At 56.2% G+C, this 50,503-nt stretch carries 43 protein-coding genes and 7 tRNA genes (1 of these 50 running past the window's edge); 23 read left to right on the top strand and 27 right to left on the bottom strand.

What is annotated here, in order from left to right:
* Positions 1 to 1,343: 1,343 nt before the first annotated feature.
* Entirely contained in the window at positions 1,344 to 1,634 is a 291-nt protein-coding gene (locus tag C8267_RS09340; RefSeq protein WP_106634417.1) for a helix-turn-helix domain-containing protein, read from the top strand.
* Between the two features lie 12 nt (positions 1,635 to 1,646).
* Positions 1,647 to 1,946 (top strand): helix-turn-helix domain-containing protein, encoded by a 300-nt coding sequence (locus C8267_RS09335; protein WP_106634437.1) that lies wholly within the window; start codon positions 1,647 to 1,649, stop codon positions 1,944 to 1,946.
* 131 nt (positions 1,947 to 2,077) lie between these two features.
* Here C8267_RS09335 and C8267_RS09330 read toward each other — a convergent pair whose 3' ends face one another.
* From C8267_RS09330 to C8267_RS09315, 4 genes are all read right to left on the bottom strand, one after another.
* Entirely contained in the window at positions 2,078 to 3,352 is a 1,275-nt protein-coding gene (locus C8267_RS09330) for a leucine-rich repeat domain-containing protein (RefSeq protein ID WP_158699769.1), read from the bottom strand.
* Between the two features lie 55 nt (positions 3,353 to 3,407).
* Positions 3,408 to 4,871, bottom strand: coding sequence for a BACON domain-containing protein (locus tag C8267_RS09325; RefSeq protein ID WP_106634415.1), 1,464 nt, complete (start codon positions 4,869 to 4,871; stop codon positions 3,408 to 3,410).
* Positions 4,872 to 5,240: 369 nt separating this feature from the next.
* Positions 5,241 to 5,594, bottom strand: coding sequence for a protein-tyrosine kinase (locus tag C8267_RS09320; protein WP_106634414.1), 354 nt, complete (start codon positions 5,592 to 5,594; stop codon positions 5,241 to 5,243).
* Positions 5,595 to 5,605: 11 nt separating this feature from the next.
* On the bottom strand, positions 5,606 to 6,823 hold the full coding sequence (locus tag C8267_RS09315) for a site-specific integrase (protein ID WP_106634413.1): 1,218 nt from the start codon (positions 6,821 to 6,823) through the stop codon (positions 5,606 to 5,608).
* A gap of 407 nt (positions 6,824 to 7,230) precedes the next feature.
* On the opposite strand from C8267_RS09315, the gene C8267_RS09310 reads away from it, so the two are divergent.
* The 8 genes from C8267_RS09310 (at position 7,231) to C8267_RS09275 (ending at position 15,751) form a co-directional block, all read left to right on the top strand.
* Complete coding sequence (locus tag C8267_RS09310; protein WP_106634412.1) at positions 7,231 to 8,514, top strand: site-specific integrase; 1,284 nt, start codon at positions 7,231 to 7,233, stop codon at positions 8,512 to 8,514.
* A 70-nt stretch (positions 8,515 to 8,584) separates the two neighbouring features.
* Positions 8,585 to 9,880 (top strand): PDDEXK nuclease domain-containing protein, encoded by a 1,296-nt coding sequence (locus tag C8267_RS09305; protein WP_106634411.1) that lies wholly within the window; start codon positions 8,585 to 8,587, stop codon positions 9,878 to 9,880.
* Positions 9,881 to 9,887: 7 nt separating this feature from the next.
* Complete coding sequence (locus C8267_RS09300) at positions 9,888 to 10,907, top strand: hypothetical protein (protein WP_106634410.1); 1,020 nt, start codon at positions 9,888 to 9,890, stop codon at positions 10,905 to 10,907.
* Positions 10,908 to 11,129: 222 nt separating this feature from the next.
* Positions 11,130 to 11,438 (top strand): DUF3853 family protein, encoded by a 309-nt coding sequence (locus C8267_RS09295; protein WP_106634409.1) that lies wholly within the window; start codon positions 11,130 to 11,132, stop codon positions 11,436 to 11,438.
* A 14-nt stretch (positions 11,439 to 11,452) separates the two neighbouring features.
* Positions 11,453 to 12,529, top strand: coding sequence for an AAA family ATPase (locus tag C8267_RS09290; protein ID WP_106634408.1), 1,077 nt, complete (start codon positions 11,453 to 11,455; stop codon positions 12,527 to 12,529).
* A 205-nt stretch (positions 12,530 to 12,734) separates the two neighbouring features.
* Positions 12,735 to 13,694, top strand: a complete 960-nt coding sequence (locus C8267_RS09285; protein WP_106634407.1) for a toprim domain-containing protein — start codon at positions 12,735 to 12,737, stop codon at positions 13,692 to 13,694.
* A 211-nt stretch (positions 13,695 to 13,905) separates the two neighbouring features.
* On the top strand, positions 13,906 to 15,309 hold the full coding sequence (locus tag C8267_RS09280; RefSeq protein WP_106634406.1) for a mobilization protein: 1,404 nt from the start codon (positions 13,906 to 13,908) through the stop codon (positions 15,307 to 15,309).
* 88 nt (positions 15,310 to 15,397) lie between these two features.
* Positions 15,398 to 15,751, top strand: a complete 354-nt coding sequence (locus tag C8267_RS09275; protein ID WP_004308780.1) for a nuclear transport factor 2 family protein — start codon at positions 15,398 to 15,400, stop codon at positions 15,749 to 15,751.
* A 446-nt stretch (positions 15,752 to 16,197) separates the two neighbouring features.
* Here C8267_RS09275 and lnu(AN2) read toward each other — a convergent pair whose 3' ends face one another.
* From lnu(AN2) to C8267_RS09260, 3 genes are all read right to left on the bottom strand, one after another.
* Positions 16,198 to 16,710, bottom strand: coding sequence for a lincosamide nucleotidyltransferase Lnu(AN2) (gene lnu(AN2) / locus C8267_RS09270; RefSeq protein WP_004308783.1), 513 nt, complete (start codon positions 16,708 to 16,710; stop codon positions 16,198 to 16,200).
* Between the two features lie 24 nt (positions 16,711 to 16,734).
* The gene (gene mef(En2) / locus C8267_RS09265; RefSeq protein ID WP_005786079.1) at positions 16,735 to 17,940 is read right to left on the bottom strand and encodes a macrolide efflux MFS transporter Mef(En2); all 1,206 of its coding nucleotides are present in this window, start codon (positions 17,938 to 17,940) and stop codon (positions 16,735 to 16,737) included.
* Positions 17,941 to 18,266: 326 nt separating this feature from the next.
* Positions 18,267 to 18,351, bottom strand: a tRNA-Ser gene (locus C8267_RS09260).
* Between the two features lie 314 nt (positions 18,352 to 18,665).
* On the opposite strand from C8267_RS09260, the gene C8267_RS09255 reads away from it, so the two are divergent.
* From C8267_RS09255 to C8267_RS09240, 4 genes are all read left to right on the top strand, one after another.
* A complete protein-coding gene (locus C8267_RS09255; protein ID WP_106634405.1) occupies positions 18,666 to 19,862 on the top strand; it encodes a pyridoxal phosphate-dependent aminotransferase in 1,197 nt (398 codons plus the stop codon).
* Between the two features lie 458 nt (positions 19,863 to 20,320).
* The gene (locus C8267_RS09250; RefSeq protein ID WP_087360286.1) at positions 20,321 to 21,757 is read left to right on the top strand and encodes an OmpP1/FadL family transporter; all 1,437 of its coding nucleotides are present in this window, start codon (positions 20,321 to 20,323) and stop codon (positions 21,755 to 21,757) included.
* A gap of 75 nt (positions 21,758 to 21,832) precedes the next feature.
* Positions 21,833 to 21,907, top strand: a tRNA-Arg gene (locus C8267_RS09245).
* Positions 21,908 to 22,213: 306 nt separating this feature from the next.
* Complete coding sequence (locus C8267_RS09240) at positions 22,214 to 23,419, top strand: L-serine ammonia-lyase, iron-sulfur-dependent, subunit alpha (protein ID WP_106634404.1); 1,206 nt, start codon at positions 22,214 to 22,216, stop codon at positions 23,417 to 23,419.
* Positions 23,420 to 23,711: 292 nt separating this feature from the next.
* On the opposite strand, the gene rpoC is transcribed toward C8267_RS09240, so the two are convergent.
* From rpoC to C8267_RS09160, 16 genes are all read right to left on the bottom strand, one after another.
* Complete coding sequence (rpoC, locus tag C8267_RS09235; RefSeq protein ID WP_106634403.1) at positions 23,712 to 27,977, bottom strand: DNA-directed RNA polymerase subunit beta'; 4,266 nt, start codon at positions 27,975 to 27,977, stop codon at positions 23,712 to 23,714.
* 37 nt (positions 27,978 to 28,014) lie between these two features.
* Positions 28,015 to 31,875, bottom strand: a complete 3,861-nt coding sequence (gene rpoB / locus C8267_RS09230; RefSeq protein WP_087360276.1) for a DNA-directed RNA polymerase subunit beta — start codon at positions 31,873 to 31,875, stop codon at positions 28,015 to 28,017.
* A gap of 239 nt (positions 31,876 to 32,114) precedes the next feature.
* Positions 32,115 to 32,492, bottom strand: a complete 378-nt coding sequence (rplL, locus tag C8267_RS09225; RefSeq protein WP_087360273.1) for a 50S ribosomal protein L7/L12 — start codon at positions 32,490 to 32,492, stop codon at positions 32,115 to 32,117.
* Positions 32,493 to 32,535: 43 nt separating this feature from the next.
* Complete coding sequence (gene rplJ / locus C8267_RS09220) at positions 32,536 to 33,060, bottom strand: 50S ribosomal protein L10 (RefSeq protein WP_106634402.1); 525 nt, start codon at positions 33,058 to 33,060, stop codon at positions 32,536 to 32,538.
* A 16-nt stretch (positions 33,061 to 33,076) separates the two neighbouring features.
* Positions 33,077 to 33,775, bottom strand: a complete 699-nt coding sequence (gene rplA, locus C8267_RS09215; protein WP_087360268.1) for a 50S ribosomal protein L1 — start codon at positions 33,773 to 33,775, stop codon at positions 33,077 to 33,079.
* Positions 33,776 to 33,788: 13 nt separating this feature from the next.
* Positions 33,789 to 34,229, bottom strand: coding sequence for a 50S ribosomal protein L11 (rplK, locus tag C8267_RS09210; RefSeq protein ID WP_087360266.1), 441 nt, complete (start codon positions 34,227 to 34,229; stop codon positions 33,789 to 33,791).
* A gap of 16 nt (positions 34,230 to 34,245) precedes the next feature.
* On the bottom strand, positions 34,246 to 34,806 hold the full coding sequence (gene nusG, locus C8267_RS09205) for a transcription termination/antitermination protein NusG (protein ID WP_087360263.1): 561 nt from the start codon (positions 34,804 to 34,806) through the stop codon (positions 34,246 to 34,248).
* A 20-nt stretch (positions 34,807 to 34,826) separates the two neighbouring features.
* Complete coding sequence (secE, locus tag C8267_RS09200; protein WP_087360261.1) at positions 34,827 to 35,024, bottom strand: preprotein translocase subunit SecE; 198 nt, start codon at positions 35,022 to 35,024, stop codon at positions 34,827 to 34,829.
* A 23-nt stretch (positions 35,025 to 35,047) separates the two neighbouring features.
* A tRNA-Trp gene (locus C8267_RS09195) sits at positions 35,048 to 35,118 on the bottom strand.
* A 53-nt stretch (positions 35,119 to 35,171) separates the two neighbouring features.
* Positions 35,172 to 36,359 carry an elongation factor Tu gene (tuf, locus tag C8267_RS09190; protein WP_087360258.1) on the bottom strand — a complete coding sequence of 396 codons (1,188 nt, stop codon included), beginning with the start codon at positions 36,357 to 36,359 and terminating at the stop codon, positions 35,172 to 35,174.
* Between the two features lie 116 nt (positions 36,360 to 36,475).
* Positions 36,476 to 36,548 (bottom strand) — tRNA-Gly (locus tag C8267_RS09185).
* Positions 36,549 to 36,659: 111 nt separating this feature from the next.
* Positions 36,660 to 36,742 (bottom strand) — tRNA-Tyr (locus C8267_RS09180).
* Positions 36,743 to 36,806: 64 nt separating this feature from the next.
* Positions 36,807 to 36,880: transfer RNA gene (locus tag C8267_RS09175), tRNA-Thr, on the bottom strand.
* 430 nt (positions 36,881 to 37,310) lie between these two features.
* Positions 37,311 to 38,039, bottom strand: a complete 729-nt coding sequence (locus C8267_RS09170; RefSeq protein WP_106634401.1) for a helix-turn-helix transcriptional regulator — start codon at positions 38,037 to 38,039, stop codon at positions 37,311 to 37,313.
* A 760-nt stretch (positions 38,040 to 38,799) separates the two neighbouring features.
* Entirely contained in the window at positions 38,800 to 39,660 is an 861-nt protein-coding gene (locus C8267_RS09165) for a Cbp1 family collagen-binding glycoprotein adhesin (protein ID WP_087360252.1), read from the bottom strand.
* A 268-nt stretch (positions 39,661 to 39,928) separates the two neighbouring features.
* Positions 39,929 to 40,198 carry a type B 50S ribosomal protein L31 gene (locus C8267_RS09160; RefSeq protein WP_087263064.1) on the bottom strand — a complete coding sequence of 90 codons (270 nt, stop codon included), beginning with the start codon at positions 40,196 to 40,198 and terminating at the stop codon, positions 39,929 to 39,931.
* Between the two features lie 308 nt (positions 40,199 to 40,506).
* Between C8267_RS09160 and C8267_RS09155 the strand changes: the two genes are divergently transcribed.
* Positions 40,507 to 40,580, top strand: a tRNA-Ile gene (locus C8267_RS09155).
* Between the two features lie 243 nt (positions 40,581 to 40,823).
* The gene (locus C8267_RS09150; protein ID WP_106634400.1) at positions 40,824 to 41,195 is read left to right on the top strand and encodes a DUF3127 domain-containing protein; all 372 of its coding nucleotides are present in this window, start codon (positions 40,824 to 40,826) and stop codon (positions 41,193 to 41,195) included.
* Positions 41,196 to 41,505: 310 nt separating this feature from the next.
* Here the strand turns inward: C8267_RS09150 and C8267_RS09145 are convergent, their stop codons facing one another.
* From C8267_RS09145 to C8267_RS09130, 4 genes are all read right to left on the bottom strand, one after another.
* Positions 41,506 to 42,633, bottom strand: a complete 1,128-nt coding sequence (locus tag C8267_RS09145; protein ID WP_106634399.1) for an FKBP-type peptidyl-prolyl cis-trans isomerase N-terminal domain-containing protein — start codon at positions 42,631 to 42,633, stop codon at positions 41,506 to 41,508.
* Positions 42,634 to 42,717: 84 nt separating this feature from the next.
* Positions 42,718 to 43,428 (bottom strand): FKBP-type peptidyl-prolyl cis-trans isomerase, encoded by a 711-nt coding sequence (locus C8267_RS09140; RefSeq protein WP_087360240.1) that lies wholly within the window; start codon positions 43,426 to 43,428, stop codon positions 42,718 to 42,720.
* 56 nt (positions 43,429 to 43,484) lie between these two features.
* On the bottom strand, positions 43,485 to 44,873 hold the full coding sequence (nhaA, locus tag C8267_RS09135; RefSeq protein WP_087360237.1) for a Na+/H+ antiporter NhaA: 1,389 nt from the start codon (positions 44,871 to 44,873) through the stop codon (positions 43,485 to 43,487).
* Between the two features lie 182 nt (positions 44,874 to 45,055).
* Complete coding sequence (locus C8267_RS09130; RefSeq protein WP_106634398.1) at positions 45,056 to 46,105, bottom strand: agmatinase family protein; 1,050 nt, start codon at positions 46,103 to 46,105, stop codon at positions 45,056 to 45,058.
* A 90-nt stretch (positions 46,106 to 46,195) separates the two neighbouring features.
* Between C8267_RS09130 and C8267_RS09125 the strand changes: the two genes are divergently transcribed.
* From C8267_RS09125 to C8267_RS09095, 7 genes are all read left to right on the top strand, one after another.
* Positions 46,196 to 47,191, top strand: coding sequence for a 4-phosphoerythronate dehydrogenase (locus C8267_RS09125; RefSeq protein WP_106634436.1), 996 nt, complete (start codon positions 46,196 to 46,198; stop codon positions 47,189 to 47,191).
* Positions 47,192 to 47,255: 64 nt separating this feature from the next.
* Positions 47,256 to 48,311, top strand: a complete 1,056-nt coding sequence (locus tag C8267_RS09120) for a quinone-dependent dihydroorotate dehydrogenase (RefSeq protein ID WP_106634435.1) — start codon at positions 47,256 to 47,258, stop codon at positions 48,309 to 48,311.
* A gap of 9 nt (positions 48,312 to 48,320) precedes the next feature.
* On the top strand, positions 48,321 to 49,604 hold the full coding sequence (locus C8267_RS09115; protein WP_106634397.1) for a competence/damage-inducible protein A: 1,284 nt from the start codon (positions 48,321 to 48,323) through the stop codon (positions 49,602 to 49,604).
* Between the two features lie 139 nt (positions 49,605 to 49,743).
* Entirely contained in the window at positions 49,744 to 49,977 is a 234-nt protein-coding gene (gene rpmB / locus C8267_RS09110) for a 50S ribosomal protein L28 (protein WP_087360228.1), read from the top strand.
* Positions 49,978 to 49,993: 16 nt separating this feature from the next.
* Positions 49,994 to 50,176, top strand: a complete 183-nt coding sequence (gene rpmG / locus C8267_RS09105) for a 50S ribosomal protein L33 (protein ID WP_087263103.1) — start codon at positions 49,994 to 49,996, stop codon at positions 50,174 to 50,176.
* 13 nt (positions 50,177 to 50,189) lie between these two features.
* Complete coding sequence (locus C8267_RS09100) at positions 50,190 to 50,348, top strand: DUF4295 domain-containing protein (RefSeq protein ID WP_106634396.1); 159 nt, start codon at positions 50,190 to 50,192, stop codon at positions 50,346 to 50,348.
* Between the two features lie 138 nt (positions 50,349 to 50,486).
* A protein-coding gene (locus C8267_RS09095; protein WP_106634395.1) for a hypothetical protein crosses the window boundary here: on the top strand, positions 50,487 to 50,503 show its 5' end (the start). Its footprint extends 1,360 nt past the window's final position; the window shows 17 of its 1,377 coding nt (coding positions 1-17); it begins with the start codon at positions 50,487 to 50,489; its stop codon lies off the right edge, out of view.

Here is a 50,503-nt window from a genome sequence, read left to right as displayed (position 1 = left end):
TGTTCCTTTGTCAATACCATAAGTCTACTCCTTTTTTAGTTTTTGTTGGTTTGCCTCTACAAATCTAAAAAATCTGTAGACTTTTTTATTTATTCCTCCCTAGACACACTATTTGGAACAGTATCCGCATTTCAAACGGGTCTTGAGTGAAGCTGGCGAGAATCCGCCGGCTGTCGGGAATTCGGTCTCGGCACACGGAGTGCCCGGTAAAAAACGACGACTTCGGAGGAGTTTTCCACCCCCTTGCGGGCAAGCTGTTTTCTGTTACGAAATCTATTTCGCGTAACGGAAAACACAGCTTGCCGGGGCCAAAACATATAATGTTTTTGCCCCTAAAAACGGGTCGAATATCTCGTCCCGTTCCCGCTTGTTCGCTGGCCAGTCTGAAGAGGCGAACTGCACGTTCCCGAAGCCGACATCGGGAACAAAACCGATCAAAAAAGGAAGGCCCGCAGAGCGTCTTATTCAACCGCAGGGCGTCTTATTCAAAAAGGCCGACTGACTGATTGACGTCAGTACTGACGGACTTCAGTACTGATTGACTGACTGACTTCAGTACTGACTGAAGTCATGGTCTTCTGTTTCCCAGTTGTGCTGTTTTGTTTTGTTGTTGTGTCGTTGTGCAGTTGTGTTGTTGTGTAGTTTTGCTGGTTCGCTGTTTTGCTGATGTCAGTATGGGTGGGCCGATGGAGATTCCGATGCCGGGTGGGAGGTCGGAGGTTTTCCGGGACAGTGGAGGCGAAGCGGGATGCCTCTCCGAGGAGCGTACATCTCCGAGGCCGGTTGGCGGGATCGGGCAGGGTAGAGCAGCCCGCGCCGTGGAGGAGCGCGAAGGAGGTGCCTCGGGCGCGGAATCTCGGTGCCGTAACGGAGCCGGTGCGGATGGTATCCGGGTTCGGACGTCTTTTTCTCCGCGGAGCCCGGCCCGGGACGGATTTTTGACGCCGATACGCTCGCCTGCCGCCGCTGAATCCCCGAACTGTCCCGGCGCGTCGAGGAAGATCGGTGTCAAAACCGCCTGCGGCTCGATGCGCCCCGGCCCGACGGCTCGGCGGTATCTTTGCGGCCGAAGCGGATGCCATCCGCTCGTGTGAGGAGCTCCGGGAGCACCGCGGCATACCGAAATCGCTCTACCTGCTTTCCGCCCGAATGCCGATACCCCGACGTGCCCGTCCGGTTCCCGAACGGTCGTCTGAAATCTGCTCTTTCGGAGGCGTCGCACCCCCGCAACCGACGCCAACCGGTGCCACACCGACGCCAACCACTGCCATAGCGCGTCGGTGGCGGATCAATCGGCCCGGGAGACCCTATCTTCGCTCCCGGAACCCTAAACGCAAAAGATTATGGAGTACATGATGGTTGAAAAACGGAGCTACGACCGCCTGGTCGCACGCATCGAGGCGCTGGCACGGCGGGTTGCGGAGCTGTGCCGCCGGCAGGACAAGACGCTGCAGCACTGGCTCGACAACGAAGAGGTCTTCCTGCTGCTGAACATTCAGAAGCGGACGCTGCAACGTTACCGCGAACGGGGGCTGCTGCCCTGCACGCAGATCCGCCACAAGGTCTACTACAAAACCGCGGATGTCGAGCGGCTGCTGGCCGCGTCGGCCCTCCGCAGCGGGAGCAAACGGTAAATGCGTACGGCGATGGAGACCCAGTCGGTTTATCGGACGGACGAACGTCCGGAGGAGCTGCTCCGCACGCTGGAGCAGCTGGAGCGGGATCTGGACCGCTGTGTGGAGTTGAACCGCCCGATGCTGGGCGGCGAACGCTACCTGACGGATCGCGAATTGTCGGAGCGGTTGAAGATTAGCCGCCGTACGCTGCAGGAGCATCGCTCCTCGCACGAGATTCCTTATTACTGCGTCTGCGGCAAGATTCTCTACCGCGAGTCGGATATCGAGCGTTTTCTTGAGGAGCGCTACTTCGGCCCGGTGCGGCGGTAGACGACGGGACGCTGGCGGTGCTGCGGGTGGGCGGCAGGTGGCGCCGCTGGTCAGCATTGTTGGCGGCCGGATCGGAAAAAGGCGGCCCGGAATTTCCGGGCCGCCTTCCGCGCGTCAACGTGGGGGTGGAATTACTCCGCCTTTCGGAAGTCGATGGTGATGGTCTTGCCGTCGTACCGCCAACTCGATGAGTGTACATTCAAACCTGCCGGCACTGTCTCATTGTCGAACCAGGCCGTGACCGGGAATGTCGACACCCCGTCGCCGGGATTGTTTTCGCAGGACAACCACGTCAGCGCCGTGTTCGCACTGACATCCAGCTTCGTCAACTGATTGTCGTAGCACCACAACCCTGTCAACGCCGTATTCTGTCTAACATCCAGCTCCGTCAACTGATTGGCGTTGCAGACCAACTGTGTCAGTGCCGTGTTCGCGCTGACATTCAGCTCCGTCAACTGATTGGATTCGCACCACAAATCCGTCAATGCCGTATTTCGGCTCACATCCAGCGACGTCAACGAATTGGAGTAGCAGGACAAATTCATCAATGCCGTATTTCGGCTCACATCCAGCGACGTCAACGAATTGGAGGAGCAGGACAAATACGTCAGCGCAGTGTTCGCGCTGACATCCAGCTTCGTCAACTGATTGGAGTGGCAGTACAAATACGTCAGCGCCGTGTTCGCGCTCACATCCAGCGACGTCAACTGATTGGAGTTGCACATCAAGAACGTCAGCGCCGTGTTCGCGCTCACATCCAGCGTCGTCAACTGATTGGAGTCGCACTTCAAGAACGTCAGCGATTCGAAATACTCGATTCCTTGCAGGGAGGTCAGGGCGCCGGGCGCATCTTCAGTCCCTGAAACGTCCAGAGAGGTGATTGCGGCAATCTTTTCCATATCCTCCGGCGTGATATTTCCCGCATCGGCGATAATACCCTGTTTTTGCAGCTCCTTTGCAAAGTCCGGGTCGAATTGGGCGGTGAAATCCGTAGCGTCGGATGCCGCCGTCTGGGTGACGGTCAGCCGCACGCTCTGTTTCCCGCAGGCCAGATCGGCATAAGCCGTGCGGGCCGATGCCCGGAAATTGCGGGTGGCCGACAGTTCGACGGTCTGTTCGCCGGCCGTGCCGCTCATGGGCGTGACGGAGAGCCAGTTGGCCGAGGATTCGGCATCGTCGTACACGACCGAAAGCGTCCAGTCGGCCGCGGCGGTAAAGGCGACCGTTGCGGTCCGCTCCTCGTCGGCGTCGAGTGTGTATTCGGTCTGCTCGATGACGATTTCGGTCTGCTCGGGCTCGGGCTCGGGATTCGGTTCCGGCGTTGGTGCCGAATCCTCCTTGCTGCAGGCGGCAAGGGCAAGGGCGGCCGCGAGGGCCAGCCAGTAAATCGATTTCAGGGTCTTCATGGTAATAATGTGTATTTGTATTTGCAGTCGGTTCATATAACAGGAGTTGGCGCCGTTACTCCGCCTTTCGGAAGTCGATGGTGATGGTCTTGCCGTCGTACTTCCACTGCTCTTCGTCAATCTCCAAATCACCCGGTTTCGTATCGTTGTCGAACCAGGCTGTTACCGGAAAGCTCGAAACCCCGTCTCCGGGATTGTAGGAGCAGTCAAACTTCGTCAGTGCCCTATTCCGGCTGATATTCAGCGATGGCAACTCATTGGAGAAGCAGGACAACACCGTCAACGCCGTATTCTGACTCACATCCAGCGTCGTCAACTCGTTGTTGGCACAGTTCAACTCCGTCAGCGCCGTATTCCGACTCACATCCAGCGTCGTCAACTCATTGATGGCGCAGTACAACTTCGTCAGCGCCGTATTCATGCTGATATCCAGTGTCGTCAAAGGATTGCCGCTGCAGTCCAACTCCGTCAGCGCCGTATTCCGGCTTACATCCAGCTCTGTCAACTGATTGTTGTTGCAGTCCAAATACGTCAGCGCTGTATTCCGGCTCACATCCAGCGACGTCAACTGATTGTAGTCGCACCTCAATTCTGTCAGCGCCATATTCCGGCTCACATCCAGCGACGTCAACTGATTGTAGTCGCACCTCAATTCTGTCAGCGCCGTATTCCGGCTCACATCCAGCGACGTCAACTGATTGTAGAGGCAGGACAACTCCTCCAGCGCTTCGAAATACTCAATCCCTCGCAGAGAGGTAAGCGTACCGGGATTGTCATAGCTCCCCGCAATGTCCAGTCTGGTGATTGCGGCAATCTTTTCCATATCCTCCGGCGTGATATTTCCCGCATCGGCGATAATACCCTGTTTTTGCAGCTCCTTTGCAAAGTCCGGGTCGAATTGGGCGGTGAAATCCGTAGCGTCGGATGCCGCCGTCTGGGTGACGGTCAGCCGCACGCTCTGTTTCCCGCAGGCCAGATCGGCATAAGCCGTGCGGGCCGATGCCCGGAAATTGCGGGCGGCCGACAGTTCGACGGTCTGTTCGCCGGCCGTGCCGCTCATGGGCGTGACGGAGAGCCAGTTGGCCGAGGATTCGGCATCGTCGTACACGACCGAAAGCGTCCAGTCGGCCGCGGCGGTAAANGTAGCGTCGGATGCCGCCGTCTGGGTGACGGTCAGCCGCACGCTCTGTTTCCCGCAGGCCAGATCGGCATAAGCCGTGCGGGCCGATGCCCGGAAAATTCGGGCGGCCGACAGTTCGACGGTCTGTTCGCCGGCCGTGCCGCTCATGGGCGTGACGGAGAGCCAGTTGGCCGAGGATTCGGCATCGTCGTACACGACCGAAAGCGTCCAGTCGGCCGCGGCGGTAAACGCGACCGTTGCGGTCCGCTCCTCGTCGGCGTCGAGTGTGTATTCGGTCTTCTCGATGGTCAGGTTCCCGGGACGGGAGGCATCATCATCCTTCTTGCAGCCCGTAAGGGCAAGGATGGCAAGCAGGGGCAAAAGGTAAAGCTGTTTCATATGGCTCTTTTTTATGTGAGTATGCAAGGTAGGTGAAAAAATCGAAATTTCCGCGTCTTTGTGCGGTTCGGGAGGTGAATTTTGTCGGAAAGATTTGTTTTTGTCATTTAGGCAATTGGAAAATTGTCGTTTAGGCAATTTTTTGTCGTTTAGGCAATTTTGAAACCGGTCGCAAAACGGCCTTGCAAATGCGAACGGACGCCGCCTTCAGTTGGAAAGACAGCGTCCGTTGAGGCGTCGTTAGTGTGTGCGCAAGACCGGCTGCGGGGCCCGGTGGGGCGGCCGGCCGATGGAAGGGAAGAGATGGCCGCTTCCGGGAGCGGGCCCCGGCGGCTGGACGGCTCATCGTGGTCGTCCCGCCCCGACCGGTCAGTTGGCGGGCGCGGTCTCATCGGGAAGCTCCACCAACCTCAGGTGCGGGGCGGCGGGGTGGAGCAGCCAGCGGCGGAAGGCCTCGCTCTCGAGGCTCCGCAGTCGGAAGGCCAGCGCCGCAATCATCTCCAGGTTGTAGAACTCCACCCCGTGGACGATCCGCTGTGTCGGCCCCCGGCGCAATGCCTCCGAGCGGTAGATGGCCCGGATGTTGGCCCGTACGGCCGCCTCAAAGACTCCGAACAGGCGGGCAATCTCCGGCTGTGCGAGCCATACTTCGCCCCCGGCCGTGCGGCGGATCACGACCCGCTCGTCGTCGATCGTAATCGACCCCGTGAAAAAGCCTTCCATCGCGGCCGGTGTCAGAGGTTGCTGGGCAGTTTGCTCATCTCGCGCAGAATGGTCTGGTCGAGCACCTTGGCGTAGTGACGCGTCATGTTGGTGTTCGAGTGGCCGAGCATCTTGGCCACGCTCTCGATCGAGACCCCGTGGGCCAGCGTGTAGGTGGCGAAGAAGTGGCGCAAACAATGCGTCGAGAGGTTCTTGCGGATGCCGCAAATGTCGGCCAGCTCCTTCAGGTAGACGTTCATCTTCTGGTTGCTCGTCACGGGCAGCAGCACGTTGTGCGCCAGGCATTCGGGATTGGTGCGGTAGCGTTTGAGGATCTCCTCGGGGATCTCCAGCAGCGGGATGTTGCACATGTTGCCGGTCTTCTGACGCGGCTTGCGGATCCAGCGGTGGCCCTGCATGTCGGTGACGATGTGCTCGGGTGCGAGCTGCTTGATGTCCGAGAATGCCAGCCCCGTGAAGCAGCAGAAGATGAAGATGTCGCGCGTCAGCGCCAGCCGCGGGATGGTGATCTCCTTGTGCAGGATGCGGTCGATCTCCGCCTTCTCGGGCATCTCGCGCCGCACGGGCTGCATCTTGAAGCGCATCCCGGCGAAGGGGTCGCGCTGCATCCACTCGCGGGCCAGCGCGATGCGGGTGATCTTCTTGAAGTTCCCCAGATACTTCATCGTCGTGTTGTGGCTGCAGCCGCATGAGGTCTTCAGAAAGAACCCGAAATCCTCGATGAAGCGACGGTCGACCCGCTCCAGTTCGATGTCGTCGCGGCGGTAGGTGTGGCGGATGAAGGCGAGCGTGTGCTTCAGACAGGTGTCGTAACGCCCGGCCGTCGCCTCGGCCAGATCGATGCCCACCAGCTGGTGGCATTTGTCGTTGTGTTCGCGGAAGAGCTCGAAGAGCGTGTGGCGGTTTGAGGTCTTGCGGCCGAGGTAGAGGTCGAGGACCTGTTGGGCGGTGAAGGGCTGCTCGTCCATCTCCAGTTCGCGGTGGACGAAAACGAGGCGTGCCCGGACGTTTTCGAGGTAGAGATTGAGGTTTTTGCCCAGTGCCGTACGCGAGGAGGCCCGGCTGCGTTTGGCATCCCACAACTCGGGTCGGATGCTCTTGTGGATGGTGGTGTCGGTGCACTGGCCGTTGACCGTGATGCGGACGCACACGGGGACTTCCCCGTGCTTGTTCGGTCTCGTCCGACGGATGTAGAACGAGATGTTCAGGGATGTTGTTTCCGGATACATGACTCTTGTGTTTTACGGTGGTAAAGTTACGTGGCAACGCGCAAAATCAAGGCATGCAAAATGCAGACAATCAGCGAATAAGAACCCGCCTGCGGTGGCAGGGAAACGGCGGCGGCACCGTTTTGCCACCCGAAAGGCTGCCGCGGGGTGTTTCATCTGTCCACCCGGCAAAAACAAAAATCCCTGTAAGTGAGCTGCTTACAGGGATTTTCGGGGCTTTTGTCCAGTCCCCTTGGCGGAGAGAGAGGCTCTCGAACCTGTACTATCTTAAAATATCACATAATCGCAAATATCTATTAATAACCAGCTTATTACAATCATAATTAAATCTAAATATTATCGAATATCGCTCGCTATTTCAATTTTTGGGTGTATATTTGGGTGTAGAATTTCAAATACACCCAGTCATGAACATCAAACGAAACATCATTTTTGCACCTGAAAGCCGCAAAAAGAACGGCGTTCCAATCGTGGAGAACGTACCCATCCGTATGCGTGTCATATACGCAAGCCATCGCATCGAGTTTACAACCGGCTACCGCATTGATATAGCCAAGTGGGATACCGACAAGCAGCGTGTAAAGAACGGATGTACCAATAAATTAAAGCAAAGCGCATCTGAAATCAATGCTGATTTGCTAAGATACTATGCTGAAATTCAAAACGTGTTCAAAGAATTTGAGGTACAGGAAACCATGCCGACCACCCAACAGTTGAAAGAAGCATTCAATCTGCGAATGAAAAATGGCAGCGAGGAGCAACAAGAAGATACTAAAATAAGTTTTTGGGAGGTATTTGATGAGTTTGTTAAGGAATGTGGTAATCAGAACAACTGGACAGAATCCACATACGAAAAATTTGCAGCCGTAAAAAATCACCTGAAAGAGTTCAAAGAAGATGTGACTTTTGAGTATTTCGATGAGTTCGGACTAAACGAGTATGTAAACTTCTTGCGTGACAAGAAAGACATGAGAAACAGTACCATCAGCAAACAGATGGGATTCCTCAAATGGTTCCTGCGATGGAGTTTCAAGAAAGGATATAATCAAAACATTGCATTTGATACATTCAAGCCGAAATTGAAAACAACTTCAAAGAAAGTAATCTTTCTGACATGGGACGAATTGAATAGACTGAAAGACTATCAGATACCCAAAGACAAACAATATTTGGAACGTGTTCGGGATGTTTTTCTGTTCTGTTGTTTCACAAGTCTAAGGTATTCAGATGTGCGTAACTTGAAGCGAAGTGATGTCAAATCCGACCACATAGAAGTTACTACCGTCAAAACGGCGGACAGCCTGAACATTGAACTGAACAAATACAGCAAAGCCATACTTGAAAAATACAAGGACATTCACTTTGAGAACAACATGGCACTGCCAGTCATCAGCAATCAGAAAATGAATGATTATCTGAAAGAGTTAGGCGAGCTTGCTGAAATCAACGAGCCTGTAAGGGAAACATATTATAAAGGAAATGAGCGTATAGATGAAGTGACACCCAAATACGCACTGTTAAGCACTCACGCCGGACGAAGGACATTCATTTGTAACGCCTTGGCACTCGGTATCCCGGCACAAGTGGTCATGAAATGGACGGGACACAGCGATTATAAAGCCATGAAACCTTATATTGACATCGCAGATGACATCAAGGCAAATGCAATGAACAAATTCAACCAACTGTAAAAAACAATCAGCAAGTTTCATGAAATGCCTGTTATTGGGCTTACCTTTGTGACTTTCAAAACATACAACAATGAGCAACAACGACAACAACATAGAGAAAAGAAGTTTCGAGGCTTTTGTCAATGCCATCGGGTCAGAAATAGAGCAGGCGCAAGTCCGGCTCATCAGTGCCGCCAATGCGCAGATGCTGTTCCACTATTGGAAGATGGGCAATTACATCCTGTACCACCAGAACCGACAAGGCTGGGGCGGCAAGGTCATCAAAAGACTGGCACAAGCAATACGGTTCAACTATCCTGAAAAGAAAGGGTATTCGGAACGAAACTTGGCTTATATGTGCCAGTTCGCACGCTCCTATCCATTGGGCGCATTACGGAGTTTTATAGAAACCGATGCGAAATTACTTACTCCAAGTGTGCAGAAAATCACGGATGAACTTCAAAGCCTGAACAATATGACATTTACGCAAGAGCCTCTTGCGCAAATTCAATCCTCAGACAACAAGGAAATTGCAATTGTGCAAGAACCTCTTGCACAAATTCAGGATGTAGTCCAAACAGTAGCCGCCGTTTATCAAGTACCGATTGAGGACATAGAAAAACTGTTCCTTGTATCACCTGTTGCAAGAATCAATTGGGCAAGCCATGTGATTCTGCTAAACAGTTCCCTCCCGTTGGGTATCGATTATTGGTATATGAAGCAATCCATGGAAATGGGCTGGAGCAGCAATGTCCTTAAAATGCAGATTGAAAGCAAATTGTACGAAAGGCAAATTAACAGCCGCAAGGTCAATAATTTTACCGCCACGCTTCCTGCACCCCAAAGTGACCTTGCCAACTACCTGTTGAAAGACCCGTATATCTTTGATTTGGCGGGAGCCAAAGAACGTGCGGACGAAAGGGACATAGAGGAACAACTGGTGAAGCACGTCACCCGTTATCTGTTGGAGATGGGCAACGGATTTGCCTTTGTCGCAAGGCAGAAGCATTTCCAGATTGGCGACAGCGATTTCTATGCCGACTTAATCCTGTATAACATAAAACTTCATGCCTATGTGGTCGTGGAACTGAAAGCGACCCCGTTCAAACCGGAATATGCCGGACAGTTAAACTTCTACATCAATGTAGTGGATGACAAGCTGAGGGGAGAGAACGACAACAAGACCATCGGGCTGCTGCTATGCAAGGGCAAGGATGAGATTGTAGCACAATATGCACTGACAGGCTATGACCAGCCTATCGGCATCAGCGATTATCAGCTCAGTAAGGCTGTGCCGGAGAACCTGAAATCGGCGTTGCCGAGCATAGAACAGGTGGAAGAAGAACTGACGATGCTTCTTGACAATGAAAAGAACAAACAAAAGTAGGACACTTATGGCAGACAAGATACAGACGATGATTCCCCGATACGGGGAACTCAACAGAATATACAGGGACTATATAGATAATTACGTTTTCTTTTTTGACAGGCAGAAATTCATTTCCGATTTCTGTCAGGAATACAATGACATGAAGTCTTTTGAGTCTGCTATCCTTAAACTGGTGCTTGACAGGCAAAAAGAACAATACACCTTGATACTCAACAGCCTGAAAACCGAAATAGAAAAGAGCATACAGGCTTATGAAACACACCCCATAAGTGACAGTGCCGTAGAGCGTGTTTGCCATCAGCATATGGAAAGGTATTCCCTTGAAATTGAAGCCCAACTGGATGTAACAAGGAGCCTAAGCAAACCGCTGAATGAAGCCAACAACAGGTATGATTCCATTGGCTACAGGGAACATACTGCCGAAGATGAAAAACAGGCTGAAAAAGAATATGAACGCTGCAAGGCTGAATATGACAAGGAAAGAGCCAAACTGAATGAACTCTATGACCAGCAAAAGGCAACAAGAAAGGAGGCTTTTCAATATATGAAGAACCGTTGTGCGGACATATACCGCCAAAGTTGCCTTTTTCTGGATGTATTGAAGAAATACATTCCTGACGGGAACCGACAGGACGAGCCGGGCAAGCCAATCAGTCAGCAGGAAACGGCGGATGAACAACAAGAGTATTTCAGCATGAAATTGCTTTCGCTCATTCATGAGGTATGTGTTGGAGAACAGTTCGAGGAAATTTCCGCACCGGATTTCTATGCCAATATGAATTTCCAACCCTGCAACTGCAAGCTGAAAATCAAACCGAGAGAGAAAATCCGTGTATGCTATCTGATATTTTTGATGGGCGAGGAACTCTCCAAACAGGACAGGGACAAATGGAAAGACGGAATACTGAAACTGCTGGATATTGACGATAGCTACTACAAGTCAAAGTACAAGGAGCCTGTTTCCGATTTTCCGAGTGACAGCAACCAGAAATTCGCCAAAGAAATGGAGCATATATTCAGATAATCGGTGACATATCCTGATATTTTACGAAAGTTCCACTTTTACCACTCAAATTAATTTTTGAGTGGTATTTTTATTTACTGATATTCAATAAGATATATCAATATTCAGATTGTACCGTCCCCATCCTTACCACTCATAACCCTACCTAATTTTGCATCGTTCGAGAACAGAAATAACAGCCAGTGCGCAGGGCTGATTGTTGAACCAAAAAAGAGTAGAACCATGCAAAATCTACAAGAGTTATTATCCAAACCCGTCTGGCAGATGACAGGCGAAGAGTTCATAATGTTGAGCAGGCACGCATCCGTTCAGACAGAAGCGCAGCCGCAGCCCGTAACGGACACAAGCAGGAAATATGTGTACGGAATACCCGGCATAGCCAAGCTGTTCGGGTGCAGCCTGCCTACCGCCAACCGCATAAAGAAAAGCGGAAAGATAGACAAGGCTATCACTCAGATAGGGCGCAAGATTATCGTGGACGCGGAACTTGCCCTTGAACTGGCAGGAAAGAAAACAGGCGGACGCAAATAACGGGAGGAATCGCTATGGACAATATGAAAGACATCCAGGAAATATCGGACGAACAGGCGGTAATCCTCTGGCAAGCCTCACGGCTGAGCCTGTCGGAAAAGTACGAGAAAGCCCCCGAAATTCTCAGTGTGAAAGGTTCCGTAATCGGTACGTTGGGAAATTTCAGCGCATCCATCGGAAAAGCCAAAAGCAAGAAGACATTCAATGTGTCGGCTATCGTGGCAGCGGCATTGAAGAACGGCACGGTACTCCGGTATGCGGCTGAACTGCCCGAAGCCAAACGGAAAGTGCTTTACGTGGATACGGAGCAAAGCCCCTATCACTGCTTGAATGTGATGGAACGCATCATGCGCATGGCAGGGCTGCCCGATGACAGGGATAACGAGAACCTTGAGTTCCTTGCCCTGCGGAAATATACGCCGGAGCAGCGCATAAGGATTGTCGAACAGGCAATCTACCATACACCGAACCTTGGTCTGGTGGTGATAGACGGAATCCGTGACATGGTGTATGACATCAACAGCCCCAGCGAATCGACACGCATCATATCGAAACTGATGCAGTGGACGGACGACAGGCAGATACATATCCACACGATACTCCACCAGAACAAGGGCGATGAGAACGCGAGGGGACATATCGGCACGGAACTGAACAACAAGGCAGAAACCGTGCTACTTGTTGAAAAGGACAAGAGCAACGGGGACATAAGCAAGGTTTCCGCCATGCACATCCGAGCGATGGACTTCGAACCGTTTGCCTTCCGTATCAATGACAGGGCATTGCCTGAACTGATAGAGGATTACCAGACAGAAGCCAAAGCACCCGGCAGACCCCAAGGCGAAAGGTTCGATGCCTGCAAGGATATTTCCGAGCAACAACACCGGATAGCACTGGAAGCAGCATTTTCGTTGCAGGACGAATACGGATATAAAGAACTGGGCAAAGCATTGAAAGAGTCGTATGCCTTGGTGGGTGTTCCGTTAAGCGACAACAAGCTGGTCAAACTCATCACAGTGTTGAAGAACAAGCGGATGATAGTACAGGAAAACGGCAGGAAGTACAGGTACGAACCGGATTTCCACTATTGACACGCTTCCTGCAATCACTTCACTTTATTCTCCGGGTCTATATATTAGGATAAAGCGAAGTGGTTGCAGGGACACATCAAACCGCTTCACTTTAAGCCGTATCCTATATATACGACAATAAAGTGAAGTGGTTATACAGCCAGTAACTTATAAACAGGTACTGGCGAAAAGAAAATCAAACAATAACCGATAAAGACAATCATTTATGGACATACAGACAGCAAAACAAATCAGACTGGAAGAATACCTGCACAGCTTGGGATATAGCCCGGTGAAGCGGCAGGGCATCAACCTGTGGTACAAGTCACCGTTCAGGGAAGAAACCGAAGCCTCGTTCAAGGTGAACACCGAGCGGAACCAATGGTATGATTTTGCGCTCGGCAAGGGCGGCAACATCATCGCGCTGGCTTCGCACCTCTATGCAACGGACAGCGTGCCGTACCTTTTGAAACGCATAGAGGAACAGGCACCGCACGTGCGCCCCGTTTCTTTCTCTTTTCGCAAGCAGTCATTTACAGAGCCGAGTTTCCAACAGTTGGAAATTGTGCCGCTTTCTTCTCCTGCCTTGCTCGCTTACTTGCAGGAAAGGGGAATAAATCCGGCACTGGCGAAAAAAGAATGTAAGGAAGCGCGGTTTACGCACAACGGCAAACGGTACTTCGCCATTGCATTTCCCAACATGTCGGGCGGTTACGAAATCCGCAACCGATATTTCAAGGGTTGTATCGCACCGAAGGAAATATCCCACATCAGACAGTCGGGAGAGCCAAAAGGCACGTGTTTCGTTTTCGAGGGATTTATGGACTACCTCTCATTTCTGACCCTACGGCTCGAAAGCTGTCCGCAATACCCTGATTTCGACAGGCAGGATTACATGGTTCTGAACTCTGTTGCCAATGTTTCTAAAGCACTTTATCCGTTGGGAAGCTATGAGCGCATCCACTGCTTTTTTGACAATGACCGTGCAGGAATGGAAGCCCTTCAGCAAATCCGCAAGGAATACGACAGCACCCAGTATATATGGGACGCTTCCCAAATCTACTGCGGATGCAAAGACCTGAACGAGTATTTGCAGAAGCGCATGGCTGATAGAAAAGAGCAAATGCAATCCGTCAGGAAGAGGGATGAGGCATTATCCAAGAAACCGAAAGGCTTCCGGTTATAGCCCACTATAACTACACGCTTCGCTTGCGTAGTTGTGGGCTCTCCCGAGGGGATTAGGGCTTTGCCCTAATGACCTACTCAGGGCGTTTCACCCCTGAGAACCCCGAGCAAAGAGTGACCCTCTCTTTGCAATCTCCGCTTATGGGTTACCCCTAAGAACCCCTCTGCGAAAGCGAGCAAAGTAAATCAATTGTAAACAAAGGAAAGAAGCTATGGCAACAAAATCAAGCATACATATCAAGCCTTGCAACATCGCATCGAGCGAGGCACACAACCGAAGGACTGCCGAGTATATGCGTAATATCGGGGAGTCCAGAATCTATGTCGTTCCCGAACTTTCCACCGATAACGAACAGTGGATAAATCCCGACTTCGGCACTCCCGAACTGCGAACTCATTATGACAATATCAAGCAAATGGTCAAGGAAAAGACCGGACGTGCCATGCAGGAAAAGGAAAGGGAACGCAAGGGAAAGAATGGAAAGATTATCAAGGTGGCGGGATGCTCACCCATCCGTGAAGGAGTATTGCTTATCAGACCGGACACCACACTGGCTGATGTACGCAAATTCGGTGAAGAGTGCCAAAGACGCTGGGACATCACTCCGCTACAGATTTTCCTGCATAAAGACGAAGGGCATTGGCTGAACGGTCAGCCGGAAGCAGAAGACAAGGAGAGCTTCCAAGTCGGTAACAGATGGTTCAAACCAAATTATCATGCTCATGTCGTATTCGACTGGATGAACCATGAAACTGGAAAGAGCCGAAAGCTCAATGACGAGGATATGGCAACCATGCAGACCCTTGCTTCCGATATTCTCCTGATGGAACGTGGACAGGCAAAAGCTGTCACAGGTAAAGAGCATCTGGAACGAAATGATTTCATCATTGAGAAGCAGAAAGCCGAACTGCAACGTATAGAGGAAACCAAGCGACACAAGGAACAACAAGTAAGCCTTGCCGAACAGGAACTCAAACAGGTAAAAGCAGAGATACGCACGGACAAACTAAAGAAAACAGCCACCAATGCTGCTACCGCCATAGCAAGCGGTGTAGGTTCTCTTTTCGGAAGCGGTAAGCTGAAAGAACTGGAACATCACATCGAGCAGCTACATCAGGAAATTACCAAACGGGACAAAGCTACTGATGAATTAAAAATTCAGATACAACAAATACAGGAACAGCATAGCAGACAAATTCGTAATCTTCAAAGAATACATAATCAAGAACTTGAAGCCAAAGACAAGGAAATATCACGATTGAGCACCTTGCTTGAAAAAGCCCACAAATGGTTTCCCATGTTCAAAGAGATGTTGAGAATGGAAAAATTATGCGCTGTTATCGGGTTTACCAAAGACATGATAGAAAACCTCTTGACAAAGAAAGAATCCATACAATGTAGTGGCAAAATTTATTCCGAAGAACACAGGTGGAAATTTGACATCAAGAATGATATTTTTAGGGTTGAGAAACATCCGATGGATAGTGGTAAGCTTATGCTGACCATAAACCGACAACCCATAGTACAATGGTTTAAGGAACAATGGGAAAAGTTACAGCAGAATCTACGTAACTCGGTGCAGAGAGAGCAAAAATCCAGAGGATTTAGAATATAGAATAGCCTATTATTAATAAAATCAAGTATCTATGCATCCAAACAGATTGTTTTTATTACAGAATCAAAATCCTAAGAATTTATAAAAAATGAAGCCTAAAGAAGTTTTGGAAAAATGGATAGATTGCTTTAACAAAGCAGATGCTTATCATATAGCAGAGCTGTATGCTACTAATGCAGTAAATCATCAAGTCGCAAACGAACCAATAATAGGTAAAGAATCAATCTACAAAATGTTTGTGAATGAATTTGCCACTGCTAAAATGGTTTGTATGGTGGAAAATATTTTTGAAGATGGCGAATGGGCTATCATGGAATGGAAAGACTCTCTTGGACTTCGTGGATGCGGATTTTTTCATGTAAAAGATAACAAAATCGTCTTTCAAAGAGGGTATTGGGATAAACTTTCATTCTTGAAGCAACACAATCTTCCAATTGAATAAGTACTATCAGAATACGGACTGGGAAATTGAAATACCCAGTCCGAGTTATATAATGAATTTTACTTGTTAAACTATTTAAAGTCAGTTGGATAACAAACCATACCTTTCACATTCTCAGTAGCTCCAGGTATTAATTCAGCCACCATGCAATATTCATGAGAGACTTCGAAAGGAAATTCAATTCCTAAATCGATAGCCTTGCGATAGCCAAATCGAGGATAATACTCTTTATGCCCCAATACGACTGCTGTGCCGTAACCCAAAAGTGCTGCCCTCTGATGGGCTTACTGAATCAACATCCCCCCCCAATTCCCTTACGCTGGAATTCCGGCAAGACTGCCAATGGAGCTACACTCAGGGATGTGACAGACTGGGTGTCACTGTCTATCTTTACTTCTGTAAGTAAGATATACCAGACAATTTGTTTTTCTGTCATTTTCTTGTTCTTATCTAATTGTTAGGCTCATTGTTGTTATACATTGTTTAATTATAGATAAATCGTGAATATCCTTCTCTCTTAAATCGTAGCCCGAATGGAATACTTGTTGCCCTTTTGCAGAAATGCAAGGGATGCTTCTGCCTTCAAAGACTGCTGTTCCAAAATAGTCCGGTTGAAATTCATACCAGCCTCCATCCAAGTCGGCTTGTTTGGAAGTGCCGTCCGCATTCAAGACAAAAGGATGGATATCAATATAGCCTAATTCTTTGCTATACAGTTCCACACGGGTGGGCAACCAATTTGTTTCAATTTGATATCCTCTCTCCTGCAAAAGATCAAGGAGTTGGTCTGTATAATTGGCATCAAAATCAATGTCAATATCTCTATGCAAGCGGGTTTGCTGTCCGTACAAGACATCCACTCCCCAGCCTCCATCCAACCAAAACTGCATGTCCAGGCTTTCCAACAAGTCCAAAACTTGAAATAACTCTGTAATCGTAGTGTGTTCTTTCTTTGTCATATAATAATTCTTTAATAAATAATACTATGCGTAATTATCCAACTGCTTGATTGAAGAAATAAAATTTGCACCCACTCCAATCAGAAAGATAACCCATCCGCTGATCATAAAGACGGATGTGATACCCCATGCTTCCACCCAATATCCTGAAGCTACGATACCCAGCATTGATGGAAAGGTACTCAAACTAAAGATGAGAGAAAAAGTCCGTCCAAGCATGTCCGAAGCCAAGTTCTGCTGAATAATAGCGATGAAAAGCGCATGGTAAATGGAATAGGCTATGCCTCCTGTAAATGTTAGGCAAACAAAACCTATAAATGCGCTTGATGGTAAATAACTGGCGCTAATCAGATACAATCCCAATATCACATAAGCCGTATGCATCACTAATGTTTGCTTGCTTTTCAAAGCCTTACAGGCAAGTACTAAACCGCCCAACAATGCCCCTGAGCCCCAACCCATTTCCACAACTCCCATTTGCAAAATGTTTCCGTTGAAATGCAGAAGCGTCATAAAAGGAAATAACGTAAAAACAGGCATAAGGACAAAAGTCACCAGCGTAAAGCATACGAATAAAGGCAAAATGCCCATTGTACGCCGCAAGGTATGCCAACATTCCGTCAGTTCTTTTTTGAAATCTGGAAGAACTTTCGTTTTTTGAAGAGAAGGAATCTGGACACAAAGTAAGGTCAGACAAGCAGCAACAGCTCCGATCACATCTATGAGCAGAATATACTGTATGGGAAGCCAAACAACGAGGCTTGCCCCTACAACGGGAGCTATCACCTCACTGAAGGATTGAATGGAATGGTACAAACCTGATACCCTGACAAGATGGTGCTTGGGAACCAGTAGAGGGATGCTTGCCTGTAAAGCAGGTGCATGAAACGTACTGCCTATTGAACGACAAGCAGTCAATAGATAAAAAAAAGAAAGGTCTTTATAACCCTTGGTTATCACAATAAAAAGACATAGGGTACAGAACGCGATGAACAAGTCCGAATAAAACATCGTTTTCTTTCGATTCCATCTGTCAACATAGACCCCGGCAAACAAGCCTAATACAAATTGTGGTAAAAATCCAGCTAAAATAGCCAGAGATAAAGCTGTCGGGGATTTAAATTCGTTGCTAATCCAAAAAATAATGGAGAAGCCAACAATCGTACTTGTTAAAATAGATATGAGTTGGCCTATTCCTATCACGGCCAAAGTTGATTTCCAATGATTCATTGTGCTAATATTTCATGCGTTTATAGATAAGTACTTTCGTACATTAAGCAAAACGAAATTCTATCCACACAAAAAACTTGTATTATAATCCACTCCTGACGTTGGAATACAATAACAAATACTTTCAGGACGATGTAAAGTCCTGAAAAATCAAACTGAATGGATAGATAAATATTAGTCTTTTCTCATCGGATTCTTTTAATATCGCTACTCTTTTATTATGTAGTGGTTGTATTATCTTAAATAAAACAAAAACACCGACTTTACATTCTTGGGTGTAAAACTGGGTGTTTGTTTTGCAATCTGCTGATTTTCAGCGTTTGTTGCGGAGAGAGAGGGATTCGAACCCCCGGAGCCTCGCAGCTCAACGGTTTTCAAGACCGCCGCAATCGACCACTCTGCCATCTCTCCGGGCACAAAAATAGTACGGTTTTTCCATTCCGCCAAATCTCCGGCGCCATTATTTCGCTGCAACTGAGCCCGGAGAGGCACCCTGCACGACAATTTTGCGGGCTCGGTTTCCGCTTTCGCGCGAAAAGTCCTATCTTTGCTCAATCCGACAGGTATCGGACTGCTGCCCGTGCACGCGTTCCCAACAAAGGCCGCGGCACGGCGCACTCCCCCACCATCGGACGGTCAGGTTAATGATTTACCCCGACTCGGCCCGAAGGCGCACTTCCGCGCCCCCTTACGCCGCGGCCGGGGGACAAAACGAGCGACGAACAATGCCACCCATTTCCCAACGTGCGGAGCTGATGCCGGCTTCGCCCATCCGCAAACTCGTGCCGCTGGCCGAAGCGGCCAAGGCGCGCGGCACGAAAATCTACCACCTCAACATCGGCCAGCCCGACGTGCCCACGCCGCAGGTCGGCCTCGACGCACTGCGCCACATCGACCGCACGGTGCTCGAATACAGCCCCAGCGACGGCTACCGCTCGCTGCGCGAGAAGCTGGTCGAGTACTACGCCCAGTACCAAATCAAGCTCTCGCCCGACGAAATCATCGTCACCACAGGAGGCTCCGAGGCGGTGCTCTTCGCCTTTATGTCGTGCCTCAACCCGGGCGACGAAATCATCGTCCCCGAGCCGGCCTATGCCAACTACATGGCCTTTGCCATCTCGGCCGGTGCGGTCATCCGCCCCGTCGTTTCGACCATCGAGCAGGGCTTTGCGTTGCCCGACATCGCCGAATTCGAGCGGCTCATCAACGAGCGCACGCGCGGCATCCTGATTTGCAACCCCAACAACCCCACCGGATACCTCTACACGCGCAAGGAGATGGACCGCATCCGCGACCTGGTGAAGCGCTACGACCTCTTCCTCTTCTCGGACGAGGTCTACCGCGAGTTCATCTACACGGGGTCGCCCTACATCTCGGCCTGCCATCTGGAGGGTATCGAGGAGCACGTCGTGCTGATTGACTCCCTCTCGAAGCGCTACTCCGAGTGCGGCATCCGCATCGGCGCGCTCATCACCAAGAACCGCAAGCTGCGCGACGCGGTGATGAAGTTCTGCCAGGCGCGCCTCTCGCCCCCGCTGCTGGGGCAGATTGTCGCCGAGGCCTCCATCGATGCGCCGCGCTCCTACAGCGCCGAAGTCTACGAGGAGTACATCGAACGGCGCAAGTGCCTCATCGACGGGCTCAACCGCATCCCGGGCGTCTACTCCCCCATCCCCATGGGTGCCTTCTACACGGTGGCCCGCCTGCCGGTCGAGAACAGCGACGACTTCTGCGCCTGGTGTCTGAGCGACTTCAGCTACGAGGGCGAGACCGTCATGATGGCCCCCGCCTCGGGCTTCTACTCCGACCCCGCCTACGGCCGCAACGAGGTGCGCATCGCCTACGTGCTGAACAAGCGGGACCTCACGCGCGCCCTCTTCCTGCTCGAAAAGGCGCTCGAGGCCTACAACAGCCGCAAATAGCCGAAGCCCCGCCCTCCCCGCCGGAGCGGCGGCAGCAAGTTTTCCGACAAGGGTCGCACACCGAAGTGCGGCCCTTGCCTTTGTCCGTACCTTTACTCAGACGTTGCCCGGCCGCCCCGATGCGGAACGCAGCCGCTCCGTTACCCCACACGGCCGCTCCGATGCGGAGCGTGTGCTTCCTCCTACCCCTCTTACCTCGCCTACCCCGCCCGCGGCCCGTCTTTACCCTGTTGCCGTCCTGCCGCTCTCCCGCCGCCCCGCTGTCCCGGCACAATCAATTGCGGCAGCAGCCACGCCGGTCGTCCGACCCGACATACCGGCCAATGTTCTACCGTTTATTCCAATTTCTAAGACTTTCCGACCAATTTCTTTGGGGCGCACGGATTGTTTTCCTACCTTTGCCGCCGTTGCTGCGCGCCCCGCAAGGGCCCGCCAAGTATTAACCTAAACCATTTGACATGAAAAAAGTCCTCCTCCTTCTGGCCGCCACGGCGGCAACGCTCGCGGCCTCGGCCGAAGGATACCAGGTAAACAACCTCTCCTCGAAGCAGAACGGTATGGGACACGTCGGTACGGCCATGAAGCTCAACTCCGAGTCCGTGTGGTTCAACCCTGCCGCCGCTGCCTTCCAGCAATCGAAATTCGACATCTCGGTCGGCATCACGGGCATCGCCTCGAAGGCCACCTACACCTCGCTGCCCGACTACACGGGCGCCACGCCCCAGCGCCACTTCACCTCGGACAACAAAATCTCGACGCCCCTCTACGCCTACATCAACTACAAGCCGCTCGACTGGATGTCGGTGGGTCTGGCCTTCAACACCCCCTTTGGCTCCTCGATGAACTGGGGCGACAACTGGGCGGGTGCCCATCTGGTGCAGTCCATCAACCTCTCGGCCTACAACCTCCAGCCGACCGTCGGCTTCCGCATCGGCAAGCACATCTCGGTGGGCGCCGGTCTGATGATGACCTGGGGTACGTTCGACCTCTCGCGCTCGCTGCTCCCCGTCGGGGCCGACAACGCCCAGAACCAACTGCTCATGGGGGCGCTGCAGACGGCCATGCCGACGCTGCCCAACATCTTCGAGATGGCCGGCGACCGAAGCCTCATGTCGCTCGCCCTCAAGGGAGACGCCAAGATGGCCGTCGGCGTCAACGCCGGCATCATGTGGGACATCAACGAGCAGTGGTCGCTCGGCTTCACCTACCGCTCGAAGCTGCGCATGAAGGTCAACTCGGGCTCCATCGCCCTCAAGACGATTGACGACCCCGCCATCGGTCAGATTCTCGGTCAGCTGCTCCAGGCTCCCCAGTTCTCCACGCTGCAGAACCTCTCCTCGGCCGTGGTAAAGACCGAACTTCCGCTCCCCGCCTCGCTCACGTGGGGCGTCAGCTTCCGCCCGACGCCGAAGTGGGAGTTTGCCGTCGACCTGCAGTATGTCCTCTGGAGCGCCTATGACCGGCTCGACGTCGAGCTCGTCAATCCGACCGACAACACGACCGTCATGACGCTGGCCAGCGACAAGAACTACTCCAACACGCTGGCGGTCCGCATCGGCGGCCAGTACCGCGTCTGCGATTTTCTGACGGCGCGCATGGGTATGTACGTCGACGAGAGCCCCGTGAGCAGCGACTACCTCAATCCCGAGACCCCCTCGATGACCAAGCTGGCCTACACGGTCGGTCTGACGCTGCGTCCGACCCGCTGGCTTGACATCGACCTGGCCTACGGCTACGTCAACTCGGCCGACCCCGAGCGCACGGGCTCCTACCCCTACACCAACTCGGTGCTCGAGTTGGCAGGCGTCGGCGCCGCCCAGGCAACGACCGACTTCTCGGGCAACTACACGGCCCGCGCCCACACCTTCTCGCTCGGTCTGAACTTCCGTTTCTGAAAGCCGGAATATTTTACTATCTTTGCGGTGCGCTTCGCCCCAATGCGGGAGGAGCACACCGCAATCGTTTTGCAGGGCCCTATAGTTCAAGGGATAGAACGAGGGTTTCCTAAACCCTAAATCCGCGTTCGAGTCGCGGTGGGGCTACCAGGCCGGCGGCCGGAGTTTTTCCAGCAGGAGAACTCCGGTCGCACTGTTTTTGGGGCTGAGACAGAGCGAGGCGGCGCTGTGTCGAAAGAAGACGCGCCCACTAGCTCTCCCCCCTTTCCGACACCACCCTCTCCGCCGCGGCAAGCAGCTGCTTCCCCGGCGAAAGCCCGCCTTCGGGCACAACTTTTGCCCCTCACCGTCGTCGCCTTCCCGGACAGGCGGTCGGGCCCGGCAAAAATCTCGCACCCCGCATGGCTTTTTGCCCCCGCCTTTTCGTATCTTTGCAGCCGGAAAACACACGAAGAAATGGAATCGCTCAAAGAGTTGTACAAAATCGGGAGCGGCCCCTCGAGCAGCCACACGATGGGGCCCAAGAAGGCGGCCGAGCAGTTCGCCGCACGCGGCAACCACGCCGACGCCTTCCGCGTAACGCTCTACGGCTCGCTCGCCGCCACGGGCAAGGGCCACCTGACCGACGTGGCCATCCTCTCGGTACTCCAGCCCATCGCGCCGACCGAAATCGTCTGGCGCCCCGAGACGGTGCTCTCCTTCCACCCCAACGGCATGCTCTTCGAGGCGCTCAGCGGGGGCAAGGTCATCGACAGCTGGACGATTTTCAGCATTGGCGGCGGCGCGCTGGCCAACGAGGAGACTACCCGCGAGGAGCCGCGCAGCATCTACCCGCTGACGACCATCAACTCCATCAAGGAGTGGTGCTACCACGAGGGTAAGACCTACTGGGAGTATGTCAACGACTGCGAGGGGCCCGAAATCTGGGACTACCTCGACACCATCTGGGAGCAGATGTGCAAGACCATCCAGAACGGACTGAACAACGACGGCGTGCTGCCGGGCGGTCTGAAGGTGGCGCGCAAGGCGAGCACCTACTGGGTCAAGTCGAAGAGTTACACCGATTCGCTCAAGTCGCGGGCAAAAATCTACGCCTATGCGCTGGCCACCTCCGAGGAGAATGCCGCCGGCGGTACGGTTGTCACGGCTCCGACGTGCGGCTCGAGCGGCGTCGTTCCGGCGGTGCTCTACCACCTGGCCACCTCGCGCGACTTCCTGCGCATCCGCATCCTGCGGGCGCTGGCCACGGCGGGGCTCTTCGGCAACATCGCCAAGACGAACTCCTCCATCTCGGGCGCCGAGGTAGGGTGTCAGGGCGAGGTGGGCGTCGCCTGCGCCATGGCTGCGGCTGCGGCCTGCCAGCTCTTCGGCGGCACCCCTTCGCAAATCGAGTATGCCGCCGAGATGGGGCTCGAACACCACCTCGGACTGACGTGCGACCCCGTCTGCGGACTGGTGCAGGTCCCCTGCATCGAACGCAACGCCATTGCGGCGGCCCGCGCTCTGGATGCCAACATCTACGCCACGCTCTCCGACGGAGCCCATCTGGTCAGCTACGACAAGGTGGTCGAGGTGATGAACGAGACGGGCCACAACCTGCCGAGCCTCTACCGCGAGACCTCCGAAGGGGGCCTTGCCAAGCGCTACTACGAGCGCATATAGGCGCCGCGGCACATTCCGGGCAGGGGGGCCAAGTCCTATCCTGTCCTCTCCGAGCCCGCACCGGACGCCCTGTCCGAATTCTCCGCGGCGGCTCCCGGGTGATTCCCGAGCCACCTACGGACGACTCCCGAACAACTCCCGGGCAACCCTACCCCCCTCCAAGCCAAGCCCTCTGGGGTCCGCCACGCATTGCATAACGCCACAAAAAAAGCCTCCTCCCCGTCCGGGGAGGAGGCTTTTTCTAAGCCCTGCGGGCTGCGGTCCCCGAAGGAACCGCCCCGCTCGCGTATGGTTAGCGCTGCGACTGCTGCTGCAGATTCTCGAGGTCGGATTTCAGACCCACCACGAGGTTGTCGTACTCGCGCAGACCCGTACCGCCCGGAATCAGGTGACCGCAAATCACGTTCTCCTTCAGATTCTCCAGCGGGTCGACCTTCGCCTGGATGGCGGCCTCGTTGAGCACCTTGGTCGTCTCCTGGAACGAAGCGGCCGAGATGAAACTCGAGGTCTGCAGTGCGGCGCGGGTGATACCCTGCAGCACCTGCGTCGAGGTTGCGGGAACGATGTCGCGCACCTGAACGAGCTTCAGGTCGCGGCGCTTGAGGCTCGAGTTCTCGTCACGCAGCTTGCGCAGCGAGATAATCTGTCCCGGCTGCAGCGACGTCGAGTCGCCGGCATCCGTAACCACCACCTTGTCGTAGAGCTCGTCGTTCACATCCATGAACTCCCACTTGTCGACAATCTGGTCCTCGAAGAAGCGCGTGTCTCCCGGGTCGATAATCTTCACCTTCGACATCATCTGACGTACGATGACCTCGAAGTGCTTGTCGTTGATTTTCACACCCTGCATGCGGTAGACCTCCTGCACCTCGTTGACGATGTACTCCTGCACACGTGTCGGGCCGAGGATGTTGAGGATGTCCGACGGAGTGATGGCACCGTCCGAAAGCGGGCTGCCGGCCTTCACGTAGTCGTTCTCCTGCACGATAATCTGACGCGACAGGGGCACCAGATAGCGCTTCACGTCACCCTGCTTCGAGGTGATGATGATTTCGCGGTTACCGCGCTTGATTTTGCCGAAGGTTACCTCACCGTCAATCTCCGACACGATGGCGGGATTCGACGGGTTGCGCGCCTCGAAGAGCTCCGTAACACGCGGCAGACCACCGGTGATGTCGCCGCCCGACTTACCGATTGCACGCGGAATCTTGATGAGGATTTCGCCCGTCTTGATTTTGGCGTTGTCCTTCACCACGACGTGGGCCGATACCGGGAGGTTGTACTGCTTGACCTCCTCGCCCTCCTTATTGACAATCTTGATGACGGGGTTCTTCGTCTTGTCCTTCGACTCGATGACCACCTTCTCCGAAAGGCCCGTCTGCTCGTCACGCTCGTCGCGGTAGGTCACACCCTCGATGATGTTCTCGTAGACGGCACGACCGTCGTACTCCGAGATAATCACGGCGTTGTAGGGGTCCCACTCGCAAATCATGTCGCCCTTCTTCACCTCGGCGCCGTCCGCCATGAAGAGCGTCGCACCGTAGGGAAGGTTGTGCGTATAGAGAACGATGTTGGTCTTCGGGTCGACGATGCGGAACTCCGACTGACGCGAGATGACGATGTCAACCGGCTCGCCGGCAGCATTCTTGCCCTTGACCGTACGCAACTCGTCGATTTCCAGACGACCCTCGTACTTCGAAACGACGTTGGTCTCGACGGCAGTACCACCGGCCACACCACCGACGTGGAACGTACGCAGAGTCAGCTGCGTACCCGGCTCGCCGATGGACTGTGCCGCGATGACGCCGACCACCTCGCCCTTCTGTACCATGCGGGCCGTGGCCAGGTTGCGGCCGTAGCACTTGGCGCAGACGCCGTGGCGCGACTCGCAGGTGAGCACCGAGCGGATTTCAACCGACTCGAGCGGCGACTTCTCGATTGCCTCGGCAATATCCTCGGTAATCTCCTCGCCGGCCTTGCAGAGCACCTCGCCCGTCAGGGGGTGGATGACGTCGTTAAGCGCCGTACGGCCCAGAATGCGGTCGTAGAGCGTCTGTACCACGTCGTCGTTGCGCTTGATGGCCGTAGCCGTCAGACCGCGCAGCGTACCGCAGTCCTCCTCGTTGATAATCACGTCCTGGGCCACGTCGACCAGACGGCGCGTCAGATAACCGGCGTCGGCCGTCTTCAGGGCGGTATCGGCAAGACCCTTTCGGGCACCGTGCGTCGAGATGAAGTACTCGAGCACCGACAGACCCTCCTTGAAGTTCGAGAGAATCGGGTTCTCGATGACCTGCTGGCCACCCTCGACGCCCGACTTCTGCGGCTTGGCCATCAGACCACGCATACCGCTCAGCTGACGAATCTGCTCCTTCGAACCACGGGCTCCCGAGTCGAGCATCATGTAGACCGGGTTGAAACCGTCCTCGTCCTTGACCAGCGTATCAATCACGGCCTTCGTCAGCTTGGTGTTGATGTTGGTCCAGACGTCGATAATCTGGTTGTATCGCTCGTTGTTGGTAATCAGACCCATGTTGTAGTCCTCCATGATGGCGTCGGCACGCTCGTAACCCTCGGCCACGAGCTTCTGCTTCTCCTCGGGGATGATGACCGCGTCGAGGTTGAACGACAGACCGCCCTTGAAGGCCATGCGGTAACCCATGTCCTTGATGTCGTCGAGGAAGTTGGCCACCTTGTCGGCACCGGCCTTCTTCATCACCACGGCGATGATGTCACGCAGCGAGCGCTTGGTCAGAATCTCGTTGATGTAACCCACCTCCTTGGGAACTACCTGGTTGAAGAGGATGCGGCCGATGGTCGTCTCCTTGAGCACGCGCACGGGGTTTCCGTGCTCGTCCAGGTCGTCCACCATGCACTTGACCACGGCGTGCAGGTCGGCGCGTTTCTCGTTGTAGGCGATAATCGCCTCCTCGGGACCGTAGAAGACATGTCCCTCGCCCTTGACGCCCTTGCGCGGCTTGGTGATGTAGTACAGACCGAGGACCATGTCCTGCGACGGCACCGTGATGGGGGCGCCGTTGGCCGGGTTGAGGACGTTGTGCGAACCGAGCATCAGCAGCTGCGCCTCCAGAATGGCGGCGTTGCCCAGCGGCAGGTGCACGGCCATCTGGTCACCGTCGAAGTCGGCGTTGAAGGCCGTACATGCCAGCGGGTGGAGCTGCATGGCCTTGCCCTCGATGAGCTTGGGCTGGAAGGCCTGGATACCGAGGCGGTGCAGCGTCGGGGCACGGTTCATCAGCACGGGGTGACCCTTGATGACGTTCTCGAGGATGCCCCAGATGACGGGGTCCTTGCGGTCGATTATCTTCTTGGCCGACTTCACCGTCTTGACGATGCCGCGCTCGATGAGCTTGCGGATGACAAACGGCTTGTAGAGCTCGGCGGCCATATCCTTCGGGATACCCATCTCGTGCATCTTCAGCTCGGGGCCGACGACGATGACCGAACGGGCCGAGTAGTCGACACGCTTACCGAGCAGGTTCTGACGGAAGCGGCCCTGCTTGCCCTTGAGCGAGTCGGAGAGCGACTTGAGCGGGCGGTTCGACTCGTTCTTCACGGCGTTCGACTTGCGCGAGTTGTCGAAGAGCGAATCGACGGCCTCCTGCAGCATGCGCTTCTCGTTGCGCAGAATCACCTCCGGGGCCTTGATTTCAATCAGGCGCTTGAGTCGGTTGTTGCGGATGATGACGCGACGGTAGAGGTCGTTCAGGTCCGACGTGGCGAAGCGGCCGCCGTCGAGCGGCACCAGCGGGCGCAGTTCGGGCGGAATGACCGGGATGACGCTCAGCACCATCCACTCGGGCTTGTTCTTGCCGTTCGAGGCTCGGAACGACTCAATCACGTTGAGGCACTTGAGCGCCTCGGACTTGCGCTGCTGCGAGGTCTCGGTCGAGGCCTTGTGGCGCAGGGCGTACGACATCGAGTCGAGGTCGACCTGCTTCAGAAGCGTATAGATGGCTTCGGCACCCATCTGGGCGACGAACTTGTTGGGGTCGCTGTCGTCAAGCGCCTGGTTGCCCTTGGGCAGGGCGGCCAGGATGTCGAGGTACTCCTTCTCCGAGAGGGTCTGGAGCCGCTCGATGCCCTGCTCGGCAGCGACACCGGGGTTGATGACGACGTAGCGCTCGTAGTAGATAATCGTCTCCAGCTTCTTGGAGGGGATGCCCAGCAGGTAACCGATTTTCGAAGGCAACGAACGGAAGTACCAGATGTGCACCACGGGAACGACCAGCGAGATGTGGCCCATGCGCTCGCGGCGCACCTTCTTCTCGGTCACCTCCACACCGCAACGGTCGCAGACGATGCCCTTGTAGCGGATGCGCTTGTACTTGCCGCAGTGGCACTCGTAGTCCTTCACCGGGCCGAAGATGCGCTCGCAGAAAAGACCGTCGCGCTCGGGCTTGTAGGTACGATAGTTAATGGTCTCGGGCTTGAGCACCTCACCGCTCGACTGGGCCAGAATCTCTTCGGGAGAGGCCAGGCCGATGGAGATGCGGCTGTAACCATTGTTCGTCTTATTGTCTTTGGTAAATGACATATTGTGTTCGTTTTTCTTATCTTCCTAATTATACCTCTTACTCGAGTTTGACGGAGAGCGCCAGACCGCGAAGCTCGTGCAGCAGCACGTTCATTGCCTCGGGGATACCCGGCTTGGGCAGGTTCTCGCCCTTGACAATCGCCTCGTAGGCCTTTGCACGGCCCGTCACGTCGTCGGACTTGATGGTCAGAATCTCCTGCAGGATGTTGGCGGCACCGAAGCCCTCGAGTGCCCAGACCTCCATCTCACCGAAACGCTGACCGCCGAACTGCGCCTTACCGCCGAGCGGCTGCTGCGTGATGAGCGAGTAGGGACCAATCGAACGGGCATGCATCTTGTCGTCAATCATGTGGCCCAGCTTGAGCATGTAGATGACGCCCACCGTAGCCGGCTGGTCGAACTTCTCGCCCGTGCCGCCGTCGTAGAGGTAGGTGCGGCCGCTGTGCGGAAGACCCGCCTTGGCCGTGTACTCGTTGATTTGCTCGAGCGAAGCACCGTCGAAAATCGGCGTGGCGAACTTCAGACCCAGCTCGCGGCCAGCCCATCCGAGCACCGTCTCGTAAATCTGGCCCAGGTTCATTCGCGAAGGCACACCCAGCGGGTTGAGGCAGATGTCGACAATCGAACCGTCCTCGAGGAAGGGCATGTCCTCGTCGCGGACAATCTTCGCCACGATACCCTTGTTACCGTGACGACCGGCCATCTTGTCACCCACCTTCAGCTTGCGCTTCTTGGCGATGTAGACCTTCGCCATCTGGATGACACCCGTCTGCGGCAGCTCGTCGCCGTTGGTCAGGTTGTACTTCTCGCGCTTGATGGCCGCGTCGGCCTTCTTCCACTCGATGGTATAATTGTTAATCGTGGTCTCGATGAGCGAGTCGATGTGTGCATCGCCCGTCCACTTGCACGAACCGAGGTTGAGGTAGCCCGTCATGACGCCGGTCTTCTCGTCCGACGACTTGTGGGCCAGCTCCTCGAGCAGCTTCTGCGAGAACTTCGTGCCGGCGGGATAGAGCTCCACGCCGAAGTAGTCGGTGATGCCCGTCGTGGTCTTGCCCTGGAGCAGCGTCCAGAGCTTCGATACGAGCAGCTTGGTCAGGTCGGCAACCTGCCCGGCGAACTTCTCGTCGAGCTTCTCGAGCTGCAGCTTCTCGGCGTTCTTGCTCTTCTTGCCGTCCTTGCCGGCGCGGCTGTAGAGCTTCGTGTCAATCACCACGCCGTGCAGCGAGGGCTGCGCCTTGAGCGAGGCATCCTTCACGTCGCCGGCCTTGTCGCCGAAGATGGCGCGCAGGAGCTTCTCCTCGGGCGAGGGGTCGCTCTCGCCCTTCGGGGTAATCTTGCCGATGAGGATGTCTCCCGGGTGGATGTTGGCACCCACGCGGACGATACCGTTGGCATCGAGGTCCTTGGTGGCATCCTCCGAGACGTTCGGAATATCCGACGTGAGCTCCTCGACGCCGCGCTTCGTATCGCGCACCTCCATGATGTACTCGTCGACGTGTACCGACGTGAAGATATCCTCGCGCTGGATGCGCTCCGAAATCACGATGGCATCCTCGAAGTTGTATCCCTTCCAGGGCATGAAGGCCACCTTCAGGTTGCGGCCCAGAGCCAGCTCGCCGGCCTGCGTCGAGTAACCCTCGGTCAGAATCTGGCCCTTGGTCACATGGTCGCCCGTGAGCACCGTCGGCTTGAGCGTAATCGAGGTGTTCTGGTTCGTGCGGCGGTAGCGCGGCAGCTCGTAGGTGGTCACCTCGGGGGCGAACGAAGCGATGATTTCATCCTCCGTACGCTCGTACTTGACCTGAATCTTCGTCGCATCGGCGAAGACAACCTCGCCCTCGCCCTCGGCGACAATCTGGATGCGGCTGTCGGAAATCATGTCCTTCTCGATGCCCGTACCGACGATGGGCGCCTCGCACGTGATGAGCGGCACGGCCTGGCGCATCATGTTCGAGCCCATCAGCGCACGGTTGGCGTCGTCGTGCTCGAGGAACGGGATGAGGCTGGCGGCAATCGAGGCAATCTGGTTGGGCGCCACGTCCATCAGGTTCACCTCCTTGTCCGTCACCACGGGGAAGTCGGCACCCTGACGCGCCTTGATGCGGTCGGGCTGCAGGAAGTGCCCCTCGTCGTCGATGGGCATGTTCGACTGCGCAATAATCTTACCCCCCTCCTCTTCGGCCGAGTAGTAGCGGATGTGCGAGTTGTCCATGTCGATGACGCCGTCGGTAACCGTACGGTAGGGCGTCTCGATGAATCCCATGGGCGAAATCTTCGCATAGACGCAGAGCGACGAAATCAGACCGATGTTCGGGCCTTCGGGCGACTCAATCGGGCAGAGACGTCCGTAGTGCGTATAGTGTACGTCGCGCACCTCGAATCCGGCGCGGTCACGCGACAGACCGCCGGGGCCGAGGGCCGAGAGACGACGCTTGTGGGTAATCTCGGCCAGCGGGTTAATCTGGTCCATGAACTGCGAGAGCTGCGAGGTGCCGAAGAAGGAGTTGATGACCGACGACAGCGTCTTGGCGTTAATCAGGTCCACCGGCGTGAATACCTCGTTGTCACGTACGTTCATGCGCTCGCGAATCGTACGCGCCATGCGCACGAAGCCGACCGAGAACTGGTTCGAAAGCTGCTCGCCCACCGTACGTACGCGGCGGTTCGAGAGGTGGTCGATATCGTCCACGTCGGCCTTCGAGTTGATGAGCTGAATCAGGTACTTGATGATGGCGATGATGTCCTCGCGCGTCAGCGTGCGGATGGCCGGGTCGATATCCAGGTTCAGCTTCTTGTTGATGCGGTAGCGACCTACGTCGCCCAAATCGTAACGCTTGTCCGAGAAGAAGAGCTTCTCGATGACGTCGCGCGCCGTTGCCTCATCGGGCGGCTCCGAAGCGCGCAGCTGCCGGTAGATGTAGACGACAGCCTCCTTTTCGGAGTTACAGGGGTCTTTCTGCAGGGTATTGTAAATAATCGAGAAGTCGATGCCCGACTGATTCTCCTTGTGGAGCAGAATCGTCTTGGCGCCGCTTTCGATAATCTGGTCGATATGCTCCTCCTCGAGCACCGTCTCGCGGTCCACGATGACGTTGTTACGCTCGATAGAGACCACCTCGCCGGTATCCTCGTCGACGAAGTCCTCGACCCAGGTCGAGAGCACGCGTGCGGCCAGCTTGCGGCCTACGGCCTTCTTCAGGTTGGCCTTCGTTACCTTCACCTCGTCCGCCAGATCGAAAATCTCGAGAATCTGCTGGTCGGCCTCGTAACCGATGGCACGCAGAAGCGTCGTTACGGGCAGCTTCTTCTTGCGGTCGATGTAGGCGTACATCACGTTGTTGATGTCCGTGGCGAACTCAATCCACGACCCCTTGAAGGGGATGATGCGGGCCGAATAGAGCTTCGTACCGTTGGTATGCATGCTCTGTCCGAAGAAAACGCCGGGGGAACGGTGCAGCTGCGACACAATGACACGCTCGGCTCCGTTGATGACGAACGTACCGCGTTCGGTCATGTAGGGAATCGTACCGAAATAGACGTCCTGTACGACCACACCGAAATCCTCATGCTCGTCGTCCGTGCAGTAGAGCTTGAGTTTGGCCTTCAGGGGGACGCTGTATGTCAGGCCGCGTTCGAGACACTCCTCGATAGAGTAGCGCGGCGGGTCGATATAGTAGTCGATGAACTCCAGAACGAAGTTGTTCCGGGTATCCGTAATGGGGAAATTTTCCTGAAAGACCTTGTAGAGTCCCTCATTCTTACGGTTTTCGGCCGTAGTGTCCATCTGGAAAAAGTCCCGGAATGATTTGAGCTGTACCTCCAGCAGGTCCGGATAGGGCACCCGGTTCTTGACTGTCGAAAAGCTGATTCTTGGTTGTTGTTTTGCTGCGGACATCGGTAAAATCCAAATTAGTTGAAGTGTAAGTACGCGCGAGTGAGTTACGCTCCCGAGACGGGACTGCTTTATCCCGCTAATGCCCCCAGTGTAACGACATTACATCCCTGAGAGCATTCAAATTCCAAAAACCGGACACAGCTCAGCGGCACTTCCGGTCTTTAGAGCAAAAAGGCATAGAGCTTACAGCGAATGTAAGCCCTATACCTGCATTGACTGAACAGTCGTAAGCGGCAATGCTACTTAACCTCAACTTCAGCACCTGCCTCCTCGAGCTGAGCCTTAATCTGCTCGGCCTCCTCCTTGGAGACACCCTCCTTAACGGCCTTGGGAGCACCGTCAACGAGTGCCTTTGCATCGCCCAGCGACAGGCCGGCGATATCCTTAACGGCCTTGATAACCTGGAGCTTAGCCTGACCGGCGTTCTTCAGGATAACGTCGAACGACGTCTTCTCAGCTGCAGCAGCCTCGCCTGCGCCAGCAGCGGGAGCAGCAACAGCAACAGCTGCAGCAGCGGGCTCAATTCCGTACTCCTCCTTGAGGATAGTAGCCAGTTCGTTTACCTCCTTAACTGTCAAATTTACCAATTCTTCAGCCAGTTTTTTTACATCTGCCATAGTTGTAATTCTTATTAGATTTTGTTTTTAATTCTTGTTGTGATTAGTTGTTTCGCGATTCGAGCGTCTTCACGAGGCCCGCAATCTTTTGACCTGCATTACCCTGCAATGCAGAAATAACATTCTTGGCCGGGGACTGCAGCAGAGCGACGATATCGCCGATAAGCTCTTCCCGACTCTTGATGTTGCACAGTGTTTCGAGCTGCTCGTCGCCAATGTACACGCATCCCTCGGCGTAAGCCGCCTTCAGGACGGGCTTGTCGGCCTTCTTGCGGAACTCCTTGATGAGGACCGCGGGGGCCTTGGCCACCTTCGTGAACATAATCGACGTGGAACCCTCCAATACCTTCACCAAATCGGCATCAGCCTTCTCCACCTTCTCGAGCGCCTTGGCAAGAAGCGTGTTCTTGACAACGACGAGCTTCACGTTGCTCTCGAAGCACTTGCGACGGAGCGAAGCGGTCTGCTCGGCATTCAGCGCCTCGATGTTGGTGATGTAAAAGTGAGGATACGCCTGGAGCTGCTCGGTAAGGCTGTTAATAACAACCAGTTTTTCTTCCTTTGTCATCTCTTACTCTCCTCCTTTATTTGGTTTCAACTGACTTGGCATCAATCTGCACACCGGGACTCATGGTCGTCGAAAGATAGATACTCTTCACATAAGAACCTTTGGCAGCAGCTGGCTTGAGCTTGATAATCGTGCTCAGCACCTCCTTCGCATTTTCAGCGATTTGCTCGGCCGAGAACGAAATCTTGCCTACCGACGTGTGGATGATACCGAACTTGTCGACCTTGAAGTCGATTTTACCGGCCTTCACCTCACCAACGGCCTTGCCGACCTCCATGGTCACCGTACCCGTCTTGGGGTTAGGCATCAGTCCGCGGGGACCCAGGATACGACCCAGGGCGCCGACCTTGCCCATCACGTTGGGCGTACATACGATGACATCGACGTCGGTCCAACCCGACTTGATTTTGTCTACATACTCATCCAGACCTACGTAGTCTGCTCCGGCAGCCTTAGCCTCGGCCTCCTTCTCGGGGGTGCAGAGCACGAGCACGCGCACCTGCTTGCCCGTTCCGTGGGGAAGCGTTACGACACCACGCACCATCTGGTTGGCCTTGCGGGGGTCCACACCCAGACGAACGTCGATATCAACCGAAGCGTCGAATTTCGTAAACGTGATTTCCTTCAGAAGAGCGGCAGCCTCCGGAAGTTTGTAAGCCTTACCGGCTTCCACCTTTGCGTAGGCGATTTTTTGATTTTTTGTCAACTTACTCATCTTCGTAAATCAATTACAGATTAGGAAATTCTCCCACTACGCTGATACCCATACTGCGCGCAGTACCGGCAACCATACGCATAGCAGACTCAAGCGTGAAGCAGTTCATGTCGGGCATCTTGTCCTGAGCAATCTCCTTGATTTGGTCCCATGTTACCTGACCAACCTTGTCGCGGTTAGGCTGCGCGGAACCGCTCTTGAGCTTGGCTGCTTCCTTGAGCTGAATGGCTACGGGCGGTTGTTTAACAACGAAGTCGAACGACTTGTCCGTGTAAACCGTGATGATAACCGGAAGAACCTTACCAGCCTTGTCCTGAGTACGGGCGTTGAATTGCTTGCAGAAGTCCATGATATTGACTCCCTTGGAACCCAAAGCCGGACCTACCGGGGGCGAAGGATTGGCAGCACCACCTTTAATCTGCAGTTTGATAAATGCAGCAACCTCTTTTGCCATAATTTTCCTTGGTTAATTATTCTTTTTCTACTTGAGTGAAACTCAACTCCATAGGAGTTTTGCGCCCGAATATCTTCACCGATACCGTGAGTTTCTTGCGCTCGTTGTCGACAGTCTCAATGGTACCTTGGAAGCTTGAGAAAGGACCGTCCGTAACCTTGACGGTCTCGCCGACACAGAAGGGTGTTTCGCTCTCCTCCTCCATGGTGCTCAGCTCGTCGACACGGCCCAGGATGCGCGCCACCTCCTGTGGACGAAGAGGCGTGGCAATCATCTTGCGGCTGTCTTCCTTCGTATCGCCGAGGAAGCCGAGCACGTTGGGAGTATTGCGAATTATAATCGGAATCTGACCTACAAACGCTGCTTCAATCAACACGTAACCCGGATAAGAAACCTTCTCCTTCGAAACTTTCTTTCCGTTGCGAATCGTGTATACCTTTTCCGTGGGAATCAGCACCTGGGAGATGTAATCCTCCAGGTGGTTGTGACGAATTTCGGCCTCGATGTACTCCTTGACCTTATTCTCCTTGCCACCGATGGCCCGAACCACGTACCACTGTTTCTTAATCTCGCTCATCGTTCAGCACTCAACACGGGTTAACGACCAAGATTTGCCAGGGTCTTGTAGATGACAGCCATCAGATTCTCGAACGACAGGTCCATCGCCAAAACGATGATAGCGAAGATGACCGAAGCCACCATCACTACGACCGTCGAACTCTGAAGCTGCGGAAACGTGGGCCACGTCACCTTGTGCACAAGCTCGTTGTAGGATTCTTTTACGTAGTTGAACATAACTTTCGTCTCGATTTTTATAGCAGGAGCAGAGAGATTCGAACTCCCATCAACGGTTTTGGAGACCGCTATTCTACCCTTGAACTATGCTCCTAAGATGAGGAGCGGTGCGGTTGAACACCGCTCCTCTTATGGTAGATTCGTAAATTACTTGATAATCTTCAGAATCTGACCGGCACCTACCGTACGGCCACCCTCGCGGATTGCGAAACGCAGACCCTCGTTCAGGGCGACAGGGTAGATAAGCTTAACGGTGATGGTTACGTGGTCACCCGGCATAACCATGTCGACACCTGCAGGCAGATGAACCTCACCCGTTACGTCCATCGTACGCAGATAGAACTGGGGACGATAGTTGTTGTGGAACGGCGTGTGACGGCCACCCTCCTCCTTCTTCAGGATGTAGACCTCAGCCTCGAACTCGGTGTGCGGCGTAATCGAACCCGGCTTGGCAACGACCATACCACGCTTAACCTCCTTCTTGTCGATACCACGGAGCAGCAGACCTACGTTGTCACCGGCCTCGCCCTCGTCGAGCAGCTTGCGGAACATCTCCACACCGGTGCAGGTCGAAGTCAGCGTCTTCTCCTCCAGACCGATAATCTCAACGGGGTCACCCACGTGGATAACGCCGGTCTCGATACGGCCCGTTACAACGGTACCACGGCCGGTAATCGAGAATACGTCCTCGATAGGCATCAGGAAGGGCTTCTCGTTGTCGCGCTGCGGAACGGGGATGTACTCGTCTACGGCATCCATCAGCTCCATAATCTTTGCCTCCCACTTCGGCTCGCCGTTCAGGGCGCCCAGAGCGGAACCGCGGATTACAGGGGCGTTGTCGCCATCGTAGTCGTACTTCGAGAGCAGGTCACGAACCTCCATCTCAACGAGGTCGAGCATCTCGGGGTCGTCCACCATGTCGCACTTGTTCAGGAAAACGACAATCTTCGGCACGTTCACCTGACGGGCGAGCAGCACGTGCTCGTTGGTCTGGGGCATCGGGCCGTCCGTAGCGGCAACTACCAGGATGGCACCGTCCATCTGAGCGGCACCCGTAACCATGTTCTTCACATAGTCGGCGTGTCCCGGGCAGTCCACGTGAGCATAGTGACGCTTTGCCGTCTGATACTCAACGTGCGCAGTGTTAATCGTGATACCACGCTCCTTCTCCTCGGGTGCGTTGTCAATCGAGTCGAACGAACGGAGCTCCGAGAGGCCCTGCTTGGCCAGAACAGTCGTGATAGCAGCGGTAAGGGTGGTCTTACCGTGGTCAACGTGTCCGATGGTACCGATGTTCACATGCGGTTTCGAACGGTCGAATTTTTCTTTTGCCATAGTATTAAGTATTTAAAGTATTGTTAAACTTTACTCAAAGTTTTAAGTTCATCCAACAGCCAGCGCGCAACACAAGCAACCGTTCAGTTCCCTGCATCACACGCGCTGCATCGGAGAGCGGAAGACGAGGCTCAAACTCGCGACCCTTAGCTTGGAAGGCTAATGCTCTATCAACTGAGCTACTTCCGCAAAAATATACCGTATCAGAGTCCCTATCCTTCCGACGTCGTCCGGCCAGCGGACCGGCACCTTCGGGATTATGCAACTCCAACCGGCACTCTTTCTTTTCTTCTTTTTTTGTGGGAAGTGATGGATTCGAACCACCGAAGGCGTAAGCCAGCAGATTTACAGTCTGCCCCATTTGGCCACTCTGGTAACTTCCCTTGTTTGCGTCCCTCGCGGAACATGCGCCTGCCCTTTTGCTCGGAATCTCTGCGCATCGGACTGAGCCGATGGAGGGATTCGAACCCCCGACCAGCTGATTACAAATCAGCTGCTCTGGCCAACTGAGCTACATCGGCAGAATCGACCTTTTGGACTGCAAAAATAGGTATAAAAAATAGATTCACCAAATTCTCGATAAACTATTTTTTAACTTTTTCGCTCTTCAAAGAACTCGATTCGGCGCCTCGCTCTGTGAGGTCGAATCGGGTGCAAAGATAGGAAAAGTTTTGGACATCGCAACAGGTTGAGCAAAAAATATCGTCCAAAGCGACCTTCCGGCGCATAAAAAGGCAAATCGGGGCACCGAGCGGAAAAATCCGCTGCCGATACCTTAATATATAAGGCCGAAGCGGGTCGGAAACACCCTCGCCCCCTTGCACGGACAGACGCATCCCGGCTGCCGAAAAAAGTGCTCCGGCAGACACGGAGGTCCGCCGGAGCATCTCAAGCTCGAATCGGCGACGAGGCCGGAAGCGTACGACATACAGCCGGACAGACCGGAGTACCTTACCGCCGCTTCATCTCGGCAATCAACTGAGCGGGAGTCGCCTGCAGGTAGTTCTTGCAGAAGCGGCTGAACTGCGTATAGTGACGAAACTTGTATTTCTCCATCAGCGCCTTCGTGCTGTCCTCCCCGTCACGGATATCGGCATAAATCTTCAGCGCCTTCTGACGCATCATCCAGTGGTAGACGCTGTCGTTGAAGTGCTCGGCAAAGCGCCGCTTGAAGACCGAGAGGCTCATTCCGGCCAGCGACGCGAGGTCCGTAACGCCCTGCGCACGCTCGTAGTTGTTGCAGACGAAGGCCCGGAAGTTGTCCTGGGGCTGAATCATCCGCTGGAAGAAATAGGCCAGCTCGGAGGGGGTATGAAGCACTCTGAAGAGCATGAAGAGTTCGCTCACCTTCAACCGGTGGAAGCGCTCGCATTGGGCCAGGGCCGGGAAGTCGAACATGTCGGACAAAAGCCGTTCGACCGCCGGATGGAGTGCCAGCGTGGGCACGGCTTCGGTCGGCACGTCGGGGTAACCGGCTACCTGCAGTCCGAAGATATCGGGCTCGCAGATTTCAGCCCTGGGCTCAAGCGAAAGGATAATGACCTCGCTCTGCTCATGGGCCGTGACGACATACTCCTCGCTGCGGGCCAGACAGGCGCACTGCTTCGAGGTGACAAACTTCGTACCCTGCGGCTGGCTGACAAGCAACGTGCCGGTGCGTACAAAAAGAATACGGACCATGCGGCCCGCAGCGAAGGTGACACCTTCGCCCGAAAGAAACGAACGCCGGACAAAGCGACAATATATCGCATCGCCGGCCCTACGGAACGGAACCGGAAACGTAGGACAACTGCTACAATCCGCAGGACAATTCTCCTTCAAAGCCGACTCCACAAACTGCGGTTGGGGTTGTAGTTCCATAAAAACAAAAAAATAATGCTACCGAAATCTCGGCCGTCCAAAAGTACGCAAAAAAATTAAAAAACGAAGCGTCCAAGTGGAATATAACGCTATTTTTATGCAGCGATGGAAACAAAAAACACCCTTCAGGTAATTTTCCGTTCCCTCCATACAAGGCAATCGGACATTCATCCATTCAGCCCAGAGACGATTCACTGCCGCTTCGACCCCATCCGGAGGGCCTCCCGGGGACACCGAAGAGTCAGGGAGGAGACATCGAGCCGAAATATAGTCGATTCGGAAACACACCGAGTCGATTTTGTCGTCGATGCATGCCCCTGGCACTCCATACCGCACCGGATACCACCCCGGTCGGGCAAGCCCCTTTCAACGGGCAGTTTCCCCTTTCAACGGGCAGCCCCCCCCTTCCGACCGTCATGGAACCGGACCTTCCGGACCTCACAGGAAGAGCGACACGTCCCGGATAAGCACGTCGGCTCCCGACCGAATTACCGTTCGGGCAGCGTACATGCCGGAGCCGGCAGCAACGGCCATAACGGATGCGGCCGGGGATAAAGTCCCCGGCCGCCCCCTACTCAGGTTATTTGTAGCTTACAATCAGAACTTTCGAAGAACCCCAGAACTGCTCCGGGTCAAGTATCACCAGCTTTTCGACCACCTTGTCGGCATTGGTCTGCAGTTCGTAGGAACCGGCCGGATGGTTCGTCACCAGCTCGACCTTCTTGTGTCCGATGGCGATTTCGCGCAGCTCGCGGGCGTCAACCTGGTTGAAGAGCTCAGCGGGAGCATCTCCGCGGGCCACCAGCGTACGGCCGATGAAGCCCTGCTTCTCGACCACGCCCGCATCGAGCAGATTCTTCTGCGAATCGACGATGTAGCGCACGGCACTCATGCGGTTCTCAAGTTCGGTCTTCTCGTTCGAGAGGCTGTCGACACGGGCCGTCTGCTCGGCCACCTGTTCGTGGAGCGACTCCACCTCGATGCCCATCTTCGAGAGGTCCTCCTTCAGGCGAGCCACCTCGCCGTCCTTGTCCACCAGCTGGGTATTGAGGTCGACAATCATCTTCTCGAGGCCGCTGATGCGCAGGTTGGCCTTGCGCAGCTGGGCGGCGGAGTGCTGCAGCGAAGCTATCTTCTTGCGGTTATCCTGCAGCAGGCGGTCGATGGCCGCGATGTCGTTGTTGATTTCCTCGACCGGACGCTTCCGGCTCTCGATGTCGCTTTCGCTCACCGTGAGGAGATTTTCACGGGTCTTGATGGCGGCAAGATTCTCCGATATGGCGTTGATGTCCTCGAACACGGCCTTGATGATGGAGTCCTTCGAGCTGACCACCGTCCGCAGAGAGTCGCGCTGACCCTCAATCTTATCGGCCGTACCGCGGCTGACGCACGATGCAAGTGCAAAGATGACGCCCAGCATCACAAAGACTAATCTTCTCATAACTTTTTCAATTTAAGCATCAAAAATGTTATTGCTTGCCGTCTCCAAATATAGGAAGAAAATCGGTGTGATATACACCCGCACCCCAAAAAAACGCTCTTTTCAGGCCATTTTCCATACTACAGCCGAACTTTCCCGCTTCTCACCCGCCGAAACCGGCTCCGAACAACTCCTGACGGGGGCACCGTGCACCCCGCCGCGACGTCTGAAGCACGAAAAACCGCACCCCCAGAAGGGAGTGCGGTTTTTCGTGGACGTCGGACAAGCACTACTTGTTGGCGTTCTTCTTATCGTAGCGTTTTGCGTAGCGGCTCATAAACTTATCGACGCGACCAGCGGTGTCAACCAACTTCATCTTACCGGTGTAGAACGGGTGCGACGTGTTGGAAATTTCCATCTTATACACGGGATAGGTTTCGCCGTTCACCTCGATGGTCTCTTTTGTCGAAACGGCGGACCGACACAAAAACACGTGGTCGTTGGACATGTCCTTGAAGGCCACTAAACGATAATTCTCCGGATGAATACCCTTTTTCATTGTCGTTGTTTTTGTATTAAACAATTAGCTTAAGCGCGACAAAGGTACAAATTAATTCGCAACATCCAACACCCGGCCCGAAAAAAACGACGATTTTTCCTCCGCCACAGCCCTTTCCAACGACAAAAACCCCTCCGTCCGGGGCTCCTGCGCCCGGGGAGGGCGCAGCCAGAAATCCGGGCGCCGCCCCGCGCGGAACCGGAACGCGCACCCCGTGCAGCCGGCTTACAGCCCCTCCCTAAGGAGACTTTGCCGCCGCCGCATTGGAATTCGGGAAAATTTTTCCTATCTTTGTCCCCGCAAACCGAGGACCCATAGCTCAGTCGGTTAGAGCAGCGGACTCATAATCCGAAGGTCGTGGGATCATGCCCCTCTGGGTCCACCGCCGGCAGCCGGAATCACACGATTCCGGCTGTCTTTGTCTTCACCCCCGCCCGCATCCGGACCGTACGGCTCACCCAAAGGCTCCGCACCCACCGCAGACGCCGCCACGTCCCCACCAGAGACCCACCTCAACCGGCCCGGCCCTGCGGCGATGCAAGCGGCGGAAAAAAGTGAAGTGCGGGCTTTTTTTTGCCCCGACTTTACACTATCTTTGCATCACACTAAAAAACAAACCCCAACCATGGAATTCGAAGGAACGGTCTACAAAATAATGCCCGTGACCAAGGGCACCTCCGCACGCGGCGAGTGGCAGCGTCAGGATGTGGTCTTCGACGCCAACGAAGGCTCCTTTACGCGCAAAATCTGCGTAACCTTTTTCAACAAGCCCGATGAGGTGGCCAAGCTCCGCGAGGGTGCCGCCTACACGGTCTCGGTAAACATCGAGTCGCGCGAATACAACGGCCGCTGGTATACCGACGTGCGCGCCTGGCGGATTCAGCCCAAGGCTGCGCAGGCACCCGAGATGCCGCCCATGCCCGACATGCCGCCGATTGCCAAAGAGCCCTCCTACGCCTCGACCCCGGCATCCGAAGTGGATGACCTCCCCTTCTGAGCCGCAGCGCATCTGCAGCGCACCGCAACCGACACACGACGAAAAAGCCCCGACGAAGCCAGCTTCGCGGGGCTTTTTTCGTGGGCAGCGGTCGGCACCGGAGGCCGCCCGCTGCTCACCCTCCACACCGTTCAACATCTCCCCAATGCCTGCCTCAGGCCACCTTCCGCACCGTTCGACCAATTCCGAAGTCCCTCCGCAACTTCCTCCCAACCGTTCGGCCGCCGGCAAAAAAAGGGTCGCCCCCTCACGGGAGCGACCCTCGTCTTCTTGCGGAACCGACAGCGGGTTCCGGACCTTCATCCGTCCGTTATCTCTTCCCTACGGCTGCGGGCTTCACATCCATCTTGAGCGAGTCGTTCTTGAGCGAATCCACCGGAGCGGGAGCCACGTAGGGCTTCACGTCGATGAGCTCCACCTCGAACTCGAGTGCCTCGTTGCCCTCGATTTCACGACCCATGCCGCGGGGACCGTATGCCAGGTCGGAGGGAATCCACAGATGGATTTTGCCGCCCTTGCCCACGAGCTTCATACCCTCGGTCCAGCCGGGAATCACACGGTTGAGCGCGAACTCAACGGGCACGTTCTTGTCATAGGAGTCCGGATTGCGCTTCTTGAGCATCTCCTGACGCTCGGCGGGAAGGTTCTCGAAAATCGACGAGTCGAAGACCTCACCGTTGCGCTTGCGGCCCGTGTACTGCACCTTCACCACGTCGCGCGAGTCCTTGGGCATGACCGTTTCGTCGCCCATCTTCTCCACCTTGTAGAGCAGGCCCGACTCGGTCTTCTGGACGCCCGACTTCTTCTCAATCTCGGAGAGCCACTGCTCCGAAGCGGCCTTGTTCTCGGCCGGACGCTTTACCATGAAGTAGTACTGCAGGTAGCGGCCCACCTCTTCCTCGGTCATCTTGGCGTTGTCGTCACGCACGTTCTGCATCGCCTCCGAAATCCAAACCAGCTGGATGGGGAGCTTGCTCTCCTTGATGTTGAAGCCGATGTCGTTACCGAAGGCGTACGAAATCTCGGTGCGCTCCTCCTCGCTCTCGAACATCGAGGGGTCGGCGTCGGGATACTCGACCTTCGTCGAATCGCCCCCGGCCAGACGGATGCTGTCGGCCTTGGCACGCTCCTTGGCAATGGCCTGCATGCGCTCGGGGCGTTTCTCCATGAAGTAGGTCTGCAGCTGCTTGATGGCATCGTCGTGGCTGAGCGACGACTTGCCCAGCGCGCTCTCCTGAAGCGCCTTGTCGAGGGCCTTGTAGTCGAACGGAACGTCGCGCAGCTGGTACTTCATGCCCAGGCCGATGTTGGCACCCAGAGCATACGACAGCGAGTCGAACTCCGACAGGCTGCCCATCGTTACGCCGCTTTTGTCTCCGCCGCACGCAACGAGCATCGCAGCGCCGGCAAGCGCTGCTGCAAAAATGGTCTTTTTCATGATTTGTACGTATTATCGTTTTTCAACTGTATCCTGTTTACATCCGCGCGCAAAGTTATAAAAATATCGGCACAACGGTTCACATTAACGGTTTAAATTCGAACGGCGCATCCGATTGGCGTAGCGGTCGACCTTCAGAAGCTCGATTTCGTAGTAGAGCGTCTGGTTGGGCTTCACGCCCAGCGAGTCGCACCCCGCGGCTCCGTAGGCGGCCGACGAGGGCATCCACGCCTTGATGCGGCCCCCCTCGCCCAGCAGCTTCAGGCTCTCGCTCAGGCCCTCGGTCAGGTCGCGCAGCTCGGTGCGCACCGTATCGCCCCGCTCGTAGGAGGAGTAGAGCTCCTCGCCGTCGGCCGTGCGCAGCAGGTAGCGGAACACCACCGAATCGCGCTCGTTGACGGGCGTACGCTCGGCATCGCCCACATCCTCGACCGTATAGGTCACACCCGAAGTGGTCCGGGCGTAGGCGCGGTTCGACTTGCGGATATCCTCGAGGAACTGCTCCTCGTAGGCGCGCGCCTTCTCGGGCAGCGCATAGTTGACATAGCTCAGGAAGAAGGTCTCCGCCTCGTCGGCCGTCAGCCGCGTCTTGCCGCGGAAGTGGTCGCGGATACCCTGGCATACGGCCTCGACGTTGAGCGTCGAGTCCATCCGCATCAGGTTCATCCCCACGTTCATGCCGATGACATAGGCCACCGAGTCGAGGTCGTTGTGCAGCTTCACGCTGCCGCCCTTGTTTTTCGAGCAGGCGGCCAGAGCAAGCGCCGCCAGTGCAATCACTAAAGTTTTCTTCATTTTTCCGTTATCGAAACGGGCGTACACCCTTTATATTATGTCGTAGTTGTGCATTCCTATGCCGTCCGCTGCTTTCCGTGCGCCGAGAAGAGCAGGATGAGCAGGCTGCCCAGAATGGCGGCAGCCGTCGACCCCATCAGGATGGCGATTTTGCCGCGGTCGACAAGTTCCAGGTTGGTAAAGGCGAGCGAATCGACGAAGAGCGACATCGTGAAGCCGATTCCGCCCAGGCAGGCCACGGCCAGCAGCATCCGCCACGAAGCCCCCTCGGGCATGGTGGCCAGCCCCGACTTCACGGCGCCCCAGCTGGCCAGGAAGATGCCGAGCGGCTTGCCCACCAGCAGGCCGAAGAAGACGCCCAGCCCCACGGCCCCCGCATCGGGCGAGGCGGCGAAGATGTCGAGGTACTCCACCGAGACAGGCACGCCAGCGTTGGCCAGCGCGAAGATGGGCATGATGAGGAAGGTCACGTAGGGGCTCAGCGCATGTTCGAGCCGGTGGCTCAGCCCCACCGAGTTGGCCGCCACGTGGCGCATCTGCCTCATGTAGTAGCGCTGCTCCGAGTTGGGGAATTCGTCGCCGGAGGCCTCGGACATGAAGAGCACGGTCCTCAGCGACCGCATCTTGCGCACGAAGTAGGCGCGGCCGTAGCGCGGCCGGTCGGGGATGAGCATCGCCATCGCCACACCCGAGATGGTCGAGTGCACGCCCGAGTAGTAGAAGAGGCTCCAGACGATGACGGCCGGCACGAGGTAGTACATCAGACGCGTCTCCCCCAGCCGCTTCATCCAGTAGACGAAGAGCATGATGGCGACGGCCAGAAGCAGGAAGCCCAGCCGCACCTTCTCGCCGTAGAAGAAGGCGATGACCAGAATCGCCCCCAGGTCGTCGGCGATGGCGAGCGCCGTGAGGAAGACCTTCAGCGAAACGGGGACCCGGCGCCCCAGCATCGAGAGGATGCCGATGGCGAAGGCGATGTCGGTGGCCGTGGGGATACCCCAGCCATTGGCCGCCACGCCCCCGTGGTTGAAGAGGAGGTAAATCAGCGCCGGAGCCGCCATGCCACCGGCGGCGCCCAGCACCGGAAGAATCGCCTTGCGGAGCGTCGAGAGCTGCCCCGAGATGATTTCGCGCTTGATTTCGAGGCCGACCGAGAAGAAGAAGATGACCATCAGGCCGTCGTTAATCAGCTTCTCGACGGTCATGCCGCGCGGATAGACCCAGTCGATGACCCCGTCGGGGCTGTGGACCGCCAGCGAGAGGTCGGTCTGCAGCAGATGGTGGTAGTACTCCGCCGTGAGGGGAAGGTTGGCCAGCAGCATGGCAATTCCGACGCAGACGAGCAGCACTACGCCGCCCGCCCAGGGCGCCTCCATGAAACGACGGCCCCGCAGCCCTAGCTGATGGCGCCGGCGCACCCATCCGTATTTGAGAAAAATTCGCATATCCAAAAGTTGCGTTTATCGTTTTCGGGTGATTTTGCGACCTGCCCGCCCAACGGCAGCGACCGCTCGCCCGGCTCTGCACCCTCCTTCGGCTCCGCGGCCGGGTGCAGCCCGGGACGTCCCCTTTGCCAACGGTCAACACCGGTTGCCTCCGCCACGGGAGCCCCCCGGCGCCGCAAAGCCTACCGCTCCACGGCGGGGTTCGACTTGAGGGTCTGCCCGCAGAGCTTCCAGAGCACGCGGGCCCCCGTAATAGCGTTGATGCGCACCTCGGTGCGGGGCACCACCTCCACCACGTCGAATCCCACGATGCGGCGGCCCGAGCGGACCAGCACGTCGAGCAGATAGATGGCCTGGTTGAACGAGAGCCCTCCGTTGACGGGCGTTCCCGTATCGGGGCAGTTGTCGAACGACAGGCCGTCGATGTCGAAGCTCACGTAGACGAGCTGCGGCAGCGCCTCGACGATGCGGCGGCACTGCTCGCCCCAGCTCACCCCCTCGAAGCCGGCCGCCGCGAGGGCTCCGTCCTCGAAGCTCACCACGCGCTCCGACCGCTCGGCCAGCTGCGCCTCGCGCTCCGAGAAGTCGCGCACGGCCACCTGCACCAGACGCGTCACCTGGGGCACGTCGCGCAGGACGTTGTACATCACCGAAGCGTGGGAGTACTCGAACCCCTCGTAGGCCTCGCGCAGGTCGCGGTGGGCATCGATGTGGAGGATGCCGAAGGCTTCATGGCGTTCGCCCAGCGCCCGCAACAGACCGTAGGGGGTCGAGTGGTCGCCGCCGACCAGCCCCACGAGCTTGCCGGCTTCGAGCCAGCGACGCGCCTGCCGGCGGATGTTGGCGTTCATGGCGGCACACCCCTCGTTCACCCGACGCAACTTGCGTACCACCGACTCGTCGGAGGGGTCACCCCCCTCCTCGAGGTGTTCGATGATGCGGGCCGCATCGGCGCGCAGCCGCTGCGACTGCTCCTGCAGCGCATAGTCCACGTCGGCCGTGGCGATGCCGCGCCGCCACTGGCCCGGGGCCAGCGGGTCGTGGAAGTCGAGCTGCGTCGAGGCCTCGATGATGGCATCGGGGGCATAGGCCGCCCCTGCGCCGTAGGAGACCGTCACGTCCCACGGTGCCGAGATGAGCACCAGCTCCGCCTCCTCGGGCTCGAACGGGAAGCCGAAATAGGTCCCCGTATCCACACCGACCCCATCGGGGTCGAACGCTTTCAAATCCATATACGAAACGTGTTTTAAGGAACAAAAGTACACAAATTTTATTTTTTATCTAACTTTGCTCCGATTTTTACCGCAAAACAGACCACCATGCTGAAAATCATCGCCGACAGCGCCATCCCCTTCCTCGAAGGGGTCCTCGACTCCTGGGCCAAGGTGCGCCGGCTCCCCGGAGCCGTCATCACGGCCGCCGACGTCCGCGACGCCGACGCCCTCATTATCCGTACCCGCACGCGCTGCAATGCGGCGCTGCTTGACGGCTCGCGCGTCGGCTTCATCGCCACGGCAACCATCGGCTTCGACCACATCGACCTGGAGTACTGCCGCCGGCGCGGCATCGGCGTGGCGACGGCCGCCGGCTGCAACGCGCGGGGCGTACTGCAGTGGGCCGGAGCGGTGCTGCACTACCTCTCCCGCGAGCAGGGGTGGAGCCCCGCCGAACGAACGCTCGGCGTAGTCGGCGTGGGACACGTGGGGTCGCTCGTCAGCGAGTATGCCCGCCGGTGGGGCTTCCGCGTGGTCTGCTGCGACCCTCCGCGCGAGGAGCGCGAACGGCTCGGATTCCTTCCGCTCGAGCAGGTGGCCGAGCAGGCCGACCTGCTCACCTTCCACACGCCGCTCGACGCCTCGACGCGCGGCATGGGCTCGGCCGCCCTCTTTGCGCGCATGAAGCCCGGCGCCGTGGTGATGAACTCCTCGCGCGGCGAGGTGGTCGACGGACAGGCGCTGCTCGAGAGCGGCCACCCCTTCGTGCTGGATGTCTGGGAGCACGAGCCCGACATCGCACCCGCGCTGCTCGACCGGGCGCTGCTGGCCACCCCCCACATCGCCGGCTACACCGAGCAGGGCAAGGCCAATGCCACGGCGGCGGCCGTCGCGGCCGTAGCCCGCGCCTTCCGCCTTCCGCTCGAGGGGTGGTACCCCCCGTCGGTTACCCCCTCCCGTCCGCGCCCCATCTCGTGGGAGGAGCTCGGACGCACCATCCGCGACGCCTTCGACATCGAGGCCGAAAGCCGCTATCTGAAGGGCCACCGCGGGGAGTTCGAACAGCTGCGCGACCACTACCCCTACCGCCGCGAATACTTCTGAGGGGAAAAACATACGACATCCGGCTTTTTTTCCTATCTTTGGGGCCATATTGAAACGAGGCATGATATACCGCCGAATCATAAAACCCATTCTCTTCTCGCTCAGCATCGAACGAGCCCACGCCGTGGTTCTGCTGCTGCTGCGCATCATCGGCCGGATTCCGGGCGGACGCTGGCTGCTGCGCACGTGCTATGCCGTGGAGCATCCGGCGCTCGAGCGCGAGGTCTTCGGCCGCAAGTTCCGCAACCCGGTCGGTCTGGCCGCCGGCTTCGACCACAACGGCGAGGCGGTGCGCGAGCTGGCCGCGCTGGGCTTCGGCTTCGTCGAGGTGGGCACCGTCACCCCCAAGCCCCAGACGGGCAACCCCCGCCCGCGGGTCTTCCGCCTGCCCAAGGACAACGCCATCATCAACCGCGTCGGTCTCTGCAACAAGGGGCTGGAGCGTGTCCAGGAGAATCTGCGCCGCCCCCACGACGAGGTCATCGTCGGCTGCAACATCGGCAAGAACACCGGCACGACGCCCGAAAACGCCCCGTCGGACTACCTGAAGCTCTTCCGCAACCTCTACCAGTATGCGGACTACTTCACCGTCAACATCAGCTGCGACAACGCCTGCAACGAGGGGACGAGCCACACGCGCGAGCAGATTCTGCGCATCCTCGACCCCCTCTTCGACTTCCGCCGCGGCCAGAACCAGTACCGGCCCATCATGCTGAAGATTTCGCCCGACATGCCGGACGAGGTCCTCGACGAAATCACCGACATCCTCCTCTCGACGCCGCTCGACGGCATCGTGGCCACCAACGGCACCCACCGCCGCGGCAAGCTGCACACCAGCCCGGCCTCCATCGCCAAAATCGGCAACGGACGCCTGAGCGGCGCCCCGCTAACGGCCCGCGCCGTCGAAATCGTACGACGCATCCACCAGCGTTCGGGCGGCACCTACCCCATCATCGGCGTGGGCGGACTGATGACCCCCGAGGAGGTGAAGGCGATGCTCGATGCCGGAGCCGACCTGGTGCAAATCTACACGGGCTACATCTACAACGGTCCAAGCTTCGTCAAACAGATTTGCCGAATGCTTGTCGCCGACGCCGAGGCGAAGGCGACGCAATCATAACTTCCAGCCATGCAAGCCACCATCCTGACCATCGGCGATGAGATTCTCATCGGCCAGATTGTGGACACCAATTCGGTATCCATTGCCAAATACCTCAACGCGGCGGGTGTCGTCGTGCACGAGAAGTGCTCGATAGGCGACGACCGCCGGCAAATCATCGAAACGCTCGAGCGCAGCCTCGCCCAGTCCGACATCGTGATTCTCACGGGCGGCCTCGGCCCCACGAAGGACGACATCACGAAGAAGACCCTCGCCGAGATGTTCCACAGTCGGCTGGTTGTCGACCCGACGGTCGAGGAGCACGTCCGGCGGATGCTCGAGGCGCGCGGCATCGACTTCAACGAACTCAACCGCGGCCAGGCGCTCGTACCCGAGTGCTGCACGGTGCTCTTCAACGCCCACGGCACGGCCCCCGGCATGTGGTTCGAGCGGGGCGGCAAGGTGGTCGTCTCGCTGCCGGGCGTACCCTTCGAGATGGAGCACCTGATGCAGGACGAGGTGATGCCGCGTCTGAAGGCGCACTTCTCGCTCCGCCAGATTGTCCACCGTACGCTCATCACGGCGGGGCTGGCCGAGTCGATGCTCGCCAAGCGCATCGAGAAGTGGGAGGAGGCGCTGCCCCCCTACCTCAAGCTGGCCTACCTGCCCAATCCGGGCGCCGTACGGCTGCGCCTGTCGGCCTACGAGGTCGAGGGCAAGACCGTGGCCCGGGAGATTGAGCGGCAGTTCGACGAGCTGCGCAAGATTATCCCCGAATACATCGTGGGCTACGAGACGGAGACGATGCAGGAGCTGGTCCACCACACGCTCACGCGCCGCGGCCTGACGCTGGCCACGGCCGAGAGCTGCACGGGCGGCGCCATCGCCTCGCGCTTCACGGCCATGCCGGGCGCCTCGGCCTACTTCCTCTGCGGCGTGGTCTCCTACAGCAACCGGGCCAAGAGCGAGGTGCTGGGGGTTCCCGCCGAGGAGATTGAGCGCTACGGCGCCGTGAGCGAGCAGGTTGCCCGCCACATGGCCGAAGGGGTGCGCCGCCTGGCCCACGCCGACTACGCCGTAGCCACCACGGGCATCGCTGGCCCGACGGGCGGCTCGGCCCAGAAGCCGGTCGGCACGGTCTGGATGGCCGTGGCCACCCCCCGTGGCACCTACGCCGTGGTGAAGCAGTGCGGTACGGACCGGGGCCAGATTATCGACCGCGCCTCGGCCTTCGCCATCGGCATGCTCCACGAGCTGCTCGACAAGGAGGAGCAGACGGCTCAAACGGAGGCGCAGGCAGAAAAACAGGCCTGACAGGCGCAAAACACAACACGCTGACAAACAACGTATTGCGAAAACAAAAGGAATTATTCCGCACATTTGTGCGCAGATTCCTCGAATTTTGACTATATTTGCACTCCCTTTCGGGGATTTTAACCAAAAAAACACAAAGATGAAAGTTTGCGAAATCACTGGCAAAGTGGCGATTGTGGGCAACAACGTTTCCCACTCGCACCACAAGACCAAGCGCAAGTTCAGTCCCAATCTGAAAACCAAGCGCTTCTGGTCCGAGGAAGAGGGCCGCTGGATTACCCTGCGTGTATCGGCAGCCGGCATGAAAACGATTAACAAGAAGGGTCTTGCAGTGGCAATGCGCGAGGCAGCCGCAGCCAAAACCATCTACTAAAAAAACCGAGTAACACATGGCAAAGAAAGGCAACAGAGTTCAGGTCATCCTCGAGTGCACCGAACAGAAAGAGAGCGGCGTTGCGGGAATGTCCCGTTACATCACCACCAAGAACAAGAAGAACACGCCCGAGCGTCTGGAGCGCAAGAAGTACAACCCCTTCCTGAAGCGTGTCACCGTTCACCGTGAAATCAAATAGTTATTGAAGCGTTATGGCAAAGAAAGTAGTCGCAACACTGAAGACCGGCACGGGCAAACAGTTTACCAAGTGCATCAAGATGGTCAAGTCCGAGAAGACGGGTGCCTACATGTTCAAGGAGGGCATCATCGCCAACGACCAGATCAAGGCGTTCTTCGAGGAGAAGAAATAAGTATTTCCGGAGAAATCCGAAATACAAAGGGCATCCCGACGGGGTGCCCTTTGTGTTTTTCAGGGGGTCGGGCGGCATCTTCTCGCAAAAAATCGCTATATTTGGGAAAAGAGCGGGGTCCGCTCACACGACACTGCCATGAAACAGACCCTCAC

This window comes from Alistipes sp. Marseille-P5061 (assembly GCF_900290115.1).
GTDB classification, from domain to species: Bacteria; Bacteroidota; Bacteroidia; order Bacteroidales; family Rikenellaceae; genus Alistipes; species Alistipes excrementigallinarum.
Note: the sequence above shows the minus strand (reverse complement) of the source record. Positions and strands in the feature narration are given on the sequence as shown.

What these genes read in the sequence shown, in the direction of transcription:
- C8267_RS09340 (WP_106634417.1), top strand. Translation starts at nt 1,344, where the DNA reads ATGGAGTACATGATGGTTGAAAAACGGAGCTACGACCGCCTGGTCGCA.
- C8267_RS09335 (WP_106634437.1), top strand. Translation starts at nt 1,647, where the DNA reads ATGGAGACCCAGTCGGTTTATCGGACGGACGAACGTCCGGAGGAGCTG.
- C8267_RS09330 (WP_158699769.1), bottom strand. Translation starts at nt 3,352, where the DNA reads ATGAAGACCCTGAAATCGATTTACTGGCTGGCCCTCGCGGCCGCCCTT.
- C8267_RS09320 (WP_106634414.1), bottom strand. Translation starts at nt 5,594, where the DNA reads ATGGAAGGCTTTTTCACGGGGTCGATTACGATCGACGACGAGCGGGTC.
- C8267_RS09315 (WP_106634413.1), bottom strand. Translation starts at nt 6,823, where the DNA reads ATGTATCCGGAAACAACATCCCTGAACATCTCGTTCTACATCCGTCGG.
- C8267_RS09310 (WP_106634412.1), top strand. Translation starts at nt 7,231, where the DNA reads ATGAACATCAAACGAAACATCATTTTTGCACCTGAAAGCCGCAAAAAG.
- C8267_RS09305 (WP_106634411.1), top strand. Translation starts at nt 8,585, where the DNA reads ATGAGCAACAACGACAACAACATAGAGAAAAGAAGTTTCGAGGCTTTT.
- C8267_RS09300 (WP_106634410.1), top strand. Translation starts at nt 9,888, where the DNA reads ATGGCAGACAAGATACAGACGATGATTCCCCGATACGGGGAACTCAAC.
- C8267_RS09295 (WP_106634409.1), top strand. Translation starts at nt 11,130, where the DNA reads ATGCAAAATCTACAAGAGTTATTATCCAAACCCGTCTGGCAGATGACA.
- C8267_RS09290 (WP_106634408.1), top strand. Translation starts at nt 11,453, where the DNA reads ATGGACAATATGAAAGACATCCAGGAAATATCGGACGAACAGGCGGTA.
- C8267_RS09285 (WP_106634407.1), top strand. Translation starts at nt 12,735, where the DNA reads ATGGACATACAGACAGCAAAACAAATCAGACTGGAAGAATACCTGCAC.
- C8267_RS09280 (WP_106634406.1), top strand. Translation starts at nt 13,906, where the DNA reads ATGGCAACAAAATCAAGCATACATATCAAGCCTTGCAACATCGCATCG.
- C8267_RS09275 (WP_004308780.1), top strand. Translation starts at nt 15,398, where the DNA reads ATGAAGCCTAAAGAAGTTTTGGAAAAATGGATAGATTGCTTTAACAAA.
- C8267_RS09255 (WP_106634405.1), top strand. Translation starts at nt 18,666, where the DNA reads ATGCCACCCATTTCCCAACGTGCGGAGCTGATGCCGGCTTCGCCCATC.
- C8267_RS09250 (WP_087360286.1), top strand. Translation starts at nt 20,321, where the DNA reads ATGAAAAAAGTCCTCCTCCTTCTGGCCGCCACGGCGGCAACGCTCGCG.
- C8267_RS09240 (WP_106634404.1), top strand. Translation starts at nt 22,214, where the DNA reads ATGGAATCGCTCAAAGAGTTGTACAAAATCGGGAGCGGCCCCTCGAGC.
- rpoC (WP_106634403.1), bottom strand. Translation starts at nt 27,977, where the DNA reads ATGTCATTTACCAAAGACAATAAGACGAACAATGGTTACAGCCGCATC.
- rpoB (WP_087360276.1), bottom strand. Translation starts at nt 31,875, where the DNA reads ATGTCCGCAGCAAAACAACAACCAAGAATCAGCTTTTCGACAGTCAAG.
- rplL (WP_087360273.1), bottom strand. Translation starts at nt 32,492, where the DNA reads ATGGCAGATGTAAAAAAACTGGCTGAAGAATTGGTAAATTTGACAGTT.
- rplJ (WP_106634402.1), bottom strand. Translation starts at nt 33,060, where the DNA reads ATGACAAAGGAAGAAAAACTGGTTGTTATTAACAGCCTTACCGAGCAG.
- rplA (WP_087360268.1), bottom strand. Translation starts at nt 33,775, where the DNA reads ATGAGTAAGTTGACAAAAAATCAAAAAATCGCCTACGCAAAGGTGGAA.
- rplK (WP_087360266.1), bottom strand. Translation starts at nt 34,229, where the DNA reads ATGGCAAAAGAGGTTGCTGCATTTATCAAACTGCAGATTAAAGGTGGT.
- nusG (WP_087360263.1), bottom strand. Translation starts at nt 34,806, where the DNA reads ATGAGCGAGATTAAGAAACAGTGGTACGTGGTTCGGGCCATCGGTGGC.
- secE (WP_087360261.1), bottom strand. Translation starts at nt 35,024, where the DNA reads ATGTTCAACTACGTAAAAGAATCCTACAACGAGCTTGTGCACAAGGTG.
- tuf (WP_087360258.1), bottom strand. Translation starts at nt 36,359, where the DNA reads ATGGCAAAAGAAAAATTCGACCGTTCGAAACCGCATGTGAACATCGGT.
- C8267_RS09170 (WP_106634401.1), bottom strand. Translation starts at nt 38,039, where the DNA reads ATGGTCCGTATTCTTTTTGTACGCACCGGCACGTTGCTTGTCAGCCAG.
- C8267_RS09165 (WP_087360252.1), bottom strand. Translation starts at nt 39,660, where the DNA reads ATGAGAAGATTAGTCTTTGTGATGCTGGGCGTCATCTTTGCACTTGCA.
- C8267_RS09160 (WP_087263064.1), bottom strand. Translation starts at nt 40,198, where the DNA reads ATGAAAAAGGGTATTCATCCGGAGAATTATCGTTTAGTGGCCTTCAAG.
- C8267_RS09150 (WP_106634400.1), top strand. Translation starts at nt 40,824, where the DNA reads ATGGAATTCGAAGGAACGGTCTACAAAATAATGCCCGTGACCAAGGGC.
- C8267_RS09145 (WP_106634399.1), bottom strand. Translation starts at nt 42,633, where the DNA reads ATGAAAAAGACCATTTTTGCAGCAGCGCTTGCCGGCGCTGCGATGCTC.
- C8267_RS09140 (WP_087360240.1), bottom strand. Translation starts at nt 43,428, where the DNA reads ATGAAGAAAACTTTAGTGATTGCACTGGCGGCGCTTGCTCTGGCCGCC.
- nhaA (WP_087360237.1), bottom strand. Translation starts at nt 44,873, where the DNA reads ATGCGAATTTTTCTCAAATACGGATGGGTGCGCCGGCGCCATCAGCTA.
- C8267_RS09130 (WP_106634398.1), bottom strand. Translation starts at nt 46,105, where the DNA reads ATGGATTTGAAAGCGTTCGACCCCGATGGGGTCGGTGTGGATACGGGG.
- C8267_RS09115 (WP_106634397.1), top strand. Translation starts at nt 48,321, where the DNA reads ATGCAAGCCACCATCCTGACCATCGGCGATGAGATTCTCATCGGCCAG.
- rpmB (WP_087360228.1), top strand. Translation starts at nt 49,744, where the DNA reads ATGAAAGTTTGCGAAATCACTGGCAAAGTGGCGATTGTGGGCAACAAC.
- rpmG (WP_087263103.1), top strand. Translation starts at nt 49,994, where the DNA reads ATGGCAAAGAAAGGCAACAGAGTTCAGGTCATCCTCGAGTGCACCGAA.
- C8267_RS09100 (WP_106634396.1), top strand. Translation starts at nt 50,190, where the DNA reads ATGGCAAAGAAAGTAGTCGCAACACTGAAGACCGGCACGGGCAAACAG.